Source organism: Pseudoalteromonas luteoviolacea (genome assembly GCF_001750165.1).
GTDB lineage: Bacteria > Pseudomonadota > Gammaproteobacteria > Enterobacterales > Alteromonadaceae > Pseudoalteromonas > Pseudoalteromonas luteoviolacea_G.
The window spans coordinates 876,030-933,700 of sequence record NZ_CP015411.1 but is presented as its reverse complement, the minus strand read 5'-3'; the positions used below and the strand labels follow the sequence as shown (position 1 = coordinate 933,700).

The following is a 57,671-nucleotide window of genomic DNA, read 5'->3' as shown; positions in this document are numbered from 1 at the left end:
TGCATATAGGTATCAATGGTATTTTTGAATGACCCCAAGGCACTTGAGAGCTCTGTATTTAGCCTTTCATTGCGCTCAAGCTCATTGATCAAACGTTCAAATTCAAGTTGCTTGTGTGCATGCCTATCAAAATGGTAAACATTACGGTCCATTGCAGAAAATGTTTCTAACGATAATTCAGTGGCAACCCCTTGCAGTTGCCGCTTAATCTGTAACTCCTGCTGCTGATGCTGTGCAAGAAAATACCCGTCAATGGCTTGCGAACCAAAAAACCAAATTAACAGCAATAAACACCCTTCTATTAAATATTTCACTCCGCTAAAGACCTCGGTAAGTTACCAGAGAAAGAGTGCAGTAATGCCTCTATGTCTGCAACATCTTCATCACTTAAATCTAAACCCAGCTGACCTCTGGCCATGATCCGGATCGCATCAGACAAATTGTCCACTGAACCATTGTGAAAATAGGGTGCTGTTAAAGCAACATTACGTAAACTAGGCACTTTGAACACAAACTTATCCAGAGGGTTTTGTGTCAATTCAAAGCGGCCCAAATCATCTAACAATTGAGCTGGTACTTGATCTAAGCGGCCCACTTTTTGATATAAATTGCCACCAATATTGCGACCTTGATGACAAGTCACACAACCATAAGACATAAACTTTTCATACCCACGCTTCTGCTGGGTAGTTAATGCATTGGTTTTACCCAACAGGAAATCGTCAATTGGCGTATTTTGAGAAATGAGCGACGCCTCAAAAGCCACAATCGCTTTTATGATGTTTTCTACGGTAATGCCATCATTTGAAACCGCATTAAAACTTTTCACAAAGTCTGGCTGCGCATTTAGTTTTTCGATCACCGCTTGCCAATTTGTGCCCATTTCCATTGGATTATGAATAGGCTCAGGCGTTTGAGACTCTAAGTTAGGGCTGCGACCATCCCAAAATTGACGAAAATTAAGGACTGAATTAATCACAGTTGGAGAATTGCGCTCACCCAGTTGCTGTTTGATGCCAACAGACACAGAAAAACCATCATCCCCACCATTATACAAGTCGTGGCAAGATGCGCAGGACACCGAATTATCAGCAGACAACAATGGGCTTTTGAATAAAGCTTTACCTAATTGTGCCCATGCCACATCGTATTGCTTCACAATAGGTAAAGGCTGGATAGGCGCATCCACTTTGCGCTCTTGATACACGATCTCAGTAGAGTGCACCTCAACGACATCTTGTTGCCAATGATGACGTTGTTGAGCCGATTTAAACTGAATCGCCAGTATTAGGAATATTGCAGCTAGTGTGATGGCAACGAGTACGATGTACTTACTACTCATATCAGCATCCTTGAAACACCTTGCACTGATTGACTATTCATCCAAGTATAGACAGTGGTTTACAAAATAACTGAAAATTTTCAGCTCTCGAAAAGCGCGAAAAAAGACGAATCATGACGCTATAAATTCGGTTAAACACTAACGTCACTATGTCATACCGCCAGCAGTTATGGCTATACTCTATTCAGTAAAAGTACTCGGAACAGGTTCACTATTTTAAAATCTGGGACATAAAAAAGATAAGATAAATGAGGACGACTAAAGTGGAGCGCCTGCGGGTTTGAATGTAAACGCATTAACGAAATCAGATAGAACCAACGAGCAAGCCTATTTAAAGTATGGGCATCTTACAAAAACTTCATTTGAATCAATGAAAAAGATGCCCACCATATTAACAGTCATTATATCGCCTATTGACTCCAAGATAGCGTTACATAACGGTAAAGTGAGATTGCTTTTAGACACGCGAACTCTCTTGCCACGTTATGCAATGATCAGAATGCTAATGCAGTCTCTTCTTCAGTAAATAGCGCATTTTCGATTACTCGACTACTTACATGTATACCGTTGATACCATCTTCTTTGCCTTGAAGATAACCTTGCTTAAACGCTTTTCTGATCAGTTCATGTTCTCTCGAAGAAAAAGCGTTTACATCATTAAAATACTCGTTGTTAGTGCTCATATGTTTGCGTTTCCTTATTAACATCTGTTGTCAAAAGTAACACGATTATTTTGCAGGTAGAAGTAAAAAACCTATAAAAAACACAGAACTTGTAATAATTTACAGGGTAAAAACAACATTTAAAGCGCACTGTCAAACATCAGTAATGAAAACATCATTTATGCTTTAGAATACTCACAAGGTTACATTATCAAAAACAATGTAGTTCTTTCAGTATTGCGAAAGATCACTGTAAAAACGGGCCTCTCAAGCTATATCTATGCCCTACCAATGTACAATTAAAATCTATTTAGATCGTAAAATCAGCGATTACCATTGAATAGCTTAGCATTTTCGCTGTCCTCAATGAGTAATAATAAACCACTTAATTAGCAGCGCTTACTCATTCCTAAAATCAACAATACTTTGAGGACACCAATCAAATATACACACCTCACTATTTACCAAAAAGCAATTAAACAAGTTTTTCGATTCGCTAGACAAACTACCGCACTCAATTAAAGAGTCAAAATCAAAAAAAGCAGGGAAACCGCCCTGCTTTTTCTAGATTGACAAACAATTTAGTTTATTATCAAACCAGCTGTTCTAGCAGGCCTTCCAGCACCTTGTTAACTTGCTCATGGTCATCCCAATCTAATGTGGTCCAATCGATATCAGTGTCTAACTGCGAGACATCGGTAAATAACAATTTTCTCAACACGTCTACCTGATTGATCTTCTTCAACTGGTATGTAGGTACTTTTTCACTCGGCGGCTTTTTCCCTGATAAACGCGTGGCGATTTGCTCGCCTATTTGCTTCTTATCACCAATACTAAGTAACTTCTTGTCGTGTTTAATTTTGTAGTTTTGCTCACACTCTAAGATAACTTTTTTGACCTTAACAAATGAAGCACTCAAGCCACCTTCATAAGCTTTTATCACTTCAGAGTAACGCGTTAGGACATTGTAATTGTCATAAGCTCCCATAGAGATCCCGAGGTTCTTCGCTTTATCTCTGACGGTTAATTTTTTCTCTCCAATTTTTAACCGCGCTTGGTCAACACCTTCCATTTCCAACATTGCGGAGAGAAATGCTTGTAGCTTACCATACTGTGGTAAGTCCTCTCGGCTCGCGTTCTCTTGAAACTGCTTTACTTTATATAATAAAGGCTTTGAGTCATACACCTTGAATTGCGCAGCATGATCGATACCAAATGTGAAAATCAGCGCAAAGAAACGTCTGTGGCCAGTCAAAATTTGATATTTATTGTTTTCAACTGGGTATACAGTAGGTACTTGAATGATTTCAGAAACTGAAATGTTCTCACCCAGCTCAACTATCGACTCAATGGTTTGGTTCGCTTTTTTCCAATCACTTGTCCCGTACTTGAGACAATTAATAATGCAATCTTTACCGATAATGACTTTGCCATCTGCGTCATATAAATCAACTAGCTGCTTTTTAGTAAGCTTCCTAGATGTAAATTGTCTCGCATGCTCATTCTCTATAAATACACTAGGCAAAAAGCGCGCATTGGTATCATCTGGAGTAATTAAGTTTAAAAATAGAGATTTATAGTCGAAACTTTCACTGTGTAGCTTTTGACTATTACTAAGGGTTGCTAATATTAAATCATCTCTTTTATTAAACATCATTTCTCAAACTATTTTCCATTGCCTTTGCGGATAATAACACACCTAATATTGGATGCCACAGTGTTCGTTGCCCGACTATGTCGTGGGATTTACAGACATTTTCCATTCATACATTATCGTCAAAAAAACGGAGGAGGAATAAATATCACTACGTCAAGTTCGCAGCAAAACACCACTTCAAACAAGCCATTACATAAATAATAAGTCAGCAAGCTCTTAAATAGACTGTGATACAACATGAGCCGTTATGGCACTCTCAATCACTTGCTTAAATTGCAATAAACCTTATAATTGCGAACAATTTTTATTCCCAATAAGCACTCAAAAAAGGAAATACTTTGCAAATAGAGTCTTTGTATCAAGATCATCACTCGTGGTTACGTCAGTTTTTATACAACAAGCTAAACTGTCAAGCACAGGCTGCAGATATTGCACAAGACACTTTCCTTAGAGTACTGAATAAACAAGCGGCTAAAAAACTCGAACCTATCCATTCTCCCAGAGCTTATCTAACAACATTGGCAACGGGTCTTGTGAATAACCATTGGCGCAGGCAATCTATAGAGCAAGCTTATCTCGAAACGCTTGCCCAACAACCTGAGCACCTAGTCCCCAGCCCCGAAACACAACAAATGATTATCCATACGTTAGAGCAACTCTCTTTGGTACTGGAAAAACTACCACAACGCATTAGACAAATATTTATCATGGCACGTATTGATGGGCTACCTTATAAAGACATTGCTAAGCAACTAGATGTCAGCGTTAATATCGTTCAAAAAGCCATGTGTAAGGCGATAATGGCTTGTATTGAAGTGCAAAGTGAGTCAATTTGAAACAATGCCAACACAGTCAGCGATAAAACAAGCGATTAAATGGTATGTGCAACATGAAGCACAATCTCTGACACGCACTCAAAAACAGGCTTTCACTCAATGGCTAGAGGAAGATCCAACACATCAAAAAGCATGGCTACAGGTTCAGCGCTCACAGCAAATGTTTTCTGGGCTTCAGCTTGATGGTCAACAATCATTAAATACACTCTCTAAAGCACAGCATAGTCGCCGTCATATCTTAAAATCAATTGCTGTGATTTCTATATCAAGCGGACTCACTTGGCGCTACCAAAAAGAGTTAGGGATCAGTGCCAAGCTAGCCGACCATCATGCACAGGTTGGCGAACAAGTTAAATTATCTGACTTAAGACAGGCGGAGGTCCATCTCAACACGCACAGTGCTATCAACCTTTCTGCCACAGCACTACAACTGAAATATGGTGAAGCACATGTTGTTTGCCAAATCAGTCTGATAATTTCAAGCCCACAATGTCACCTAGAAGCGCCAGAGGGCAGTGAGTTTATCCTTTTTGATGAAGGAGGACAGCTGCGCTTTAGTGCATTGAACCAACAATTTAATATCTATACTAACGGACAGTACTATCAAGTGGCACGAGGAAATACGCTCATTTCTGATCATACCGGTGCACGTATTATTAGCACACCGCGCCATGCGACAAGCTGGACGAAAGGCATGCTGAGCGTATCTCAAATGCCTCTTGAGCAGTTTATTTCTGAGTTATCACGTTACCTATCAGGCTCCATTCGAGTTGCCCCTGCGGCTGCTCAATTGCGGATCAGTGGCGCTTTCTCTCTTGAGGCTCCAAAGCAAATACTTAGGCAAATTATCAACACATTTCCAGAACTTACTCTCACTGGCATTCCGAGTGTGTGGCAAGTTATCAATAAAAATTAGCCATAAAAATACTTATATTTCAGTGTAATAAAAAAAATATTAAATTAATAAAAAAAAATTGGCAGATTTTCCTCACTGGCGGGGCATATAGAGTGACACATTAATTAAAACTAAGGAAAACCATGGTTGCTCAACCTATCAAATCGTTTAAATTTAGCTTACTGGCTGCCAGTTTATCCGGTGTATTACTGACTTCTTCTATCCATGCAAATGCAAATGATCAGGTCTATTCACTGAGTTTACCTGCCAGCTCTCTCGATCAAGCGATTTCAGAACTCGGTGAGCAAACCGGCATTTCGATTTCTATTAATAGCACATTGAGTGAAAACCTGAAAAGTCATCAAATCTCAGGCACACTCAGTGTGGAGCAAGCAATAGCGCAATTGCTCGCTGGTACAAACCTGAAATACTCTAAAACAGATACAGGTTATGTTATCAATGACAATGGTGTCAGCGACCCCGTAGCACAATTACCAGATATGCATGTGAAAGCGGTCGAGACCATAGAGGTATTAGGTCAACCCATTGAGCGCAGCTCCTCCCCGACTGGGCTTGATCTATCCGTTAAGGAAACTCCTCAATCAATCTCAGTCTTAGATGCTAATTTTATTGAATATTATGGGCTAGATGATATAGAGGATGTGCTCAATAATAGTGCGGGTGTTTATCGCTATAAATATGGGACATCAGACGATACACTCTTTTCTTCTCGCGGTTTTTACGTCAATGAATATGTTAAAGATGGCATGCCAGCTGGTTTTTCTCGTGGACAAGAATTTCGCTTAGACAGCGCCGTTTATGACTCCGTCGAAGTACTGCGTGGTGCGGCTGGTTTAATGGCTGGTGCAGGTGAGCCCTCGGCAACTGTTAACCTTATTTCCAAAAAGCCTACTCGTGAGCGTTTATTGAACGTATCAGCTGAACTCGGCAGTTTTAATCACAAACGTGCAGAATTAGACGCCAGCAGCGCATTGACCGAAGATGGTAAATATGCGGCTCGTGTCGTGCTTGTCTTTGAAGATAGCGACACGTATGTCGATAGAGAGGACATCCAAAAGCAAGTCATCTATACCCAGTTTCATGGCTATTTTGGCGCACAAGAGCAAACTGAAGCCGCTCTGACACTTCATCACCAAAAGCTAGACCATAATGGTGTACATTGGGGGGTGCCTATTTTCAATACAGACGGTAGTCGCACAGATCTGCCAAAATCGACCAATTTAGCTTCTCCCAATGCATTTCAAAATAGAGAACATACAGGGTATACATTTAAGCTTTCTCACCAGCTCAACCTCGATTGGCAACTTAACGGTGCGATTTATCATGGTACCAATGATTTAGATTCAATTTTTACTTACTTCGCATTTGCACCAGACCCTCAAACAGGAAAAGGCCTATTTGGTATTGATTCACTGTTTGCCGATGAAGGAGAAGTCACCACAATTACCGCCAGCGCGATAGGTAGAATTGAGCTCCTTGGCCGAGAACACCAGATAAATATTACATATTTAAATAACGAGACAGAGTACACGAATGTAACGTACGAAAAAGAAACCCCTGAGGGTCGCCGTGCTTTCCACCCAATTGATAGCATCTTTAACGAAAATCCTGCTCGCGGCATCAATGCGCCAAACATGAACCAAAAAATCATGGATCGAATGGAAGCCGTCGATGAGGAAACATTGGCACTGAGCACCAATATCGATGTGCATGATCAGGTCAATGTGATCGCGGGTATCAAGTTTTATAAATTCAAACAACACAATAAAAACTATACGTCTTGGCAAGGCCATTCGGCTTCTTCGTCTTCTGATGACGGTGACAGTAAGTACTTAGGTCTGGTATACAGTCCAACCGACACTTTAAACATCTATGCAAGTTACACAGATACATACAAACCCCAACCTGGTTTGGTTGATATTAATCTTGACCCGATTGAAGCCATTACCGGCCAGAACATTGAGCTTGGATTAAAGCTCGCACTATTTGACGATAAGTTTAATATCAACATTGCCGCATTTGATACTTTGCTAAAAAACGTCGCTGAAGCCATTCCAGAATATGCCAACTCAAATCCAATCCGATACCGCCAAGTAGACGGTGCAAACTCAACCGGATTTGAACTTGAAATAGCGGGTGACATCACTGAGAACTGGCAACTTAACGCCAGTTACAGCGAGTTCTCACTTGAAGATCAACAAGGTGAAGACGTTAACAAAGAAGCGCCACGCAAGTTACTGAAGTTAAATACAAGCTATCAATACAACGACTGGCGAGCAGGTATTGGCTTACAGTGGAACGATGACACTACAGTGAATGTATTAGCGCCGCGTGGCGTTGATCTTGGCATACCCGCTGGTACTCGACGTGGTTCACTGGCCGATACCAAACAAGGGGAAACCCTGATTTCAGCTCACCTTGGTTATCAAGTCACCGAACAACTGGATGTGAAGGTGCATGTACGCAACCTACTGGATGAATCTTACTACGATACATACGGGTTTGTACCTAAAAAAGCTGGTTCTCCACGTACTTGGGTTATCAACGCCAACTATAAATTCTAATAACAATAAGGCGGCGTAAGCCGCCAATACGTAACCATCATGATGTATTATTTACTGCCCAGTTTATGGCTATGCGGCGTGCTGTACTATGCGACAAGCACACGACAGAAGTGGCTAACACGCCCCTTATCTGGACGCCTATTGCTACACCTATTTGCACTGAGCCTTTGCCTACTTGCAGTGTGGGGCTTTGTGCAAATAGGTATGACAATCGGTGCCGCACTTACTTATACCCTACTACTAAGTATGTTTGCCCTCGCGGCACCGATTTTTTTAATTCACCATTTTAATCACGCTGTTTGGCCAAGTTTGGTTGTTGCTGTCCTGATTGCCACTACATTACACTTTGTTTTTGGAGGCTTTTATGTGGCATAAAACGTTTGCGGGCTTCATTTTCGGCTTAATAACCATCACCTTACTCCCCAGTAGTTTAATCCATTTTTATAGCGACTTAAGCGCCATCTCTGCCGCTTTTTTCATAACTGTTGGTCTAACTGGTTGGGCATGCATCATGACATATTGCTATGGCGCTAACAGTCCTAAAGCGGCTTGGCTTCGAGGCCTTTATTGCGCTACGCCCGCTGTGCTCATTTATCTGATAGCCTTTTTTACCTAATGGTTTCTTCATGTTTTCTAAAGATACGTTAAAAAACCTCACCCATGCGCACACTTGGCTTGGTTTGATCATTTCTGGCGCACTCATGATTATTTTTGTCTGTGGTAGTCTCTCTTTTTATCGCGCTGAGATTCATCAATGGGACCGATTTCATAACTTTCATAAAGCCTTGCCCACAGAGCAAATCCCCGTCAGTCACGTCATTGATAAATTGCAAGAGCTTGGCTATGACATTCGCTTCAATGACCGAGTCAGTATTGATTTACCCAGCGAAAATAAACCGTTTTACACGGTGTTTTTTCCCGCTATACAAGACGGTAAACGACAATATGTAAACTACAGCTTTGCCGCCGATGATGGCCGTTTACTCGACCTCGATCGCAATCAGTTTTTTCTTGCCGACATGCTGTATCGCATGCACTATCACTTGTATATTCCAAGCATTGGATTTGAACTGGTCGGGATAATTACGTTAATTTTTTTTGTGGTGCTGCTGACAGGGTTACTCATCCACCTAAAAAAAATCATCAGTCATTACTATCAATATCGGACCGACAAAGCCAAAGATAAATACCTTGATGGCCACATCTTGATTGGGGTTACCGCGTTTCCCTATACCTTTATGTATGCACTGACCGGCGTCTATTTCAATCTTGCTTTATTGTTTCAAGCCAGCTTTGGGTTTGCAGCATTTAATGGCGACTTTACCGAGCTAAATAGAGTACTTGGCAAACCAGATGTAATACAACATACAGCCAGGGGCCTAACACTGCCAACGCAACAATATGATGCCTTGATATCACACATTAAAACGCGCTACCCAACACATCAGCTCACCTATCTATTTTCATATGGTATGGCAGACAAAGCCGCTCACGTTGAAGTGATCTTGCGCCAACCTGGTTCATTACATGAATATCATAGACTGCGCTTTGCATTAGATGACTTTACGCAATTGAGCGGTGACACCATTAAGCATCATCCAGCCCAGGCAAGCGCGGCAACGTTTGAAGCGCTACATTACGGCACATTTGGCGGAGATCTCATGCGCTTTTTAATGTTTTTAATGGGTCTCGCGTGCTGTTACTTGATTTTAACTGGTAACTTGATCTGGTTAGAAAAGCGGGCAAAAAAGCGTCAGCAAAGCAAAGTAGGTTTGCGCTTTGTCAGTGCAATGACTTTAGCCCTTTCGAGCGGCGTACTCATCTCAGTTGCCATGTGCTTTGTCATAACACGCTTTTTGTCTGAGTACTTTGCGATGCAAACTATACTTGTGCCGGTATTTCACCTCAGTTGGTTTTTTGCCATGCTCCATGCTTTTGTTAAAAACGCACCGAGGAAAGTCATGATCCAGCAGTTAATAATGGCCGCTTTACTCTTTTTATTGGCACCCGCCTATGATTTATTCAATGGCATGTTGGCCATACGGCCACTATTAATAGCCGACAAAGCGATATGGTGGGTCAATGGCGCGCTTACTACCATGGCAATACTGTGCTTATTAATCGCAAGGCACTACAACAAAGGCACCACAAAGTAACACCTTAATGCCTAGCTCGCCGTCAATGTCGTATGTTGCTCGGCGGGCTAATTATTGATTAGTATTAAACAATTCAATACCATAAGCATGATTTAAACCATATGACTGTGATTGGATGATGCGATTTGTTGTTTTGCTAATATTGGTTGCAGCCCTGCATGTACTTGTACTGGGGTTTTTGACTGACGATAAAAGAGAAGCAACCTCTATAGCGCCTAATCACCTTACAATGACGCTGGCAGAATTACCGCCACCAGCAGCAAAAACACTGCAGAAAAGTGACTTTACGAACACAAACACGCAACAGCACGCCATACCAGATGAAAATGCAAAACCTCAAAAAGTAGTCAGCACTCACAACCCAGAGACAGCTAAACAAAATGATATCAGTGCAAGATCAACACCTGCACAGCAAAAGCAGCTTGCTAGGCCAATTAACGCGCCGCAGCCAGTGTACCCAGAAGATGCAAAAGCCGCGGGTCAACAAGGTGTCGTCACTATCAAGTTTTTGGTCAATGCTCGTGGTGGTGTAGAGTCTCCACACATTGTTAAAAGCAGTGGTTTTGATGCCCTAGATATGGCCGCGAAAAACGCCATTTTAGATTGGTCTTTTTATCCCACATTAGTCAATGAAGAGGCAGTTTCACACTGGTATCAGCAACGTATTATTTTTGAAATAGAAAAAGTCCACATACATACCAATAAAACCATCGAGCCCACCCCATAATGACAAACATATTTATATATCTCAGCCAGTTTGACCCTATCATTCTTGCCATTTTTTTACTGCTTTTAGCCATGTCATGTTTGACTTGGAGCCGAGCACTTCACTTGTGTTGGTCTTTGCTATGTATCAAGCGCCAGCAAAATCACGCAAAGCAACTGTGGCATAAGCAAGAAACATTAATCGCTTTTACTCAAGCACATACATCGCCAAGCCCTAAACTTTTCAAACGCTTTGGTCTGTATTACCACATTGCAAAAGTCGGCAACTTGGCAAAGCAGCAATATATAGATGCCCCAAGTGAACAACTGTCACTGTCTGACTTTCTCGCCAGTCAATTAACGTTATACAGTAAGCGCGCCTTACCTAAATATGGCTTAAACTTGCTTGCGACCACTGCCGCCTGTGCGCCCTTTATCGGTTTACTCGGCACAGTTTGGGGCATTCACTTATCACTGAATGTCATTGGCGAGCAAGCAACGGCAACGCTGACAGCCCTTGCCCCCGCCATTGCTGAGGCACTGATTATTACTGGTGTGGGCATCGCTGTTGCCATTCCAGCGGTGCTGTTTTATAACTTTTTTGCCAAGCAGTATGAGCAGCTACAAACTGACCTCAATTATTTTGCCCAGCAGTGGCATAATTACCTATTAACTGGCCACTCGCCTGCACATTTATCGGGGTCTTAATATGGATTTTAATCAGCAAGATGCACAGACTTCCAGCATTAAAGAGCCCAATATGCTGCCTTTGATTGATGTCATGCTGGTATTACTGGTCATTGTTCTGATCACCTCCCCTTTACTTACCAAAGCGCTTAATGTCGATGTCAGCAATGGACAAGCTCAAGCCGTACAATCTGCACAGCTCACCCTGTCAATTAATGACAAGGGCACATGGCGAGTAAACGGCCAAGCGCTTAACCAAGCGCAAGTCAGACACTATTTAACTGAACAAGCCGAGCAGACTGATTTGAGTGTGCATTTAAATGTGGGCAGTAAAACCCAGTATCAGGATGTGCATAGTTTAATGTCGCTGTTAAACGAGTTAGATATCGATAAAGTCAGTTTTGCAAAGCAAGAAGAACAAAAAAAATAGGCAGGCAGCAACCACACTGCTTGCCTATTGGCTTCTCAAGAAAACTGTACACCTGAACTAAGTCACAACTCAATGTCATCACATCGGTATGCATCCACTATATCCTTGAGCCAGGCCAAAAAGATATTACGGCCTATTACTGTCAAGTTATGCGCTCGTACATGCGCCGCCACTCAACATCATTTTCACTCCAAAAATCTCAATACCTATTGAAAACCGCACTATAATTTTGACTATCACAAACGTTAAACCCTACCGTCCGCATTGATAAACCTGTCGTCCCAAGGAGTAGACATGACAAGATTACCCGACCCCAACCAATATGAGTCAGCTCTACCCAAACTCAACTCTATGTGTATTGTTGGGCATACCACAGACTCCACCGCTAAGATTTGGCTACGCACCTTCACGCCTGGGCAATGGTGTATCGTCCTCGTTGAAGCCGCCCACATAGACACAATCAAAACCCGCCTTAATGAATTTAACTCTCACCCTGATGATGTCTGCTTCAGTGGTGCAGGTATAGTAAAGTACCCAATTGATACAGAAGAAAAATATGACAATTGTGCCTGTGTCACGCTAGAACACTTAAGTCCAGACACTTGCTATCATTACTTTTTATTTGCCTATGGCGATACCCACCAGACTCTGCCGAGAAAAATTGAAAAAGGTTATCGTATCGAGCACACCTTCTATACGGATCAGTCAGGGTTCAATTGGCGTGACTTTAGTTTTGGGTTTTATAGCTGTCACGACCCCTTTGGACAGAAGTCGATTACAGATGGCTTATGGCCAGATCTGTGCGAAGCACTTGAAGCAAGGAACACCCGCTTTGTAATAGGCGGCGGCGACCAAGTCTACTGTGATACCCATGGTAAAAGAGCGCAATCAAAGTGCAAACCGGCTCAACCTGACATTGAAGATTTATGGGATTGGCTCAGCCGCCACAAAAACGCGTTATATGACGCTTATACAGAGCAAGGCACACTCAACAAAGAAGGCGTTATAGACTACTTAGCCAAGCTGTATCGCATCTACTATCGAATTTATTGGAACTTCGGCTCGCAGCAATCGGTATATCGCGCTTACCCTCAATACATGATGTGGGACGACCATGAGATTATGGACGGCTGGGGCTCACTCACCAAAGCGCAGCGCATAGATAAACTCAGTCTCTTTTGGGGATACGATGATGACCATATAAACGCGACCATCGCGCGCTTGGCATACCAAGCCGCTAAGAGAGCTTATTTGGATTATCAGCATTTGCATAACCCAGATACGAATGTGTCGAACAGACACTATGATATCGAAGATAGCCAGCAGCAATGGGACTACGGATTTATAAAAGGCCCTATCGGTGTTTATGTGCTTGATACACGCTCGCACCATGATGTGGAAAACCAACCAGACGGCGCGCGTTTATTAGGCCCAGAGCAAATGATACGCTTTGCACAGTGGCTTAGCGACACAGCAACCAGCGGTGTGAAAGCCATTTTTATTGTCACTGCCGTGCCGGTCGTGCATTGGAATGACGCAGTGATGAATAACATGGACCTACTGTTAAAGATTTTTGGTGCCATGGACGATGCCATTGATGAATGGGGCAATGACACCAACATCAAAGAGCGCAATATCATGTTAGACCATGTGTTTGAGCTATCCCATACCCATCAAGTCCCCATCACCTTTTTAAGCGGCGATGTGCACTGTGCATCTGCCTTCAAGTTCTCATCCCCGACCTTCCCCAACGCCAAGGTGATGAACATCACCTCCAGTGCCATCTCTCGCAAACCACCACCAAAAATGGCTGCCGTTGCCATCGATAGCAGCAAAAAGATGTATCGCTCACCCCATATTGAGATAGAAAACATATTTGAAATGGCAGGGGAAAATAACTTTTTGGTAGTCGATATTTCGGAGCAAAACAATGCCTTGTCGATTATCGCCTACGTCTATCATGGCAAGCCCAATGATGATGAGTTGCAGAGAGAAGAGATAAGGATTATGTAATGTGGCTTTTCAGCATGTGTTGCTGAGCAATCGCGTTGTCGACAGTGCCTTTTCTTAAATTGTGCTACTTACAACTTTCAAATTAATGGGTTAGGGCTGTGTATTGCTTTAACCTTAACGAGGTTCAAGTAGCCTGATAATGCCATATTCAATTAAGCGCTACTTTGAGATTAAAAAGTTCTAGAAGCACAAAAGCAGTTACAGCATTGTGTTGTTGTAACCGCCTCATCTGGACTTAAAGCAGCGTGTTTATTGGCCAGGTTTCTACAACGCCATCATTTGTTTCACTGATAATAACTTGCTTAGACTCATTCACCGCGATGCTTAATACTGAAGCTCGATTTCGACCATCGACTTTATTCGCCATAAACTTTGCAATTAAATCCCCATCTGTAACACGCCAGATCTGCACTTTTTGGTTTGGAGAAGCGGTGAGTAACCACTGATCATTGTTAATAAATGCCGACTGATTAAATTCTATGAAGTTACCAAATGTAGATAAGGACGAGCTTAACTCTTGCGCTTTTAAATCAATAAACTGACGAGCATCCACAGAGTCTAGTACAAATGCTTTAGTCGCGTCTGCATTAAGAGAAACATGGTTGACTCTGGTAGAGAATTTATAAGACTGTAATTCTTTGCCTGTTTGTACATCCCACAGTTTAGCGAATTTGTCACTGGAGCCTGTCATCGCTGTACGCCCATCAGCGGACAGCGCCACGGTATTTACATCTAAGTCGTGTAATTTGTATAGTGCTCGGCTGTTAGTTTTGACATTGATCACTTCCGTTTTGCCGCTTCTATACCCTAACAGCAAAGTTTCGCCGTCATTAGATATCGCAATATCTCTAATAATATTTTCACCACTTGACCATGCGCCTAACGGCTTGCCAGACTTTGTAGAAAATAGGCTGACAGACAGCCTGTTAGATATATAAAACACATTGGCGTTTTCAGCTATCCCTGACAACTCAATATTGCCCTCAGCGATACAGGGAAATACTTTTTTATCTGAGAGGTTACTCCATAGGCAAACTTCATTTTGCCTAGCAATAATAGACAAAGCACCATCATGAGAGAGATCAGATGATTGCACTAACCCTGAGCCATGTTGCTTTTGAGAGCTTGCTGGCGCTTCAAAGTGAGAGTCAAAAAAACAGCCCGTTAATAGTAACGAAAAGGCCATAGCGGATATTTTTTTCATTTTTATATTCCTTTCAATATTAGGCGCTGAGGCCAATAATCTTGTTTCCGAATAAACGTTCACAACTGCAGATATTACTCTTGGCATAATCCAACAAATTATCTGATTGAACAATTTGCTTTGAATCATCGCCGTAATCCATGCCCATAAAGTCGCCAAGCCAATACTCCAAATTAGAAACAAATGGAGTCAGGCCCCGCATTTTGCATGGTGATATTACATTTTTCAACGGCAGATATTTTCTCATTTCTGTTATTCAGTAATCAAAAGGGCTAGAGTCATTGTTCAAACTGACAGCTCTGTAACATGGTTTCTGACTTTCGTCAGAATGACGAGGGGCAGATTATGGCTGAATTTAAAACACCAAGTAAAAGAAGTCAGATTCTTTGATATGAAGGCTTCAGACAACGCCACTTCCCATGCTATAGCGCCTGAGAATAAGCGATTGATGAGCAATGTGCTGGCATTGATGCAAGCTAAGCCATACAAACACATAAATGAGCAAATCAGTACTTTTGAATATGTGTGTAAGTTGCTTATTTTACCTTGCGCAAAAGTAACCTTGCTTCGCAACGTATATTTTGCACCTATGTGCAGATACAACAAAGGGGTGAAGCGATCACCCCAGGGTTGCAAACTTTATTGTTCCAAAACAAAAACTAGCACACCTGCCCACACGCCCAACCACTTGACCATGCGTATTGGAAGTTATAGCCGCCAAGCCAGCCAGTAACTTCGGTGACTTCACCAATAAAGTACAGACCTTTGGCTTTTTTCGCCTCAAAGGTTTTTGAGCTCAGCTCGTCACTATCAACACCACCTAACGTGACCTCTGCTGTACGGTAGCCTTCGGTGCCATTGGGCTTTATTTGCCAAGCAGTTAATGTCGCTGCGATGGTATCAATCTCGCCATGGGTTAGTTGGTTAGCGGGTTTATCCGGTACGCTGTTGTCGTTAATTAGTGCATCAACAAAGCGTTTGGGTAGCAGCTGTCCAAGTAGATTTTTAACAGACTTTTGGCCTTGGTTTTGACGCCAGTCGTGCAGTAGCTCTGCAACGTTTGTATCTGGTAATAAATTGATACTGACCGCCTGCCCTGCTCGCCAAAAAGAGGATATTTGTAAGATTGCAGGGCCCGATAGGCCGCGGTGAGTAAAGAGGATATTTTCTCTAAACTGCGTGTCATCATCACTGGTCACTAGGCTATCGACACTGATCCCAGACAAGCCTTCAAAACGCGCTTTATCGTGGTCGTGCAAGGTAAAGGGTACTAGCGCTGCGGTAGTAGGTAAGAGTTTTAAGCCAAATTGCTCTGCAATTTTATAACCGATTGGCGTTGCACCCAACTTCGGCATGGTTAGGCCGCCAGACGCAACAACCAAAGATGCACAACTAAAGGTATGCTCGGATGTGGTGACTATATATAAGCCTTGCTCGTCACGTTCCACATTAAGTACTTCATTGCGTAAAAAGACTTCAACGCCGGCCCACTCACATTCTGTCATCAAAATATCAACAATGTCTTGCGCGCTGTTATCACAGAATAGTTGCCCAAGTGTTTTGTGGTGATAATTTAAGCCATGACGATCCACCAGCTCAATAAAATCATGCTGGCTGTAACGGCTTAAACTGGACTTTACAAAATGAGGGTTGGCACAGAGATAGTTTTCTGGGCTGGCATTTTCATTGGTAAAATTGCAACGACCACCGCCACTAATGAGAATTTTTCTTCCCACTTTTTTACCCATATCAACAATAGCGACCTTTCTGCCTCTGTAACCAGATTGCGCCGCACACATTAATCCAGCGGCACCTGCGCCGATAATCACCACGTCAAATTGCAACATTGTATACTCTGAAACGAAAAACTTATGCCGCAATTATAACTTTTTTTAAGCTTAAGTGGGAGTTTATAGTTCAAAACACAACCAAAAAAGCATATTTCTATCACTTTTTAGAATATGAGATAAATCATTTACAATCTTTTACAATGGCAAATAATTTATTCTTTGAGAAAGAATATTTTGATAAAGTTTAATAAAAACATAATGATAATGAAATAATAAAGACTTTTATCCATCCCCTTATAACCAAATGAATAGTGTAAATAACAAAACAATACTTTCACATAACCCACAATGAATTTACTTTTGTTAACCACTTGGCGCAAACAGGTTGCCGAGAAAAACAACAAGTAAAACAAGGGTAAAAAAATGACAACAGGAAATTTTAAATTAGCAGCAATATCAATGGCTGTTACAGGTTTACTTTCAGCTAACGCAGTAATGGCAATGCCACAAAATGTTAACGTACAAACAGAAGCATTCGCTCAAGCAGTACCAAGCCAAGCACAACTTGCTCAAAAACTAGAATCACAAAGCGGTTTTGGTACTCAGTTCATCATCAAATATAAAAACAACAACAATGACATCATGTCACTTTCTAGTGCTGATATGTCTGCAACGATGATGAATACACGTGCTCGTAGTTTCGTAAAAGGCTTCAACAGCAAACGTGCAGCAGCAAAAGCGCAGTACGTTCGTCCGATGGCGCTTTCAAACCACCACGTAATGCGTGCTGATAAAAAACTGAGCGCCGCTGAAACACAAAAATTCATGCAAGATATGCTTGCTTCAGGTAATGTTGCGCACATTGAAGTTGACCAAATGCTACAACCGTTTGCAACGCCAAATGATCCTAGCTACAGCTCACAGTGGCACTATTTTGAAGCAGCTGGTGGTATTAACGCACCAGCAGCATGGGACAAAGCAACAGGTAGTGGTGTAGTAGTCGCTGTACTAGATACTGGTTACCGTCCACACGCTGACTTAAACCCTAATATCCTACAAGGTTATGACATGATCTCTAACCTTTCGGTCGCGAACGATGGCGGTGGCCGCGACAGTGATGCACGTGACCCGGGTGACGCAGTTACAGCAAACGAATGTGGTTACACTCACAGCGCTCGTAGCTCAAGCTGGCACGGTACTCACGTTGCAGGTACAGTTGCTGCGGTAACGAACAACGGTGAAGGTGTTGCCGGTGTTGCTTATGACTCTAAAGTTGTACCAGTACGTGTACTTGGTAAGTGTGGTGGCTTAACATCTGATATCGCAGATGGCATCATCTGGGCATCAGGTGGCTCAGTATCAGGTGTACCTGCGAACGCAAACCCAGCAGATGTTATCAACATGAGTTTAGGTGGCAGTGGTGCATGTAGCTCTACAACGCAAAATGCGATTAACCAAGCACGTGCTAACGGCACTGTAGTTGTTATCGCGGCTGGTAACGACAACGACAATGCCAATAACTACAACCCAGGTAACTGTTCTGGCGTCGTAAACGTTGCATCTGTAGGCCGTAACGGTGGCCGTGCATACTACTCTAACTACGGTTCTTCAATTGACGTTGCAGCACCGGGTGGCGCACAGAGCTTTGCAAATGACCCTGAAGGTATCCTTTCTACATACAACTCTGGTAGCAACGCACCTGTGAGCGATAGCTATAGCTACTCTCAAGGTACGTCAATGGCAGCACCTCATGTTGCAGGTATCGCGGCACTTATCAAACAAGCGAAACCAACAGCAACACCAGACGAAATCGAAACCATCCTAAAAAATACGACGCGTAGCTTCCCTGCAACATGTACTAACTGTGGTACTGGTATTGTTGATGCAAGCGCAGCTGTTGATTTAGCACTTGGTAATGACAACACAAACCCAGGTGACAACGTATTAGTTGACGGTGAAGCGAAAACAGGCCTAAGTGGTGCCAAAGATGCTGAAGCTTTCTTCACTTTCGAAACGCCAGCTGGCGCAAGCAAAGTCACCTTCACAATGAGCGGTGGCACAGGTGATGCTGACCTTTACGTTAGAGCGGGTGCAAAGCCAACAACATCTACGTATGATTGCCGCCCTTATGAAGGTGGTAACAACGAAGTATGTACTATTGATAACGCATCTGGCACATATCATGTAATGATGCGCGGTTATTCAGCATATAACGGTGTAAGTCTTGTAGCGAACGCAGAGAGAACAGGTACACAACCTGGTGGTATCACTGAAACAAACCTGTCGGCATCAACAGGTAACTGGAGCCGTCACCAAGTGACTGTCCCAGCTGGTATGTCGAGCCTAACGGTTAAAATTTCAGGTGGCTCAGGTGATGCAGACCTATATGTAAATCCAGGTAGCGCACCTTCGACTTCTACTTATCAGTGTCGTCCATATGAAGGTGGTAATGCTGAGACGTGTACAATCACCAACCCAGCTGCTGGCGTTTGGCACATTGGTCTACGTGCATACCGTACTTTCTCTGGCGTAACACTTGACGCACAGTACAAATAATCCCTAGTTCTTAATGTAACAACACAAAGCCGGAGTCACTCCGGCTTTTTAACTCCCGCGTCAACTACATTAAGACAATAAAAAAGCCAAACATGCGTTTGGCTTTTTGCTTACTCTCACGTTAATCAAGACACATTACGACAGTCCTAAGCTGGCTCTGATCTGCACCATCTGCTGCTCTAATCGATATTGGATCTCACTGATCTGTTGGTTTGACCCTTTTACCTGCGCTTTCATCGTGGCCATAGAGCTGCTAAAACTATCTACCAATTCGGTTTGTTGATTACTCAATGCCATCGCATCAGCAGCAACTTGGCTTGCACCTTGCGCACGCTCAGCAACACCCTCTGAATTGCGTTTTAGCTCTTGCGCATGCTCAGTTTGCTGCTGCGCCTCTTGCGCTAATGCACTTATCTGATTTGATACCTTGCTGGAGTTCTCACTTAAAATGTTTAGCTGAGCATTGATGTCTGTGAGCGAGTCCTGCGTTTGACGGGCAAGTTTCCTCACTTCATCGGCCACCACCGCAAAGCCTCGTCCATGCTTACCTGCACGCGCTGACTCAATGGCTGCGTTCAATGCCAATAAGTTGGTTTGCTCAGCAATGGTATGGATCATCTCAATCACCTTGCCGACATCTTCAACACCCACTAATAATTCATTGAGGCTCACTAACCCTTGATCAACACGGTTTTGAGTGCTTGAGCTGGCTTTAAGCATCGACTCTGCGAACCCGACACTTTGTGTCATTGCATTAAATGTATCGCTGGCGTTATCAGCCACTTGCTGATTGATATTGCTGGCCTCAAAACCAATGGACTTAATTTCATCAAGCTGCTGCTGGTTATGCGCTACCTGTTCATAAGTGTGTTCTGATTGCTGACTAATACTGGCAAGATTTCGATTCATATCCTGCATAAAGTCGTTGATCACTTGCAGCATTTGTTCGCGCTCTTGGGCTTCAACACGCTGCCTTTCAATCAATTGGTTAAAGTATTGGGCGATTTCACCCACTTCAGTATTGGCACGTTTGCACTTAATTTGTTTCAGTTCATTACTTTCAATTAAAAAGGCAAAGCCATCTCGCAAGTTGCGCAGCGGTGTCAGCACTTGACTAAATTGCACCCAATATACACCAACAGCCAGCAATACAAGCAAGCCAATGGCGGCACCAAAAATCGTAAATACTTGAGACTTTAACTCTACCTGACGACGTTTTAACTGCTCACCCGCATCTAACATCAATGCTGATAATTGCTTAATATCATCACGTAATGCTGTGATCCCCGCCTGGCGCTGCTGTGCCTGACGTAAAGTATTTTCTAAATCACGACTAAAACGGTTTGGCCAGCTACTCAATTCAGACTTAATTTCTTGCGCTAAATCTTCAGGCTCTTCCCCTAAAAAGAGTTCATCCTCATCGACCTCTGTCATGATACCCAAATCATCTAGTCGATCGATTTGCGATGCTAGGGTTTGAAGCCGGTTCAGTGACGTGTGTAAGCTTTGTTGTGTTGCTTGGTCGTAGTGCAACACCAATTGGTAGGTATAAATACTTAAATTCGTGGTTTCAAAATAATAATCAGATGCCAATGAGTAATACTCTTCACTCAGCGTATGGCCATTCGCCTGTGCAACATAATTCATCAATGACGACGCAGAACCCGCCATTTGACGCAATGCGTTGTCAAGCAGCGCTAATTCGTTACCTGATAATTTGCCAAGCGCTCGGTACTTCCCCTGAATATCACTATTAATTACATCGAGTTGCTTTTCCATATCCATCATAACATCACTAGACATGGTCGCTAAATGCTGTTTTTTGATGGTATTGATCTGCTCACTGGCGTGATTTAAGTACTGGCTATCACCTGAGCTCAGGTAATCTTCCACCGTACCCGCCAAGTCAATTAAAACGGTGTTTTTAAGCTGTGTATATGCGCTATCTTGCTGATCTAATTTACTAAAGACCTGGCTTGCCCACAATAAGGTAGCCGCAAGAATGATACTGGCAATAGCTAACAACACCGCCAGCAGCCGAGTGAAAGATGAAACACGCATATGTACTACAATCCCAAAAAGTGAATTTCGGGGTCAGCGTATTAACCTTTTATGACATTTTGATGTAAGTTGATTACCAAACAACCAAACCCACATAAAAGCATACTTTTTTAGTATGCTTTTTGTGTACAAAACCTCGACAAGTTAAGGTTAGCCTGCCAGTGCTTACTTCATCGCTGCATTGACATACACATCAAAGCGGTTCTTTTTCGTGGTAATTTGCATACTAGGTGTCTGTGAATTTAAAAACGGCGCGTAATCTGGACGCTTAACGACAACCCGTTTCGTAGCCAGTTGAGTCGCAAAAGGCAATAAGGCATCAGCGTCGTTATCTGCGCCGACTAAGGACTGAAAAACACGCATTTCTTTTTTCACCTGTGCGGATTTTTCTCGGTGTGGAAACATAGGGTCTAAATACACGACATCTGGACGACTCGACTCATCCTGCATTGCCTGTTCAAGTAAAGAATGGCTTGAGCCAAATGCGATATGCATATTCTCTTGCATCCAGATACCAATTTCTGCATCTTGATAAGCACGCTGTAAGCCATCATACAAAAGTGCAGCAACCACAGGGTGCCGCTCATGCATCAACACTTTACACCCTAAAGATGCCAACACAAATGCATCACGGCCAAGGCCTGCGGTGGCATCAAGTACCACAGGCGTTACGCCTTTATTCAGCCCAACCGCTTTGGCAATAGCTTGACCTTTTCCACCACCAAATTTACGTCTATGGGCGCTAGCACCGGTCACAAAATCAACACGAATAGCCCCGAGTTTAGGCTCATCTTTTTTGAATAGTGCCAAACCCGCTTCGTCATAGACCAAACGAAAGTCCTCATCCAGTGCTTTATGTTTATCTAGCTCAAAGCGTTTTGTTAACTCATCTAAATAAGAACGATTTTCTTCAAATGGCGTGTGAATATACAACTGCAGGCTCCTGTCGATTAAGCCTGCAGATTATATCGTTTAATTGATAAAAAAAGAATGCAAGAAAAAGACTGCGGTATCATCTATTAAAATAATTCTATATCGGTTTGTGCTGGCACCTCATCTTCGCCCCAAGGCTTGGCCATTTGATTTAGGCTTTGAATTAGCTCTTGACGTACTTGTGTGATCTCGCCCAATTTGTATCGGATAATTGAGAACTCATCATTCACAAATAAAAAATGTTCACTCAATCTCGCCAATGACACTCTATGTTCTTCTGCCAATGTTGATGTAATAGTTTCATCTTTCACGAACTGCTCAAACTCAGTCACCTTGGCACCATACACTTCACCAATACCGCCGAGCTGCTCACTCAACTGGGCAAACGCTAAGCCAATTTCTTCAACTTTGTTTAAGGCCACTTCGCTCACTTCCATATCTTTTATTTTGGCATTGGTGGCTTCTAAGATGTGTGGTAGCAAATCTTTAAAACGGCCATAGAGCGCAGGATCATCCGTTGGCATATTTTTAATAAGTAGAGATACTTTAGGGTAATTGATAATGGTACGCCGACCAAAGTCGACAAACCGGCTGCCCTCTTTGTTGGTTTCTAACAACTCTTGCTCTATCGGCTGTATTGCCCCTTCCTGAGAAAAGAACACCGCTTGATTGTGATACCAAAATGCCAGTGCGACTTCTAAATTAAGTGGGGTAAAGAATTCTAAAAAGTACTCAGATAATGTCGTCAGATCATGGGCATGATATGACTGGCCTACGTAGCGCATGATTCGACCCATATCACCAGAGTCTGTCATGGCAATCTCTGCGGTGATTTGTGCTCGCTGCATATCTTGCTTGAGTGCCACTGATTGACGCCGGTAATCATCTAATACTTTGATCCGTGCTAATAGTTCAGAGCCTTCAAACGGTTTTACTATGTAATCAGCAGCCCCCGCGTTGTACCCTCGCATACGCTCGCTGATGTCAGACTTTGAAGATAAGAACATCACCGGAATATCAGCGGTGTGCTCACCGGTTTTTAAGCGCTCGCACACTTCAAATCCAGACATACCAGGCATTTCAACATCTAACAAAATAATATCTGGCTGATATTTTATTGCCAACCTTAAGCCTTGCTCGCCATTTTTAGCGTGGATCAATTTGCAATGTTGAGACAGTGACTGCTCTATAACATGGTGAATGAGCTTGTCATCGTCAATGGCAAGCACTAAATTTGTCATATGGCTTTCCCTACAAGATCAGGTCTTTACCAAAGCATAGACGGAACTTCTTATTTTGCGAGTGCAAAAACAACAAAGCGCCCAATCGGGCGCTTTGTTAATTAGACTATGACAGTCAGGTACTAAGCGGCTTTACCTATACCACTGTGACGCAACAAAGCATCTACTTGCGGTGCACGACCTCTAAAGCGCTGGAATAACACCATTGGCTCTTCAGAACCGCCCATCTCAAGGATATTTTCCATAAAATCTTTACCTGTTTGCGCGTTAAAGATCCCCTCTTCTTCAAAACGAGAATACGCGTCTGCAGATAACACTTCTGCCCATTTATACGAGTAATAACCCGCACTATAGCCGCCCGCAAAAATATGGCTAAAGCTATGCTGGAAGCGATTAAATTCAGGCGCTTTAATAATGGCGACTTGCTCTCTCACTTTATTCAATCTCGCTTGAATTTGACACGCTTCACCCTGCTGATAATCGGCATGAATATGGAAATCAAACAGTGAGAACTCAATCTGCCTTAGCATTTGCATTGCTGATTGATAGTTTTTAGCAGCTAATAACTTATCTAATAGCTCTTTTGGTAATGGCTCACCACTTTCGTAGTGTCCAGATATAAAGCTCAGCGCCTCTTCTTCATAGCACCAATTTTCTAAAAACTGGCTTGGTAGCTCTACCGCATCCCATGCAACACCATTAATGCCCGCAACAGCAGGTGCATCAATTTGCGTTAGCATGTGGTGAATACCGTGACCAAACTCATGGAATAAAGTCGTTACTTCATTGTGCGTGAATAGCGCAGGCTTATCACCAACTGCTTTATTAAAGTTACATACCAAGTAAGCAACCGGTGTTTGCAATGTGCCATCTGACAATGTGCGGCGACCCATACAATCGTCCATCCAAGCGCCACCACGTTTGTGCTCACGTGCATATAGGTCTAAATAGAAGTGACCGCGCAGTACGCCATTGTTGTCATGAATAGCAAAAAAGCGTACATCTTCGTGATAGCTGTCAAATTCACTCTCTTCTGTCACTTTAATTCCGAACAAGCGGTTAACGGTTTCAAATAAACCATTTAAGACGCGGTCCGCTGGAAAATAAGGACGTAATAACTCATCTGAGATAGCATATTTGGCTTGTTTTAGTTTTTCACCGTAATAGCCATAATCCCACGCTTCTAACTGCTCAACTTGATGTTCATCTTTGGCAAATGCTCGCAATTCATCAACCTCTTGCTGCGCTTGAGGCTTAGACTTTTTCGCCAAATCATTCAAAAAGTCAAAAACTTGTGCTGGTGTTTCAGCCATTTTGGTTGCCAGCGACTTATCCGCAAAACTATCAAAACCTAATAGTAGAGCCAATTCGTGACGCAATGCTAACTCTTCAGTCATGATCGCTGAGTTATCAAACTCACCACCATTTGGTCCTTGATCTGAAGCGCGTGTTACAAATGCGCGATACATTTGCTCACGCAAATCGCGATTATCTGCATACGTCATAATAGGTAGGTAAGAAGGAATATCTAGCGTAAATACCCAGCCTTCAAGCTCTTTTGCTTGCGCTGTATGCGCAGCTAGGGCCAATGCAGACTCTGGCAATCCACCTAAATCAGCTTCTTCAGTGACATGTAAATGCCATGCTTGGGTTGCATCCATCACATTGTTACCAAATTTTGCGCCAAGCTCTGAGAGTCTGGCACTTATCTCACCGTAACGTTTTTGTCCGGCTTCATCCAAGGCAATCCCTGTTAGTTTGAAATCTCTTAGCGCATTTTTAATGGTTTTTTGTTGTGCTGTACTTAAGCGCTCAAATTCATCGCTTTGTTCAATTGACAGATATGCTTGGTATAGACCTTGGTGCTGACCAACATACGTTGAATATTCTGAGATCAGTGGAAGGCACTCATCGTATGCTTTTCTCAACTCCTCATTATTCACTACAGAGTGCATGTGAGACACTGGGGACCACATTTTAGATAACCTATCATCTGCATCTTCAAGAGGCTGAACAAAGTTATCCCAAGTATGTTGGGGCTGCTCAAGTACCGTATCAATGGTTTTTCTACAATGCTCAATCACTGATTTTAATGCAGGTACAACATGCTCAGGCTTTATTTTTGAAAATGGCGGTAGTCCTTCAAGGCCAATTAACGGGTTACTCATAGTGTCTCTCTTAATTTTTTATTTCCTGAATAAACTTGAAATAAGGGCTAATAGCGCAAATACAAGTAAAACTTACTAATCTAGTTGAAAGTTATGGCGTATAAAAGCTGTCATACTAAGACTAGTTCAGCGAATTCAGAAGAGGAAACATTATGGCTCAACATTTTGACTACATTGCCATTGGCGGTGGTAGCGGTGGTATCGCATCAGCAAACCGAGCGGCAATGCGTGGCGCAAAGGTCGCCCTTGTCGAAGCAAAACACATGGGGGGCACCTGTGTGAACGTTGGCTGTGTGCCTAAAAAAGTAATGTGGCATGGCGCACAAGTTGCCGAAGCCATCAAGCTTTATGCACCAGATTACGGCTTTGACGTTGAGCTAAAAAACTTTAATTGGGCAAAGCTGGTTGAAAGCCGTGAAGCTTATATTGGTCGCATCCACCAAGGGTACAACAAATACCTTGCCAATAACGGCGTCACTGTGATCAATGGCTTTGCCAAGTTTATTGATAACAAAACCATTGAAGTCAATGGCGAGCAATATACGGCAGATCATATCTGTATTGCAGTCGGTGGTCGCCCAAGTATTCCTAACATTTCAGGAGCCGAGCACGGTATTGACTCAAATGGCTTCTTTGAATTAAACGAACAACCTAGACGTGTTGCGGTCATTGGCGCAGGTTACATTGCCGTAGAGCTTGCTGGTGTACTACACAGTTTAGGCACAGAAACACACTTATTTGTTCGTAAACATGCACCACTGCGTAACTTTGACCCAATGGTTGTTGAAACACTCACTGAGGTAATGGAAAAAGAAGGCCCAACGCTTCACACCAATTCAACACCAAAAGAATTAATCAAAGAAACAGACGGCTCAGTGACATTGCACCTTGAAAATGGTGAATCACACACGGTTGACCAAGTGATTTGGGCGATTGGCCGTGAGCCAGTGACAGATAAAATTAACCTTGCAGCAACTGATGTCGACATCACTGATAGAGGCTTTGTGAAGGTGGATGAATGGCAAAACACCTCTGTGCCGGGTATTTATGCTTTAGGCGACATTATGGAAGGCGGCATTGAGTTGACGCCAGTTGCAGTCAAAGCAGGTCGTATGCTGGCTGAACGCTTGTTCAACCCTGAACTGCCTAACGCAAAAATGGACTACAACCTAGTTCCGACTGTGGTATTCAGTCACCCGCCAATCGGCACCATCGGCCTAACAGAGCCAGAGGCAAAAGCGCAATACGGTGAAGACAATATCAAGGTTTACAACTCTACTTTTGCAGCCATGTACACGGCGGTCACTCAGCACCGTCAACCATGTCGCATGAAGTTAGTCTGTGCAGGCCCTGAAGAGAAAATTGTTGGCTTACACGGCATTGGCTTTGCCGTTGATGAGATGATCCAGGGCTTTGGTGTAGCAATGAAGATGGGCGCAACCAAAGCAGACTTTGATTCTGTTGTCGCTATCCACCCAACGGGCTCAGAAGAGTTTGTTACTATGAGATAAATCTGAAGTAATAAAGCTGACCGAGTTCGGCCAGCTTTATTTTAGAGTGACGAAATTAACACTGAGTCCACTCCAATTAACCTTATATTTCAGGCCTGATACTTTATAAAAAAATAGAGGTCATCTATCTAAAATACAGAGCTCAATAAAAAGTTTAATTTTAGTTTAACCTATCAGAGATAGAGTATTTCTTAACCGTTAAATTATTCAATACCAACTTTATCAAATAAAGAATAAAAAAAGGTAAAGCAACTCCGAAAGTTAGAACTACTAGTATCTGCCAAAGAAGAATTGGAATAAGTACGTCAGTAAATTTTAAATTAATATTGAATTTATACATTTTATTGCCACTGGAAACAAACATAATTGCAATGCCACCCGGTTTGACCTCTTACTCTGGTACAAGTATGTCCATAATTATTACATACTGGTACATCGGGCTTCCCACCATATCCTTCAAATACTTTGAGCATTCTGTTTGCTGAGCCAGAGTTAGAGTGCTCTGTTCTAGTAGATGATTTCGGTTTTGATAGTGGGATATCATTACAGTCACCGTCGGTGGCTGTCGTCACAACAAATGTTTCTTTGTCAAAATCCATGTACCCCTTCATAAACCCACCATCAGCAGTTTGTAATCTAAAATTATTAGGTGATAGTATATTTAAAGTGCTCCCTGCCATTGATACAAAAGAGTTTGATGAACTTTCCATAACAGAAGTAAACTGAGTATATTTGACCATTGCTACCGCAATATGCCCATATGGATCAGCACTTATTTCTCTTCTCAAGTTATGAAATAGAACTCTGCGCTCTCTAGAGTTATTAACATAATTGTGTGCCGTTTTATAATTTTCAGGTACTTCTTTAGCCACACATTGATTATTACTAGCAAATGAACTTCTACTTCTCTTTGCTGACACGTTCAACTTTTTACTAACTCTCCCACTTTTATCGAGTAACAAAGTTGAATTCTTGTAAAAAGTTTCTGCTTTATTTTTGGCTTTTACATAGTTTAGAAATGCAGTATGTACATCTCGAGGGACATCAGACTTAAAAGAATCTGTAATTGGAATATTGTCGTCAATTAGACGTTCGTAAAGGACGTATTTATATGACTTTAAATTGTGCTCATCAAATACATAAACATCTGTGCTCGAATTTCGCTTGACAGGCGCACTTTGTGCTTTTTGCTTTACACTATTTATTGAGCAATTGTTACAGGTTTTAATGTAAGTAGCTGAGAAAGATGAGTTAGAAAATAGAATTAAGATAAATGCTATTAAAGTAGATTTTTTCATATTACCTCCTGTAAAAAAAATCGGGTACATCATATATATAAAAAAGATAATGTAAAGGCTTTGTTTCCTAAACAATTGAACTTCAAGCCTTTGCTTTATCGAAAAAATATATCGTAACCTGTAACTTCCCCAGCTTTAGTGCGGTACTAAATACTATAAATATAAAGTCTGGAGAGCCACTTTACAGACCTCAAAAAAGTCCAAATTTCTTTGCGATTTTTTCCCTCTGTGGAAAAGTCCTCTAGACTCGGTGGGATGTAGGTCTCCAGATTACTTCCAGTTCTGGATGTTAACATTTCAAGAACACTATGAGATAACGATATTAAAAGCCAACTGACCTGCTCAGTTGGTTTCTTTATGCTTCGATATCGCTACCTGCCACACAGCACCTATCTCTTTTAATACTGCTTTTACCACTGGGTTATTTAGCGCTGACGATTTCGCCACTAAATTTAAAGGTAACTCAAAATCCAACAAAGTGAGCCGCTGTGCTTGTTTGGCTGCAACCATAACTTGCGCCACATCCAACTCAATAAAACTGACGCCAACACCATTTGCAACCAAGCTTGCACGGGAGGCGTTATCTGTGCTTTGCACCTGTGATTTCACTGGCTGATTTACCTTCTTTTTCAGGGCTACATCAAACGGGCAATGCTCACCGACGCTTATCCAAGGTAACTCTGCAAGATCGTATACGCTATGAACCGTCGAGACATCAAATGAGGTAGGCACTATCGTGGTAATCGCCTGTTGCGCTAACTCGATATGACACAATGCTGGGACACCATCACCATAAACAAATCCGCCATCCAACTCACCACTAACTACTTTTTCAAGGATTTGTCCTGTGTTCAGGGCATGCAATTCCAGTTCAATACCTGGGCAGCGGTCAACCAGGGCATTGACCAGTTCAGCAACACGTAATGTACTCGCTTCTCGGTTTAAGCCCAGTTTAAAGGTGCCGATTATTTGTTCTGCGTTTGCTACCGCCAAGTTCACCATGTCTCTCGCGCTATCTAAGGTTTTTTGCGCTTGCAGACGAAGCTGCTCGCCTTTTGGCGTCAAACGCATCCCTTTGCTGGTACGCTCAAACAAGTTCGTTTTAAGTTCATCTTCTAATGCTCGAATATGTGCACTGACTGCGGGCGGTGTAGTAAATAACTGTTTTGCGGCTTTGGTTAAGTTGCCCGTTTCAGCGACCACCACAAATGACCTTAAATGATAAAACTCCATGTGCTCAACCTAATTTGATGCTGTACCACAAATATACAACATACAGGCTTCAAGGCCTATTCACAAAATGCGAATACGGTGTTCAGAAATGATGAATTTACCCACTTAATACCTCCTAGTAGGCTTTAGCTACACCAACGAAACAGGAGAAAGATAGATGGCCAATGTACATGTAAACAATACCGCAGAACCAAATGAGGCTCTGGCGCATTTTAGCGCAAAATTACACTGTGAAACGGATTGCAGTGATGTTTATGCCGATATCAAACAGGGCATACAGAATTTTGTGTTAGTAGATACTCGCTCAGCACAAGCCTTTACTAAGAGCCATGCAATTACTGCAATCAACATACCCAATAGCGAGATCACCGCCGAACGTATGGCACCCTTTGCGCCCGATACCTTGTTTGTTGTGTACTGCTGGGGGCCGGGTTGCAACGGCGCCACAAAAGCGGGCTTTAAATTGGCTCAGCTCGGTTACAAAGTCAAAGAGATGATTGGCGGGATCCACTATTGGGAAGACTTTGAGCGATATCCGGTCAATCGGCATTTAAGTGACCCACAACAATAACCACTTGGGGCTTGTGATGATCACAAGCCCTAACAATAGGAAGTATAATGACAGTCAGTATCATACCAGCAACCAAAACACATCACCCGCAACTGCTCAGCATGTTCGTTGCACATGCACACCTTGAACAGCATACACTTCATATTGATGACCAACTACAAACCATGGACACGCTTGATACGCTCCCAATCGAGCTATTTATCATTGAGCTTAAACACACCACCATCGGTTATTTCAGTATCATCCCGCAATTTTCAACCTGGGATATGAAAGAGTACCTATATCTAGATTGTTTATTTATTCAGGACACCTATCGCGGTATGGGGATTGGGAAGTATGTGATCCACTATATTTTCAATCTAGCAAAAAAGCGAGGATACCAACAAGTACAATGGCAAACGCCTGACACTAACCAAAGTGCAATACAGTTCTATTTAGCACAAGGCGCCAAACCCAAAGCTAAACACCGTTTTTTTTACACCATAGGTGAGTAATTCAACCCACAGGCACGCCGACCATTAACTTTTTCATAAAATACTAATTTACCCCAAACATACAACCAACTTCCGATATTGTATGACAGAATAAACGAGTATCCTCAATCTAAAATAAAGACAAATCAATACCCTACAATCTCAAGGAACTCTCATGACCATAAAACCACTCGCAGCAGCATTAGCCTGTACTTTTATCTCAGTGGGCAGTTTTGCCGCTACCAATATCGCGCAGTTTATTGACAGCCAAGGCAATGCAAATATCAATACATCAGCACCAACACCTTATGTGTTTAACCAAGTTGATATTGACTCGGTCAAAATCACGCAACAAGGGAGTAAATTTTTTGTCGAAGATGCAGGTATTTATCGAGTTAACTATTCTCTAAGCTGGCGAACATCAGGCGTTGGCGCATCAGCAAGACGCCAAATAAAAACATATATTTTAACCAATGGAACTGATATCTCTGCAACCTCTTATGAGTATGCACGTATTGAGAATTACGCTGAAAATGCCACCAACCAAGGCAACTTTTTACTTGAACTCAATGCGGGTGACTATATCGAGCTTATCCACACAGCTTCTTCTGAAAACTTAAATGAAGCACTCTCTAACCCAGGTGAAAGCTGGATTGCATTAGAATTTGTAAGCACCCGTGAAGACAATGGTAAATATCCAAAGTCTTGTTTAGAAATAAAGCAAAATGCACCTGCCAGTAAAAGTGGCACATATACCATAGATCCAGATGGGACAAGCGGGGAAGCACACTTCGATGTGTACTGTGATATGGCCACTGAAGGCGGCGGCTGGACCATGATCTCTAAGTATTCAGGTATTGGTGGTCAATGTAACTATCCTGACTTTAACGCCTGTAACCTTGAAGGCATGTCTCATGCGGGGTTAAGTCAAAGCGCAAAATTAAATCACAATGCCATCATCGCACTTGTTGATGGACGTAGTGATGCGCTCTTCAGAGCAAAAAGCACCTTTGATGACACAGTGATCAAAAGAGTCGATGGCAAAGACCCATTTGCCACCGTGGCGGTTGGTGACAAATTTGCTTGCCGAGACATTGCCAAATCCAACTGGCACAACTATTCAATTGATGGTCTAGTACATTACCCGACACGTTTAACAACTTGGACGACAAATCTAACTTATGTTGGTAAGAGCGATCAAGTAACCCAGTGTGGTAACGGGATCACCTTTGAAAGTGAGCGTTTCCCTGCACTACATGCCATTGATGCAGGCTCCACGAGTGCACCGACAGTGCAAGGGGCGTTTTACATCAAATAAGTATGCATCAGGTCAGGCAATACGCCTGACCAGCCCACCGCTCTATTTCCCTATCATAGGCTTAAGTTCATACGCTGACTTTCTACTTGATATCCTCTACCCGAACATCAGAATAAAAATTCCTCACAATGTGTAAATGACGAACTAATTCGCTCTCAAACTGCTCATTATTTCTCTGTGTTTAAGGCTTGGCTGGTAAATACCCGCTAAAAACTGGGTGCAAATAGACAAATATAAAATTGACCACAATACTCAAATTGTCATCAAAGTTATTTAAGCGACTATGAAGCAAGCTAGGTCATTCTTCTTTTTACTCTTTGGCATCCTCAGCCATACCTTATATGCCAACACAGTGGAGCACAAACTGATCGTTTCAATGCACCCGCTTGAGCCCTTTGTCTATATTGAAAACGGCAAAGTCACCTCAGGTTTTGTCGCAGATATTTACAACCAAATAGCAAGCCGGCTTTCTCATTACCAGCCTGTGCAAGTCAGCTCCTTTGCTCGTGGATTAAACATATTAAAACAACCTCCAAAAAGAGTCATATCACCTTCAGGTAAAGTCACTTTGTACCATAGGGCACACCTTATAGTCGCCAAGACCCCTGAGCGGCTCCCCTCCTTTAAATGGGTTGGACCCTTTTTATTTGACGGGTCTGTTTTGTATAAACGCTCAAGTGATAAGAGGGTATTCAAACAGTTGGGAGACATTCGCCGCCACCAAGCAACCTGTGTATCACAGCGCAAAGTCGCGGATACAGAAATATACAAACAATATCAGATCCCATTTCACGAAACAGACAGCCAACTTGAAGCCATCCAATTGTTATTGCAGCCTAGAAGCCGCTTTGACTGCACAATAATTTCTCTCATGAACACTCGGGAAATACTCGCATCTTCTGGCTACTCACTTGATGCACTGACCCCCATGTCTATTCAGCTATCTCCACACGCCGTTTTTATGGCTTTTTCCGCTGAAACACCTAATGCGATCGTCACAAAGTGGCAAACTGCACTCGATGAACTGGATGCGCAAGGTCTGCGACTCACCTACATTCAAAGGTATGTGCCTTTTTATACAAAAGAGCTCGAACTCATGCTGCGAGGCGCACTGAATAATCACATACAATAAAGTATCAGCTTTCTTGCGTGAGGAGCGTAATAATTACACTTAAAATAAAAAACACACCAACTCTAAAAATAAAAAATATCAACAAAACCCAAAGTCACATAAATAAATTCAAAATAAAAATTAAACATATGAAATAAAAAAGCTTTTACCACAACAAGAAAAACAAATTGTTACACGACTTTAATTATCACACTCAAAAAGTTACACTACTAACTATTAGAGCTCTAATAATAAGGGCTTCTGTCAGCAACACAGGCAATGAGGAATATATGAATATTTGCGAAGCATCGCTGTTATTGCCTATCAACAAACAACTCAAGTCTCAGATAGATGCTGGTCTATGAGTTGCCTATTTCTTTTCATTTTTAGCCAAGCAAAATAATTTGTAGTCTAATAAATAGAGTCTCACTATGAAAAAAGACAACACTTCGCTTAATCTCCCCGTTTTTTACAGCGCCTCAGCGATTGTAATGGCGTTGGTGATTTTTGCCGTGATCAGCCCCTCAACCGCCTCATCACTCTTTTCTGTTACTCAATCAGCCATCACCCAAAATGGCAGTTGGTTTTATGTCTTAACCGTCGCCATTATTTTGGGCCTAGTCGTGTATTTAAGCATGTCACGTTTTGGCGAGATTAAATTAGGACCTGACCACTCCGACCCCGATTATAGTTTTTCTACTTGGCTGGCCATGTTATTTGCCGCTGGCATGGGAATAGGTTTAATGTTTTTTGGTGTCGCAGAGCCCGTGATGCACTTTGTCTCGCCGCCGTCTGCAGACACAGGCTCTGTTGAAGCCATCAAAGAAGCCATGCGGATCACCTTTTTCCACTGGGGGTTTCATGCTTGGGCCATCTACGCCATCGTGGCGATGATTTTGGCTTACTTTAGTTACCGACATAAACTACCACTGACGTTGCGCTCAGCACTTTACCCGATTATTGGTGACAGAATTCATGGCTGGATGGGCCACGCTGTCGATGTTTTTGCCGTTGTCGGCACAGTATTTGGTGTCGCGACCTCTTTGGGGTTAGGCGCTGCACAGGTCAACTCTGGACTAGCCTACTTGTTCTCTTTTGATGTCTCGGTGCAAAATCAAGTCATCATTATGATCACGATTACGGCACTGGCATCTATCTCCGTGGCGACGGGGTTAGATAAAGGCATTAAAATTCTATCCCAGACCAATATGATACTCGCTGTAGTACTGTTAGCCCTAATCTTCTTTATTGGCCCAAGTGTGTTTTTACTGCAAGCATATGTACAAAATGTCGGTGATTACTTGTCGGATATTGTGTCTACTACGTTCAACCTATTCGCGTATGAGAAAAAAGATTGGATTGGCGGCTGGACCATTTTTTATTGGGGCTGGTGGCTTGCTTGGGCGCCATTTGTTGGCCTCTTCATCGCGCGCATATCAAAGGGCCGAACTATTCGAGAGTTTGTTATTGGTGTCACCTGTATTCCGACCGCATTCACCTTATTGTGGATGACCATATTTGGTAACTCGGCACTGGCAATGATTTTTGAGCAAGGCATGACAGGGATCTCAGATATGGTTAGCAACAACTCTGCCGTTGCCCTATTTGTATTTTTAGAAAACTTCCCTCTGTCTGAGTTTTTAATCGGCCTATCTATCATCATGATTGTGGTGTTTTTTGTCACCTCTTGTGACTCAGGTGCCATGGTGATCGACATGCTGTGCTCAAACGGCAGCAATAATACCCCGCTTTGGCAACGATTATTTTGGTCGATTGGGGTTGGCGTTGTCGCCGCAGCGCTGAGCTTAGCAGGTGGACTTGATGCGCTGCAAACACTGACCATCGTCAGTGCGCTGCCATTCTCAGTGGTGTTGCTCGTCGCCTGTTATGGCCTCATTCGCGCGCTGCGTATTGACGATGCCAAACGCAGTACACACACCATGCCGATGACGTTTGACAACCAAGTCAATGATGAGCAGACATGGCAAGAAAGCCTTGCGCTACTTATCGCAACGCCTGCTAAAGGTAAAGTTGATAAATTTATCTTAAAAGAGGTCAAGCCTGCGCTGAAAAAAATCAGGGATGAATTTGAAAGCAACCAAGTCGAGGCTGAAGTCAAAGTAAATAGCGCTGCGGTTATTCTTACGGTTCACCACGGTGACGAGCACGACTTCATTTATGGTGTGTATAAAAGTGAAGCCTTGCAACCAGACTTTACGCAAAGTGATGTCACAGACAGTGACTCGTATTATCGCGCCGAAGTGTATCTCAGTGAAGGCGGCCAAAACTATGACATCATGGGTTGGTCAGAAAGCGCCATCATCAGCGATGTATTAGCGCAATATCAAAAGCATCTTCACTTTTTAAATGTGCTGCGCGAGTAGCACAGTTACTTTCCCGATTCGGTTTGGTTCATCGGTGCTATCTCAAGCACCGGTGCCGCATCGAGTTCATTTGCATCCATCATGGTGGCAATCCGCTGCATAGATGAGAGTAACAAAGATTGCTCCCATTCCTCTAACTCACAAAAGTTTTGTATAAAGTGCTCCTGCAATGGCTGCGGTGCATCAATTAATAAATTCTTCCCTTGTGGAGACAAAAACAGACTCACACGACGTTTATCTTGTGCGCTGCGAACCCGCTCTACCAAGCCTCGGTTCTCCAAACGATCAAGTATGTTGGTCACCGTCGCGGCACTTAAATTAACATGCTTCGCAATTTGGCTAGCCGTGACGCCTTTTACACGCGCAATCTCTTGCATAATCAACAGTTGTGGACCAGTCAAACCCGATGACTTATTAAGTTGCTTTGAGTGCAAGTCAATCGCGCGGATCACCTTTCGAATTGAAACTAAAAGTTCTTCGTACTTTTCCATTTATTAGCGCTACCTAACAATACCAATTTGGCCAGTATAATCCCTTCAGTGACGGTGAACCACTAGAAATCACAATCAGTCTCAACAGCCCAACGACAACAAACACACACTAGTATTCAGCCAAGTTAGTATTAAACACCTGCACTTGGCGATAATGGCTAAATTAATAACCCGCCGTAAAGACTTTCCCCACATACGTCGCCGACTCAGCCTCATTAATTAGCGCAATTGCAAAGTCCTGCCATGAAATATGCGACTTACCCGCCTCATCAACCAATAACTCGCCCTCACTGACTCTAAACTGTTCGGTACGAGCGCCTTCACCGATCGATGCCGAGGGGCTCGCATAACTCCAACTCTGATTTTCATGTGCTTCACAATGTTGATATTGCTCAAAGCAGGCTTGAGCGATGTCTTTCCATGCTAGGGGGACCAGCGACGTATCGTTTAAAACCAGATCACCGTTCGAGTTGGGAACCGTCAAGCAAGCCGCGCCACCAACAAGTAATAAACGTGTACGTGTCTCACGTAAGCCTGTCAGTAAAGACTCAGCAATATCGACAAGTTGCTTTTCCTGCCCCGCCGTTGGTCTGGTTGCACTGATCACCAAATCTTGTCCTTCACTCAAGCGGATCACATCTTGAATGTCATTCACATCACCCACTTGCGCATAGGCTTCAGCAGGTAGCTGTGACACTTTTCGCACATCTCGCGTTACTGCCGTCACTTGATGTCCTCGTGCAATTGCTTCATTGACGACCGCTTGACCTATATTACCTGTGGCACCAAATACTGTGATACGCATGTACTTCTCCTTTCAATCTATGTGCTTAAGAAACACCTCCACTTTAAAAGTATTTTGAATCGCAGGAATTAACCTAGGTTTATTTCTGCAAAAAATAAAAATACAAAGGAATAAACCTAGGTTCATTACAACCTGTCCCTTCACGATTAAGCTGGGCACTCAATGAAAACAAGGAGTAAGCACCATGACTGACATGCAAATCGTAAACGACTATTTGGCTGATTTAGCACTTACCGAGCATCCATTTGACGCGGACTTTTTAGCGCAGCTGCAAAGCCGACATGTGGCCAAACATACATTCAACAGTGTATCAGCAGTGTTAAAACACCCCTTGCCTTTGGAGGTCGACCATCTGTTCACTAAAATCATCCAGAAGCAATTTGGTGGATATTGTTTCGAACATAACAAGCTGGTTTTTCATGTCCTGAAAAATTTAGGTTTTGAAGTAAAACTGCTGCTCGCCAAGGTGGTATACAACCGAGATGTAGAAGTGCCAAGAACTCACAGAGCAACGCTCGTCACATACCAAGGTACACAGTATTTACTCGATGTTGGCTTTGGACCGCAAGGTGCGGTATTCCCGCTTAAGCTGGTGTTAGATGTACCACAGCAACAGGGGCACATGACCTATCGCATAAGTCAAAATAAAGCCCAAGAGTATTGTTTTGATGTATTAAAAAATGGGGAATATTTCACACTCTATACTTTTGATCTTAATCATTATAGCGAAGCAGACTGCGAGCTAAGTCACTTTTACTCTCACAAGCATCCTAATGCCGCTTTTGTAAACAACTTGGTTGTCAGTAAAAAAGCACTGAATGAAACACACTCGCTGAGAAATGGTGAATACCACCATATTACCGCTAGCCACACCGACGTCACCGAAATTGATAATACCGAGCAACTCCACCAGCTGCTTACAGGGGTGTTTTCGCTCAATATTGATGAGGCAATCTCCGCCTATTTGTTCAGCAAGTTTGCAAAGCCTGCACAACTAAGCTGATCACTTTACCGAGGTGAAAATTATGAATCACGCACTCGCTCAGCCCATACTCCTGCTTGTATGGATCGGCTTACTCTCCTCATCGTTTGTGGTGTCTGGCAAAGTGCTGCCTTACGCCAGTCCGATTGCAGCGACTTGCCTGCGATTTATCCTCACAAGCCTTTGCCTCGCGCCGCTTGTTTGGCGCTCTAACAACGTCAAACTAACCGCAAAGCAATTCGGGCAATACACTTTGATCAGTGGTTTTTTAGTGCTGTTTTTTGTCGGCTTGTTTGAATCTTTAAAAACCATTACCGCAGAAAAAACGGCGGTCATCTATACCTTACTGCCACTCATTAGTGTGCTTTTGAGCTTTATGTTTATGGGCATTAAAACCCGCATTAGCCAATTACTCGGTTTTTTGATTGGCACCGTCAGCGCTATCTGGATGCTCACAAATGGGCAGAATAACCTGCAGGCTCTAAGCAATTGGCAATATGGAGACTCTATATTTTTAGCTGCCTGTTTTTGTCTCGCAATACACGTACTTTTGATAAAGAAGTGGGCAACCAAACAGTCAGCCCTGACAAGCACATTTTATATTGCACTCCTTGGTAGCCTGCTGCTTTTACCCATTATGCTGTTTTATGGTGACCTCACACATTTAGTTTGGCAGAGCCACACATTTTGGACATGGCTCATCTACTTAACTTTGTTTACGACACTGGGCACTTTCTTTTTGCAGCAACACTTATTAAAAAAGGTGAGCCCAAATGCTTTTTTAGCCATGACCTATTTGGTGCCCGCATTTGTGCTCTTTTTGCAAGGCGGATTGCCCCAGTTGATACTTATCATACCCGCTGTATTAGTTGCATTTTTTGCACTTTACTTGATTACGCGTGCGCCCTAACATGTTCCTATAAAGTCGTATCATCAAGGAATGTCGTTTGAACATACAACACAAACTCGCGGATTTCGTCTCTTTTTTCAGTACCGACGCAAAGCCACTTTGCGCCGAAGATTTTCAAAAGTACGGCTTACAGAGCAAGCTCAAACACTATCCAAAAAATGCTTTGCTGATGAGCCAAGGCTGCCCCGCCCCCAACTTATTTTTTATCACGCAAGGAGACGTACGCTACTTTAACGTCTCTGCTGAGGGGAAAGAGTTTACGCAAGCCTTTGCCAGCGCACCTTGTATCGCTGGTTCTACTCGCGCTATGACACAAGATACGCCCGCATTATTTAGTATTGAAGCTTTAGATGATGTGATCTGTCTTGAGTTTGAATGGCATTCTTTCTTTCATACCATGAAAGCACACCCGGGGTTTTTAGAAGCTTATACGCACTTACTGGAAAACCTATTTATCAAAAAAGAAGAACGAGAATATGCCTTTGTTCATCACAGTGCAGAGCAAAGGTATTTAAACTTTATTGACCGCAATCCTGAGCTCAGTGAACGCGTACCGCTAAAAATGGTCGCTTCACATATTGGCATTACCCCCATTGCGCTCAGCCGTATTCGCAGGAAATTGGCGTTGTAGTGATAAAAGCCAGCCTATTAGGCTGGCTTTTATTACACAGCAAATTACTTTCTTTCCGTATCGTTTATTGGCTCTCTCACCAGAAAAACCGAAGCCTCATCCATAGGTCTACTAAAATAATCCATTTTTTTCACAACTCCATTTAGTGACATTATCCATGCAGATACCTTGTGAGGATGATTATTTGGCGTTGCGCTCCAGAAATCGTAAGCGCCAAATGGCATCAAAGGCTCAATTATGTGGGGTTGCCATGATCCACAGTCATAATCCATAATGGATACTAGCTCTTTAATATTTGGTAAACGCCACTTCTCGGTATCATTCGAATAATGCTGTGCCACAGCAAGCGCTTCTGAAAATGTCATATGGTTGTAGAAATTAAAACAGGATGTATTCTCCATAATACGTGGACATCGATACCAAATCAGGCCCGTCAACCTGTCAAAATATTGATCTGTTGTGACAAGTTCAAACCTTCCCTCTTCCCCTTGGCATTTAGCCAATGCATATGAACTAAAAAGTAACAGACTAATCGCTAAAATTAAAAATTGCTTCATCTTCTTTATCTCCTTATACCTAACGAACCAATCGAACATAAGATGGCGACTCACGGGTCAATCGTACCTCACCGGTTGTAAAATCTACGAAAAAGTAAAGGTACGTACCGCCAGTAGAGGGAGATGATGCATTAGTAAAGTACTTGCCCTTTACTTCAGTATCGATAGTCGTATTTATGAAATAGTCAGTATCAATCAACGCTTTTCCTGTACCTTGTTGGTTATAATCAACTAAGCCATGGAGCTCAGATACTTTCGGAATACGCCAATCAGAATAACCGCATAACTGGGCCGTATTCACAGCTTTGACAAAAGCCTCCGTGTCACAATCAGAGCCTGTGCAGCTTCCTCCATTTTTATTGCCCAATCCATCTTTCAGCCAAGAGTAAGTGTTATGACGATTGTGAAGACCTGCTTCTGAAGATTTAGACTCCCATATCAACCCAGTATGATTATCCCTCACACAAGACCACACAGGCGCATTTGCAGGTAATGCATTGCCATTGCCGTCGAGCTTTGTAAAATCAAACCCAGCGATACCTGCGCCCACTTTAACCAGTGACCCGGAAAGTGCTTCAATATCTCTACCCGTATGTCCATCTTGCACGCGAGGGATCTCATCCCCCTCAGGATCAACACTCAATTCACATGCCAAATGGCGCGTAATATCTGTGCCAGCTCGATTTCCATCAATACAAGTTAACATACCAGTGTCATTCAACTTACTCGGTAAATAGGCTAATAGCTCATTGCTTGGTATAGACATATCGCCGCCATGAGACTCTACCATTACCAGGTATACTCTTCCGACCATATCCACTTGAGCAAGCACAGTTGGATCTATGTAAGATTGTTGACCTTCCTTTATATGTGGCACGCCAGTTATTTTAACCGCTCCAAGCTGCTGATAATTTTCCGGTGTGACACCAGGCACTTTGCTGACATACAAATCATACATCAGTGTTTGATCCGCAATGATACGCGTATCAAACATAATTTTTGGTGTATCCGTTAAGTAGCCTGCAAGTGATATTGTTGGTGCTTGCAATACAAGGCCGACATCAATGTCCATGCGGCAAGCTGAAGTAGCGCTTTCAATAGTGATGACATTATTCTCATCAATCACTGCCCCACAGCCTGCTACCGACTTTATTCTCGCATCAGCATGCAAAGAGATAGCAGGTAAAACTACCCGACTATGTGCTTTAGCCACTTCATCGTAAGTCTGTGTGGTTCCATTATTTCTAAACCAACCTAGAGTACTGTCAATAGCAGCATTAATTTGATAACCAAACTCCACATTGAACTCGCAATTTCCCCTTACTGGCAAATTAATGTAACCATTGCTGTAAGACGGTAAGCTGCCATTAGCACATCTTGATATATTCATAAGGGTGTAGCCATCTGCAGGAGTCACTGCGAACGATGCATTGCTGCCATAAGCTATAGACTGTTCAGCAGGTGTCACATTGCCATTGCCATCTGTGGTCGCTTTTACGACAAAATTTTTGTACTCGTATTGCAGCTCAACACTGCAGCGGTCTTTTAATGGCCCAACTTTGTATATCGAGCCATTTAACGTGCCATTACAACCTGAAGCCGATACAAAATTAAAGCCATCTTCATAAGGGGTCAAATCAATATCAATTATACTGCCGTGTGCTTTATGAAGCAGTGACAAACTAGGTGGAACAGGCGCATCACCAACCTTTCTCAAAATATCAACATCATAATACTTCAGTTTAAACTGCGCAGTTACTTGGCAAGCATTAGTAACATCAAATAAGCGATATCCAATACCATCAAATTCACTATATGACGTCCCATAGTAAGCATCCAATGAACCATTACACCCTGTGACGCCAGCAAATTTGTACCCTTCTAACTCTTTGAATACAAAAGCACTATCTGAACCATGGGAAAGAAGCTGACTTTGCTTATCCACTGTGCCCCCTTCTCCCACTACGGCTGTAACTAAGTATTTTTTCAAGTTAAAGCTGGCAGAAACAGAGCAAGCACTTGTTATAGGCCCAATTGTATAAATATTGCCATTCAGTGTACCGTTACATCCTATGATTTCCTGTATTTCATATCCATTTTCCAAGTCAACATAGAAGGAGTTAACACCACCATGCTCCAATTCTATGCTAGCACTTTCCGACAATCTGCCACCCGTACCTGTGACAATACTTACTAAATAAGTTTTACGTTTAAACACAGCTGAGACCTGACAGTTTTGCTTTACAGGCGCAGTATGATAAATATTGCCTTCCAGATACCCCGAGCAGCCAGTGACACGCTCAATTTCATAACCCGCTTGTGGTGTTAAAGTAAAACTTGTCGACTCACCATAATTGAGCACTTTGCTCGCATCAGAGAAAGTCCCCCCTTCATTGTGGCTAGTGGAGACAATATGTTGATTGATTTTAAACTCAACATGCACATTACATGATCCAGTCATATTCCGTACTAAGTGACCTAAGCTCCCATGCTTAAAAATAGGGCAACTTCCGGTAACAGAGTCGACACTAAAACCTTCATCCGGAGAAATCACCAGCTGGACAGAATCCCCATAAGTCACAGTATGCGTTGCAGGGCTGACATGTCCCCCCGCAGAGCTCGTGGCTGTTAATGTATATTGTTCTTTGCTAAAGAGAGCACTCACATGACAAGATTGAGTAATTGTATCCGTCACGAATAGTGTGCCAGTACTTTGCTCCACGACTTGGCCGTTACAGCCTTGTATAGACTCTAGCTGATGACCAATATTTGGCTTAATCTCAAATGTGGCTTTGTGACCATAGGCAATGCTTTGCGCAGATGGCGTAAGATGACCGCCTTCGTTAGTATGGCCGTTCACAGCAAAATGCTTCAAACTAAAGCTTGCCGTCACTGTACACGCCTCAGTCACTAAACCTGTGGTAAAGGTATCACCAGAAAGCGTGCCACCACACCCTTGTACTGAATCAATGCTGTAACCTATATCTGGCGTCACAGTCAGTATAGCTGTTTGACCATGACCAATACGTTGCGTCGTTGGTGTGATTGCGCCACCTTCTCCTGCCAAACCAGAGACCGTGTAATGATCAAGACCAAATGTCGCCGTGACATGACATGCTTCTGTGACCTCACCAATCGCAAATGTATTACCACTGAGCGTGCCATTACAGCCCTGAACTGACTCTATGCTATAACCAGTATCTGGTGTCACAATTAAGGCCGCCGATTGGCCATAACCGATGCTTTGTGTAGATGGCGTAATATTACCGCCTTCGTTAGCTTTGCTGGTCACGGCAAAATGATTCAAACTAAAGCTTGCAGTCACTGCACACGCCTCAGTCACTGAACCCGTGGTAAAGGTATTACCAGAAAGCGTCCCCCCACACCCTTGCACTGAGTCAATGCTGTAACCAGTGTGTGGTGTCACTGTCAGTGTACTTGTTTGACCATGACCAGCACGTTGCGTCGTCGGTGTGATTGCGCCACCAGTGCCTGCTAAGCCAGAGACCGTGTAATGGTCAAGGCTAAATGTCGCCGTGACATGACATGCTTCTGTGACCTCACTAATCGCAAAAGTATTGCCACTGAGCGTGCCATTACAGCCTTGTACTGATTCTATGCTGTAGCCCGTATCTGGTGTCAAAATTAATGTTGCCGATTGACCATAACCAATACTTTGCGTCGCTGGCGTAATATTACCGCCTTCGTTAGCTTTGCTGGTCACGGCAAAATGGTTCAAACTAAAGCTTGCCGTCACAGTACACGATTCAGTCACAGAACCTGTGGTAAAGGTATTACCAGAAAGCGTACCACCACACCCTTGCACTGACTCAATACTGTAACCAGTATCTGGTGTCACGGTCAGTGTCGTTGTTTGACCATGGCCAATACGCTGCGTTGTCGGTGTGATTGCACCACCAGCACCTGCTAAGCCAGATACCGTGTATTGATTAAGACCAAATGTCGCAGTGACATGACATGCTTCTGTGACCTCACCAATCGCAAAAGTACTGCCACTGAGTGTACCACGGCACCCTCGCACTGATTCTAAGCTAAAGCCTGTATCTGGTGTCACTGTGAATGTCGCCGATTGGCCATAACCAATGCTTTGCGTCGATGGCGTAATATTACCGCCTTCGTTAGCACTACTGATCACTGCAAAGTGGTTCAAACTAAAGCTTGCAGTAATTTCACAGTCAGATGTCACGGTGCCTGTACGATATTTGCTATCAATAAGCATACCACCACATCCAGTAACACTTGCAATGCTATAGCCAACTTCTGGCGTAATGGTAAACAGCGAATCAGTCCCATAATCGATTGTGCTGCTCAACGGAGATATTTGCCCTCCGGTGTTATTTTTGGTGGAAATGACATGCTTATTCAGTTCAAAATTCGCAGTTACTTCACACGCATTGGTTACCGCTGCTGTAGTGAATACATTGCCATTGAGTGTTCCCTCACAGCCTACTACAGAAACTATGCTATACCCTTCATCTGCGGTCAGTGTAAATTTAGATGTGCTGCCATGCGCAACAGACTCTATTTGAGGAGAGATAGAACCACCGAGCGAGCTCGCAGTTGATACAGAATAATTATTTAGACTAAATGAGGCATTAATATGACATGCACTCGAAAGTGCGCCTGTCACATACGTATTTCCTGAAAGTACACCACTACACCCTTGCACGTCGGCTATGCTATACCCAGTCTCTGACGTAAGGGTAAATGTTGCTGACTGACCATGAGGAATGTTGTGTGTAGGCCCAGTGATGTGACCACCAGTAGTCGCTGATGCTGAAACCGCATATTGATTAAGGCTAAAGCCAGCATTTATATGGCATGCATCAGTAATAGTGTCTGTCGTGAATGTATTTCCATTAAGCACTCCACTACAGCCTTCAACTAAATCAATGCTATAACCAACTTTTGGGGTAATCGTAACTTGTGCCGTCTGACCATAAGCAATACTTTGAGCTTGCGGTGTAACTGCTCCGCCTTTTCCTGCGCTCGATGTCACTGAGTAATGATCTAAACTGAATGTTGCATGGACAGCGCACGACTCTGTAATAGTGCCGGTCACAAAAGTATTGCCTGAAAGTGTACCGTTACACCCTTCAACACTATCAATGCTATAACCTTCTTCGGGGATCAATGTGAATGTAGTCGTGCGCCCATAGCCTATACTTTGATTGCTTAGTGTGATTGCTCCGCCTTTACTCGCGCTACCTATAACATCAAAGTGATTCAAACTAAAAGTAGCATTCACATGACAAGACCCTGAAATGGTGTCTGTTGTAAAAGTATTGCCAACCAAGGTGCCATTACACCCTTCCACAGTATCAATACTGTAGCCCACATTAGGGGTGACCGTCAGGGTTGTCGTTTGACCATAGTTGGTAGTTTGTGTCTCAGGCGTGATGGCACCACCTGTGGCTGCACTGCCTGTTACTTCAAAACGCTTTAAGCTAAATGTTGCTTCAACATGACATGCTGTTTGTACATCATCAATTAAAAACGTATTCCCAGTTAACGTGCCACTACATCCTTGGACAGAATCAATATTGTAGCCTGTATCTGGTGTGACAATTAGACTTGCCGACTGACCATAGCCAATGCTTTGAGACGGTGGTGTAATACTGCCGCCTTCAGAGGCCGAACTCGTTATATCAAAATGATTCAAACTAAAAGTAGCGTTAACATGACATGCCTCTGTCATGGAGCCTGTGACAAACGTGTTTCCAGCAAGCGTACCAGCACACCCACTGACAGTATCAATGCTGTAGCCAACTTCTGGGGTTACAGTTAGTGTGCCGACCTCGCCATAAGCTACGCTCTGTGTTTGTGGCGTTATAGCACCGCCTTCTTCTGCGCTGGTTGTTACATCAAAGTGATCGAGACTAAACGTCGCACTCACATGACACGCTTGCGTCACTGCAGCCGTTGTAAAAGTATTACCCGACAAGGTGCCTGCACATCCCTCAACCACATCAATGCTATACCCAGTTTCAGGTGTAACGGTCAATGTCGCTGATTGGCCATAGCCAATACTTTGTGACTCAGAAGAAATACTTCCCCCTGGGCCTGCACTGCCTGTCACCGCATAGTGGTTCAAATCAAAAGTAACACTAAGATCACACGCCTCGGTGATCGCATCCGTTACAAAAGTATTGCCAGATAAGGTGCCACTGCATCCATGAATATGTCCAATGCGGTAGCCTATTTCTGGCGTCAGCGTATAAGTTGCTGAATCACCGTACTGAACTCTTTGTGTGGTCGGTGAAACTATACCGCCTAAAGATGCTAGCGCATTAACCTCAAACTGGGTCAGCTCAAAAGTTGCCGCTACCTCACAGTGACTTGTCATCGCTGGAATAACAAAAACACCATTTTGTTGATTGCCACCACACCCGGCAATATTGCTCAAAATGAAACCGGGTTCAGGTACAATGTTGACCTGCGCAGATTGACCATGCTCAATCACAGAGTCGACAGCTTCTAAAGATCCACCTTCTGTTGATACCGTTGATAATTGGTATTGATTAATTGAAAATGACGCCATAATTTCACATGACGCAGTGATCACACCGGTTGTATAGGTGTTACCAGCCAATGTACCTTCACACCCTTCAACTCCACTAACATGAAACCCTGTATTTGGGATTAAGTTAAATGTGCCCACCTCTCCATGATAAACCAGCTGATTTAAACTATCGCTTGCACCGCCCTCCGAGGCTGACAGAGTAACTTCATATTGATTAGGTACCCCAGGGCCTCCTGGGTCTTGGATTAATCCATTGACTTCCCAGTCAGCATCACCAATTTGACCGTCAGTTAATTTAAGCGTCAGTACTTTCCTATCTGCAGAGACTGTATATAAGTCACTAGGGAGTTCATACCAAGAGTCTTCAGCTCCCGGCTCTGCAGGACCAAACTTATAATAACGGATAACCTCTGGCAGTGGTTTTTCATAAACAATATCAAGCTCTACCGTTGCGCCTTGCTCAGTTGTTAAATCTACATCATTAACTAAAAATGGCAGCTCAATATCACTTGGGATTGGAGGCGCACCTTCATCACCTGGCTTCAAAATACCCTTACTTGTCGGTGAAATACCGGCATTGCCTTTTACGTTGAGCTCAACTTTTTGATCTAAAGCATCATTTTTAAGCTCTACTTTCAATGGGTTAAAATCAACCTTTACGGTACACTCAGCTGAAACTGCTGGAATGATATATTTATTATTTTCTAATGTTCCGCTACAGCCACTCACTTTTCCTAGTTGAAAACCATCTGCTGGATTCAAAGTGAAAGTTTGTTCAGTACCCCAGTCTAAGATCGGTGAGTTAGGGTATATCTCCCCTTCTCCATTTTGGTTAGTCGAAATAACAAATGATTGGGTTTGAAATTCACCCGTAACCTCACAATCTTCTGTCACCGACGGGATCACATAGACGCTGCCATCGAGGCTGCCACCACAACCTGATATATCAGTGAGCTCATGCCCTAAACTGGCAGTAATATTTAGTCGTACCGAATCACCTTGTTGAACCGTGTTCACTGTAGGCAAGATCTGCCCTTGCCCATTGATACTCGCAATGACGGTATAACTGGCTTTTACTGATACAGGCTCGGAAGCTGAATTGGCACTCGCTTCGTCACCACCACCGCCTCCACAGGCCGATAAGAAGACCCCAGTCACCAGAGGCAACGATATTCGCTTGATATGATTGTTCATAATTTCCATCCATTGAGCAACATGCTCCTTTTCGGGAAATTTACCTAAAATAGATACAAAAGTTAATAGATAAAACTGAATAAAAACTCACAAAACAATTAAAAAACACAAATTTAGAGTTAAATGAGTAGTAAAACTTCCAACATTAGAACTTAAACTCAAATTATTTATCTAATTTAAGTTTTTAGCTCCCACAGATAAAATCAAAAAGGCGACTAAAGGACTATTATACTGCTTAAAATTAATGAGGTACTCTGAACAACCGCTCAACAAATGGAATGAGGACCATGAGTTTTATTTTAACAACACAATGTAGTGACGATATCGGACTAATTGCTAAAATAACCAGCCTATGTCATGAGCATCATTTAAATATTGTTCGTAATAACGAATTTGTAGATAGAGAAGGTTCGCGCTTTTTTATGCGAACTGAATTAACAGGTACACCAACCGAGCAGTTTATTTCGCAGCTACAAGCTAACTTGCCTGGTGATGCGCAAGTTAAATTGCACAACCCCACAAAAGTAAAGGTGGTATTACTCGCTACAAAAGAAGCGCATTGCTTAGGTGGTGTACTACTCAAGCAATTTGAAAATGCGCTCAATATTGAGGTACAGGCCGTTATTGCTAATTACCCGAATTTAGAACCACTCGCAAAAGCGTTTGATGTACCATTTCACTGCCTATCTCATGAAGGTTTAAACCGCTCAGAGCATGATAAACAAGTGGGTGACTTAATTGAGAGTTACAACCCAGATTTAGTTGGGCTGGCAAAATATATGCGCATTTTAAGCCCTGAATTTGTTGCTCGATTTGAAGACAAGATCATCAATATTCACCATTCTTTTTTACCTGCGTTTATCGGTGCAAAACCTTACCATCAAGCATTTGAGCGTGGTGTTAAAATCATTGGTGCAACCGCGCACTTCGTCAACAATGAATTAGATGAAGGGCCCATTATTGTGCAGGATGTCACACAAGTAACGCATGCTGATACTGCAGAGGCAATGGCTAAGATAGGCAGGGATATTGAGAAAACCGTTTTTTGTAAAGCGTTGCAACTGGCTTCAGAGCACAAGCTATTCATCAATGACAACAAAACCGTTGTTTTTAAGTAATTCCCTCAGTGGAGAAGGTGCAAAAGTAGCTTAGCGCTACTTTGCCGCCTCGATTGGTTCTAATTGTAATTTGGAAGCGATCAATACTGCTTGAGTGCGGTTATACACACCAAGTTTACGAAATATAGCGGTAATATGCGCTTTCACCGTTGCTTCTGAAATATTCAATTCATATGCAATTTGCTTATTCAGCAGGCCTTCGTGTAGATACTGTAGCACCTTGTACTGCTGTGGCGTGAGTGAGGCTATTTGCTGTGCCAACTCTCGATCTTCGCCCCCGAGTTCTTCAATTTTTTCCTTGATGTCTGCGGGAAGCCAAGTCTCTCCATCAAGCACTTGCTGTAACGCACTGACAATATCTTGAGAAGATGATGCTTTAGGAATGAAGCCCATTGCACCATAGCCCATCACTTTAGAGATGACATTCAAATCTTCACTACCAGAAACCACAACAATAGGTAGTGCAGGGTGGTCTTCTCTTATTCGGATCAGGCCATATAAATCACCATTACCTGGCATATGTAAATCCAGTAACAGTAAATCCAAGTCATCATACTGAGACAACCGCTCTAATGTTTGCTCAAAGCTTTCAGATTCGATAACTTCAAGGCCTTCAAACTGATTTTGCAACGCCCCTTTTAACGCTTCTCTAAACAGGGGGTGATCATCCGCAATTAAAAACTGATTCATGCATAGCTCCTAAAAAATCGGCTGCCTTTAGTATAAAGACAGCCGATATAGTACGTTTAGAATTCGCTAAATTTCAAGTTTTTAACGATCAATTAACGATTTAAACGATTTTCAATTAATTCATCAACCACAGTTGGATCTGCAAGTGTCGATGTATCGCCGAGCTGTTGATACTCATTCGCTGCAATTTTACGCAGAATACGGCGCATAATTTTGCCTGAACGCGTTTTAGGTAAACCAGGAGACCATTGGATCATATCCGGTGATGCAATTGGACTAAGCTCTTTACGCACCCAGCTCCTGACTTCTTTTGTTAAATCATCTGTGACAATCACACCTTCATTTGGTGTAACGTAAACATAAATGCCTTGTCCTTTAATATCATGCGGGTAACCAACTACCGCCGCTTCAGCAACAGCTTCATGAGCCACCAAGGCGCTTTCAATTTCGGCAGTCCCCAGTCTATGTCCTGACACATTTAATACATCATCAACACGCCCTGTTATCCAGTAATAGCCATCTTCATCGCGACGACAACCATCACCTGTGAAGTAAACACCAGGATAAGCTGAGAAGTAAGTTTGCTCAAAACGCTCATGGTCGCCGTATACTGTACGAGCTTGAGATGGCCAGCTATCCAAAATAACTAAATTACCCTCTGCCGCGCCTTCCAGTGTAGTGCCTTCAGCATCAAATAAAGCAGGAGCAATACCGAAAAATGGACGTGTTGCAGAACCAGGCTTCATATCTGTTGCGCCAGGTAGTGGCGTGATCATAATTCCGCCAGTCTCAGTCTGCCACCAGGTATCAACAATTGGGCACTCACTATTGCCTATTTGCTCGTAATACCAAGCCCAAGCCTCAGGGTTTATTGGCTCGCCTACAGAGCCCATAATTCTCAAACTCGTGCGTTTAGAACTCGCTGTTGGTTCATCGCCTTTTGCCATCAGAGCACGAATTGCCGTCGGCGCTGTATAAAGAGTTGTCACTTGGTGTTTGTCGACTACCTCACCAATGCGGCCAGAAGTTGGATAAGTAGGCACGCCTTCAAAAATAACTTGTGTGCAACCATTCACTAATGGGCCATATGCCATATAACTGTGACCCGTGATCCAACCCACATCCGCAGTACACCAGAAAACATCATCTTCTTTTAAGTCAAAGACGTATTCATGAGTCATAGACGCATAAACAAGGTAGCCACCTGTTGTATGCACGACCCCTTTTGGCTGACCAGTCGAACCAGATGTATATAAAATAAAAAGCGGATCTTCTGCATTCATCGGCTCAGGCTCACACTCGGCAGAAACATCCGCGACAAGTTCATGCCACCATACATCATGTGCATTCCACTCGACTTCGCCACCTGTTAACTGATGCACAATAACGTGCTCAATAGTAGTAACAGAATCCTGCGATACAGCCTCATCCACATTGGCTTTTAATGGCACAGCATTCCCACCACGGCGACCTTCGTCAGACGTAATAACCACTTTTGCACCAGAGTCTTTAATTCGATCAGCAATTGCAGAAGGTGAAAAGCCACCAAAAACGACAGAATGAATCGCGCCAATACGCGCACAAGCCTGCATTGCATAAATTGCCTGAGGTGTCATAGGCATGTAAATAGCGACCCTATCGCCTTTTTGAACGCCTAGCTTTTTCAAACCATTTGCTAATTTTGCAACTTCGTCATGTAATGTTTGGAAGGTAATATTCTCACTGTGCTCAGGGTTGTCACCCTCCCAGATCATCGCCACTTTGTTGGCATTTTTTTCCAAGTGGCGATCGATACAGTTGTATGAGGCATTTAAAATGCCATCCTCGAACCACTTAATACTGATATGACCTTTATCAAATGACGTATTTTTAACTTTATTATAAGGTGTGAACCAGTCTAGGCGTTTACCATGCTCTTCCCAAAACCCCTCAGGGTCGTCAATAGACTGCTGATACAGTGCTTGATATTGTTCATCATCTACAAGTGCAGCCTGTTTGATCGCTTCAGGTACCGGATAAATGCTCTGTGACATACTCATCTCCATATTAATTACTTGCCTATTACGGCTTCACTCAAGGATCACTTACAACCAAGCGATTAAGTATTAGACCTTAGTTGTAATTGTTGCTTTAAGTTTATCCAAATCAAAGAAAATTAACTATACATTAACGAGCATTAGCATACTGACTCTCTTAACTTAAAACCAGAGAACTGATAATCACAGTAAAAACTGAAGTGTAATTAATTATTGCCAAAGAGATTTTCATAGAAATTTATCTACATTCAACCTTAGTCTCATAGACCAAAAGGTAATTGAGTAAATAACATCCATCATAAACAGTGAATGACGAAATAATTCTCTGCATTGCAATGAATAGGCAGTATTAAAGGAACAACCTTATGACAACTAAAATCAATATGAAGAAAAGACTTGCTGCAATTGCAGTGTCGAGTTTACTCTCAGGCCAAGCCATGGCTGCAGAGCTCGGAAACACAAGTGTAAAGTATGGCGGATATATCAAGCTTGATGCCATCTGGAGTGACTTTTCGGACGGGACATTGGGGTCTCAACATATAGGAAGAGATTTTTATGTACCAGGCACAACTCCTGTTACACCAAGTACTGGTGAAGATGCGGTATTTGATATGCATGCACGCCAATCACGATTCAACTTCGGCACAGCAACAAAGTTAGATGATGGCAGTACCATAAAAACCAAAATTGAGCTGGACTTCATCGCATCTGTTGGCGGGAATGAAAGGGTGAGCAATTCATACTCACCGCGCATTCGACAAGCATTTGTTACATATAAAGGGTGGCTATTCGGTCAAGCTTGGTCAAACTTCCAAAATGTCAGTGCTCTGCCTGAAACACTAGACTTTGTAGGGCCAGCTGAAGGCACGGTGTTCGTGCGTCAGGCAATGGCCAAGTATACAGTCGGTAACTGGTCATTTTCTGCGGAAAATCCAGAGAGCACGGTCACAACCGCAGGCGGTGTACGTGAAGTAACCGATGATGCGCAAATGCCAGACTTTACCGCCCGCTATAACTACAAAGCCGACTGGGGGCATTTTACCATTGCAGCACTCGCAAGGCAGCTTACTTATAAAACAGGCGCAGCAGATGAAACTGAAAGCTCCTTTGGTATTAGCGCTTCAGGTCGCGTGAACTTTGGTAAAAATAACTTAAAGTTTATGCTTACCCATGGCCAAGGTTTAGGACGCTACGTTGGTTTGAATGTTGCACACGGTGCAGTGTATGACGGCACAGATTTACACGCTGTTGATTCTACATCTGGGTTTATTGCTTACCAACACTACTGGAATTCCCAATGGCGATCGACTTTCTTATACTCTTACTTTAGCGCCGACAATGATACAAGCTTACTGAATATTACCGGTGATCCCACAGATATGACCACCAGCTATAGCGCCAATATACTGTACTCACCAGTGAAAAAGCTGACTTTTGGTGCTGAATATAAAATGGCAAATAGAGAAGTACAAAGTGGTGCTGAAGGTGATTTAGACAGACTACAGTTTTCAGTTAAATACGTCTTCTAATTCTCCCTAGAAGACAAAACAAAAAACCACCATTTGGTGGTTTTTTATCTTTTACTCTGATTTTTGCTCTCGGCCCAACAATGCCATTGCTGCTTCTTTCACGTCTTTCTTCTCGTACAGAACTTGATAAATTTGCTCTGTGATCGGCATTTCAATACCACTGCGCTTTGCCAGTAAAAAAACTTCTTTGGTATTGCGATAACCTTCAACGACTTGACCAATGCTGCTCATTGCATCATCAACACTTTTTCCTTGCCCAAGTGCCAAACCAAAGCGCCTATTTCTAGACTGATTGTCGGTACAAGTAAGGATTAAATCGCCTAGTCCTGCCATACCCATAAAAGTTTCAGTTTTTGCCCCCAATGCGCATCCTAATCGGCATAATTCAGCCAAACCACGAGTGATTAACATTGTGCGCGTATTGGCACCAAAGCCAAATCCATCAGACATACCTGCACCGATGGCAATCACATTTTTGACTGCGCCACCAAGCTGAATACCGATAAAGTCATCGTTACTGTACACTCTGAATGAGCGGCTACAATGTAATAAACTAGCAAGCTCTGTGCGAAGTCCTTCGTTTCTTGCTGAAACAGAAATAGCCGTTGGCAAGCCTGCTGCCATCTCTTTGGCAAAAGTAGGCCCTGATAAAACAGCTAAAGGCACTTCTTCACCAAGTATTTCTTTGGCCACTTCCTCTAAAAGCCTGCCAGTATCTGGCTCCAAGCCCTTAGTTGCCCAAGCAATCTGTGCACCATTTTGCATGTGCGGTTGAATTTTCTTCAGGGTGTGCGCAAAAGCATGACTTGGTACCACAACTAATATAATTTGGCTCGCTTGAACTGCGCTAGCTAGATCGGTTTCTAACGTCAAAGAGGCTGGAAATTCAATATCAGGAAGATAGCGTTGGTTTTTACGCTCGGCAGCTAACTGTTCAATATCAGTTTGCGTGCGTCCCCATAAAGTTACTCGGTGACCGTTTCGAGCAAAACAAATAGCAAGGGCGGTGCCATAAGACCCCGCCCCCAATACGGTCACAGCAGACTGTGATGTATTCATAAATTATGCGTCAGCTGTTTGCTCTTGCGCTGCACGTTGTTGCATGTACTGAGCAAATAGTGCGTCGAAGTTAACTGGTGCAAGGTTAAGTTGTGGGAAAGTACCACGGTTTACTAAGCTTGCAACTGCTTCTCGAGCATAAGGGAAAAGAATGTTAGGGCAGAAAGCACCTAGCATATGAGCTAGTTGCAGTTCTTCTAACTCACCTACTGAAAAAATACCAGCTTGTTGAATTTCACATAGGAATGCAGTTTCTTCACCAATTGTAGCGGTAACAGTTAATGCAAGAACAACTTCAAACACACCTTCGTCTAGCTTAGCTGAACGCGTGTCCATATCTAGCTTAACTTCAGGCGTCCACTCTTTTTGGAAAATCGCTGGAGAATTTGGCGTTTCAAAAGATACATCTTTAGTATAGATACGCTGGATGTTAAATTGTGGGCCTTCTTGTTGTTCTACTGCCGCATTTTGATTTTGTTCAGTCATTATTATTCCTATAAATTTTTGTTAAACAGTACTTAATGTTCTCCTTAAGTACTGGAAATCTTTAATTTCGCTCGACTAAGCCAATAACTGGGTTAGTTTGCCTTGAGCTTCAAGCGCCATCATATCATCACAGCCACCGATGTGCTGCCCATTGATAAAGATTTGTGGCACTGTATGCCCGCCGTTTGCTTTTTCGATCATCTCATCACGAAGTTCAGGCTGTACAGCAATATCATATTCTGTATATGTGACGCCTTTGCTATCGAGCAGCGCCTTCGCACGATGACAGAAAGGACAGTAATCTTTGGTATAGATAATTACATCATTACTCATTTACTACTCCAATTATTTGCCAGTTGTCGTTGGTAAACCTGCACTTTGCCATGAACTCATGCCACCTGAAAGTACGTGAATTTTTTCGTACCCTTGTTGATGCATTCTTTCAGCAATGTTATTGGCAGTCATACCTGTACTACATACCAGTATAATGGGCTTTGTTTTATACTTTTCAAGTCCACCAAAGTCATTTTGTTTCGCTTTGTCGACATTCATCATCTCTGCACCAGCAATTCGACCCGCTGTGAAGTCTTTTTTACCGCGCATATCGAGGACCTGAGCATCTTCACGATTAATCAACAAAGTTAATTGCTGCGGATTGATCTGACGGATTGATGAAAAACGGCTTTTATACCAGCTATGTACTAGCATGATTGCTAGGACGACCCAAATAATACTTAATACAGGGTGATTGGTGAAAAAAGTTATATATTGTTCCATGGACCTTGCCACTTAATTAGCAGATAAAACTTACAGTGCAGCGAGTATACGTTTTTACGTCCCTTGGTACAAACCTATTGTCACCAGTCTACAATCACCCGAACCACGCCCCTCTTTTTCACATCAACAACGTATAACCGTTTACCCTTTCAGTTTTGACGAAAGTCCTACATTAAAGGTGTTGCCATTAGATTAATTAATCTTGAACATAAATCACCAGCATAGGGCTGAACTTTCCTGCTAAACAAGGTATTCTATGCGCCATCTATCGTGCATTTTTCAGGAGCCCAAATGACTACGAAGAAAAAACCACTGGTACTTATCATTTTAGATGGCTGGGGATACAGAGAAGAAACACAAAGCAACGCTATCCTTGCTGCTAACACACCTGTACTTGATGAGCTTTGGCAATCACAACCAACGACGCTAATTTCAGGGTCTGGTCTAGATGTCGGTTTGCCTGACGGCCAAATGGGTAACTCTGAAGTAGGTCATGTAAATTTGGGAGCAGGTCGAATTGTATACCAAGATTTCACTCGCATTACTAAAGCAATCGATGACGGTGAATTTGCACATAACCCTACTTTAGTTAAAAGTATTGATGATGCTGTAGCACAAGGTAAAGCCGTGCACTTAATGGGCTTACTGAGTCCAGGTGGTGTACATAGCCATGAAGATCACATTGTAGCGAGCATAGAACTTGCTGCACAGCGCGGCGCTAAAGATATTTACTTTCATGCATTCCTCGATGGGCGCGATACACCACCACGTAGCGCACAAGCCTCAATTGAACGAATTCAAACGCTATTTAAAACCCTTGGTACAGGCCGTTTAGCATCTATTATTGGGCGCTATTACGCTATGGACAGAGATAACCGCTGGGAACGTGTAGAACAAGCCTATAACCTGATGGTTTGTGGTGAAGCTGAATTTGATTTTACCGATGGTGTAGAAGCGCTAGAAGCGGCTTACCAACGTGATGAAAATGATGAGTTTATCAAAGCCACTACCATCACGCCTAAGGGCCAGCAAGCCGTTCAAATCAATGACGGTGATGCGATTTTATTCTTAAACTTCAGAGCTGACCGAGCAAGGCAAATGACTCGTGCATTTGTTGACGCTGACTTTGGCGGCTTTAAGAAGAAAAAAGCACCGGCACTTAGCAGTTTTGTCATGATGACAGAATACGCTGCTGACATTGAGGCACCTATCGCATTTGCTCCTGAGAAATTAAATAATGTGCTAGGTGAATGGCTTGCCAAGCATGACAAAACACAGCTACGGATTTCAGAAACAGAGAAGTACGCACACGTTACTTTCTTCTTCAGTGGCGGCCGTGAAGACTTATTTGAAGGTGAAAAACGCGAACTTATTCCTTCACCTCAAGTAGCCACATATGATTTACAGCCTGAAATGAACTCAGAAATGCTCACAGATAAACTCATCGAAGCCATTCAAGGTGGTGAGTATGATGCCATCATCTGTAACTATCCAAATGGTGATATGGTGGGGCACTCAGGTGTATTTGACGCTGCTGTAAAAGCATGTGAGGCTGTTGATAATTGTATTGGCCGTGTTGTCGCTGCATTGAAAGAACACGGTGGTGAAGCACTTATTACTGCTGACCACGGTAATGCAGAGCAAATGCAAGATCCAAGCACTGGACAGGCGCATACTGCACATACCAGCGAGCCGGTGCCATTTATTTACATTGGCCGTGATGCCGAGCCACAAGCCAATAAGACACTGAGCGACGTAGCACCAACCATGCTGCACCTCATGGGTCTAGAGCAACCAGCAGAGATGACTGGTTCGCCAATTATGCGCTTAAAATAAGTATGGTAAGAGGTAAACTCGCCAGCTTAGTTTTTGTGATTTCATTGTTCTCGGCGCATGCTGAGGCCAATGAATCACAAACCAAAGCGGATTTGGCTGCGGTTCAGGCAGAATTAAAAAAAAGCCAAGCAGCTTATAAAAAACAACAAGCGTCTTTCAGTGCTCTCAAACAGCGCTTGCAGTCATTTGAACTTGAAATTGCCCGC

General features: G+C 43.0%; 47 protein-coding genes (2 of these 47 cut by a window edge). 23 read left to right on the top strand and 24 right to left on the bottom strand.

From position 1 onward, the window contains the following. The 4 genes from S4054249_RS03905 to S4054249_RS03890 form a co-directional block, all read right to left on the bottom strand. Window positions 1-314, bottom strand: the 5' end (the start) of a protein-coding gene (locus tag S4054249_RS03905; RefSeq protein WP_145924975.1) for a hybrid sensor histidine kinase/response regulator. 2,059 nt of this gene lie to the left of the window's left edge; 314 of the gene's 2,373 nt are visible here — the first part of the coding sequence; the start codon lies at window positions 312-314; its stop codon lies off the left edge, out of view. After that, window positions 311-1,342: a cytochrome-c peroxidase gene (locus S4054249_RS03900; RefSeq protein WP_046356984.1), complete on the bottom strand. Its 1,032-nt coding sequence runs from the start codon at window positions 1,340-1,342 to the stop codon at window positions 311-313. Before S4054249_RS03900 ends, S4054249_RS03905 begins: the two co-directional genes overlap by 4 nt. A 494-nt stretch (window positions 1,343-1,836) precedes the next feature. Further along, a complete protein-coding gene (locus tag S4054249_RS03895; protein ID WP_046356985.1) occupies window positions 1,837-2,025 on the bottom strand; it encodes a hypothetical protein in 189 nt (62 codons plus the stop codon). A gap of 571 nt (window positions 2,026-2,596) precedes the next feature. Then, window positions 2,597-3,661, bottom strand: a complete 1,065-nt coding sequence (locus S4054249_RS03890; RefSeq protein ID WP_331245632.1) for a hypothetical protein — start codon at window positions 3,659-3,661, stop codon at window positions 2,597-2,599. A 338-nt stretch (window positions 3,662-3,999) separates the two neighbouring features. On the opposite strand from S4054249_RS03890, the gene S4054249_RS03885 reads away from it, so the two are divergent. The 9 genes from S4054249_RS03885 (at window position 4,000) to S4054249_RS03840 (ending at window position 13,968) form a co-directional block, all read left to right on the top strand. Further along, window positions 4,000-4,497: a sigma-70 family RNA polymerase sigma factor gene (locus S4054249_RS03885; RefSeq protein WP_046356986.1), complete on the top strand. Its 498-nt coding sequence runs from the start codon at window positions 4,000-4,002 to the stop codon at window positions 4,495-4,497. Further along, entirely contained in the window at window positions 4,484-5,413 is a 930-nt protein-coding gene (locus S4054249_RS03880; protein ID WP_046356987.1) for a DUF4880 domain-containing protein, read from the top strand. Before S4054249_RS03885 ends, S4054249_RS03880 begins: the two co-directional genes overlap by 14 nt. 122 nt (window positions 5,414-5,535) lie before the next feature. Next, window positions 5,536-7,977 carry a TonB-dependent siderophore receptor gene (locus tag S4054249_RS03875; protein ID WP_052961032.1) on the top strand — a complete coding sequence of 814 codons (2,442 nt, stop codon included), beginning with the start codon at window positions 5,536-5,538 and terminating at the stop codon, window positions 7,975-7,977. Window positions 7,978-8,016: 39 nt separating this feature from the next. Further along, a complete protein-coding gene (locus tag S4054249_RS03870) occupies window positions 8,017-8,352 on the top strand; it encodes a hypothetical protein (RefSeq protein WP_046356988.1) in 336 nt (111 codons plus the stop codon). Window positions 8,353-8,603: 251 nt separating this feature from the next. Continuing rightward, window positions 8,604-10,133 (top strand): PepSY-associated TM helix domain-containing protein, encoded by a 1,530-nt coding sequence (locus S4054249_RS03860; RefSeq protein WP_046356990.1) that lies wholly within the window; start codon window positions 8,604-8,606, stop codon window positions 10,131-10,133. 115 nt (window positions 10,134-10,248) lie between these two features. Next, window positions 10,249-10,860: an energy transducer TonB gene (locus S4054249_RS03855; protein WP_046356991.1), complete on the top strand. Its 612-nt coding sequence runs from the start codon at window positions 10,249-10,251 to the stop codon at window positions 10,858-10,860. After that, on the top strand, window positions 10,860-11,546 hold the full coding sequence (locus tag S4054249_RS03850; RefSeq protein WP_052961033.1) for a MotA/TolQ/ExbB proton channel family protein: 687 nt from the start codon (window positions 10,860-10,862) through the stop codon (window positions 11,544-11,546). Before S4054249_RS03855 ends, S4054249_RS03850 begins: the two co-directional genes overlap by 1 nt. A 1-nt stretch (window position 11,547) precedes the next feature. Next, window positions 11,548-11,955, top strand: coding sequence for an ExbD/TolR family protein (locus S4054249_RS03845; protein ID WP_052961034.1), 408 nt, complete (start codon window positions 11,548-11,550; stop codon window positions 11,953-11,955). A gap of 294 nt (window positions 11,956-12,249) precedes the next feature. Next, window positions 12,250-13,968: an alkaline phosphatase D family protein gene (locus S4054249_RS03840; protein WP_046356992.1), complete on the top strand. Its 1,719-nt coding sequence runs from the start codon at window positions 12,250-12,252 to the stop codon at window positions 13,966-13,968. A 235-nt stretch (window positions 13,969-14,203) separates the two neighbouring features. Here S4054249_RS03840 and S4054249_RS03835 read toward each other — a convergent pair whose 3' ends face one another. From S4054249_RS03835 to S4054249_RS03825, 3 genes are all read right to left on the bottom strand, one after another. Beyond that, entirely contained in the window at window positions 14,204-15,172 is a 969-nt protein-coding gene (locus S4054249_RS03835; RefSeq protein ID WP_052961035.1) for a WD40 repeat domain-containing protein, read from the bottom strand. Between the two features lie 19 nt (window positions 15,173-15,191). After that, on the bottom strand, window positions 15,192-15,419 hold the full coding sequence (locus S4054249_RS26855; protein WP_145925466.1) for a hypothetical protein: 228 nt from the start codon (window positions 15,417-15,419) through the stop codon (window positions 15,192-15,194). A gap of 412 nt (window positions 15,420-15,831) precedes the next feature. Beyond that, window positions 15,832-17,019: an NAD(P)/FAD-dependent oxidoreductase gene (locus tag S4054249_RS03825; protein WP_046356994.1), complete on the bottom strand. Its 1,188-nt coding sequence runs from the start codon at window positions 17,017-17,019 to the stop codon at window positions 15,832-15,834. A gap of 366 nt (window positions 17,020-17,385) precedes the next feature. Here S4054249_RS03825 and S4054249_RS03820 point away from each other — a divergent pair, with 366 nt between their 5' ends. After that, window positions 17,386-19,518, top strand: coding sequence for a S8 family peptidase (locus S4054249_RS03820; protein ID WP_046356995.1), 2,133 nt, complete (start codon window positions 17,386-17,388; stop codon window positions 19,516-19,518). A gap of 135 nt (window positions 19,519-19,653) precedes the next feature. On the opposite strand, the gene S4054249_RS03815 is transcribed toward S4054249_RS03820, so the two are convergent. The 4 genes from S4054249_RS03815 to prlC form a co-directional block, all read right to left on the bottom strand. Next, the gene (locus S4054249_RS03815) at window positions 19,654-21,579 is read right to left on the bottom strand and encodes a methyl-accepting chemotaxis protein (RefSeq protein WP_046356996.1); all 1,926 of its coding nucleotides are present in this window, start codon (window positions 21,577-21,579) and stop codon (window positions 19,654-19,656) included. 165 nt (window positions 21,580-21,744) lie between these two features. Beyond that, window positions 21,745-22,512, bottom strand: coding sequence for a class I SAM-dependent methyltransferase (locus S4054249_RS03810; protein ID WP_046356997.1), 768 nt, complete (start codon window positions 22,510-22,512; stop codon window positions 21,745-21,747). 86 nt (window positions 22,513-22,598) lie between these two features. After that, a complete protein-coding gene (locus S4054249_RS03805) occupies window positions 22,599-23,753 on the bottom strand; it encodes a response regulator transcription factor (RefSeq protein WP_046356998.1) in 1,155 nt (384 codons plus the stop codon). A 122-nt stretch (window positions 23,754-23,875) separates the two neighbouring features. After that, entirely contained in the window at window positions 23,876-25,921 is a 2,046-nt protein-coding gene (gene prlC / locus S4054249_RS03800; RefSeq protein ID WP_046356999.1) for an oligopeptidase A, read from the bottom strand. Window positions 25,922-26,073: 152 nt separating this feature from the next. Between prlC and gorA the strand changes: the two genes are divergently transcribed. Next, window positions 26,074-27,432, top strand: a complete 1,359-nt coding sequence (gene gorA / locus S4054249_RS03795; protein ID WP_046357000.1) for a glutathione-disulfide reductase — start codon at window positions 26,074-26,076, stop codon at window positions 27,430-27,432. A gap of 160 nt (window positions 27,433-27,592) precedes the next feature. Here gorA and S4054249_RS27270 read toward each other — a convergent pair whose 3' ends face one another. The 3 genes from S4054249_RS27270 to S4054249_RS03780 form a co-directional block, all read right to left on the bottom strand. After that, a complete protein-coding gene (locus tag S4054249_RS27270) occupies window positions 27,593-27,772 on the bottom strand; it encodes a DUF6693 family protein (RefSeq protein ID WP_046357001.1) in 180 nt (59 codons plus the stop codon). A gap of 1 nt (window position 27,773) precedes the next feature. Then, a complete protein-coding gene (locus S4054249_RS03785; protein ID WP_046357002.1) occupies window positions 27,774-28,730 on the bottom strand; it encodes a hypothetical protein in 957 nt (318 codons plus the stop codon). A gap of 342 nt (window positions 28,731-29,072) precedes the next feature. Further along, complete coding sequence (locus S4054249_RS03780) at window positions 29,073-29,963, bottom strand: LysR family transcriptional regulator (protein WP_046357003.1); 891 nt, start codon at window positions 29,961-29,963, stop codon at window positions 29,073-29,075. 157 nt (window positions 29,964-30,120) lie between these two features. On the opposite strand from S4054249_RS03780, the gene S4054249_RS03775 reads away from it, so the two are divergent. From S4054249_RS03775 to S4054249_RS03755, 5 genes are all read left to right on the top strand, one after another. Then, the gene (locus S4054249_RS03775) at window positions 30,121-30,534 is read left to right on the top strand and encodes a rhodanese-like domain-containing protein (protein WP_046357004.1); all 414 of its coding nucleotides are present in this window, start codon (window positions 30,121-30,123) and stop codon (window positions 30,532-30,534) included. A gap of 47 nt (window positions 30,535-30,581) precedes the next feature. Then, window positions 30,582-31,028, top strand: a complete 447-nt coding sequence (locus S4054249_RS03770) for a GNAT family N-acetyltransferase (protein WP_052961036.1) — start codon at window positions 30,582-30,584, stop codon at window positions 31,026-31,028. 154 nt (window positions 31,029-31,182) lie between these two features. Beyond that, window positions 31,183-32,325 (top strand): fibrinogen-like YCDxxxxGGGW domain-containing protein, encoded by a 1,143-nt coding sequence (locus S4054249_RS03765; RefSeq protein WP_046357005.1) that lies wholly within the window; start codon window positions 31,183-31,185, stop codon window positions 32,323-32,325. A gap of 283 nt (window positions 32,326-32,608) precedes the next feature. Then, window positions 32,609-33,457: a substrate-binding periplasmic protein gene (locus tag S4054249_RS03760; RefSeq protein WP_046357006.1), complete on the top strand. Its 849-nt coding sequence runs from the start codon at window positions 32,609-32,611 to the stop codon at window positions 33,455-33,457. A gap of 410 nt (window positions 33,458-33,867) precedes the next feature. After that, the gene (locus S4054249_RS03755; RefSeq protein WP_046357007.1) at window positions 33,868-35,820 is read left to right on the top strand and encodes a BCCT family transporter; all 1,953 of its coding nucleotides are present in this window, start codon (window positions 33,868-33,870) and stop codon (window positions 35,818-35,820) included. A 5-nt stretch (window positions 35,821-35,825) separates the two neighbouring features. Here the strand turns inward: S4054249_RS03755 and S4054249_RS03750 are convergent, their stop codons facing one another. Together S4054249_RS03750 and S4054249_RS03745 are read right to left on the bottom strand one after the other, a co-directional pair. Then, complete coding sequence (locus S4054249_RS03750; RefSeq protein ID WP_046357008.1) at window positions 35,826-36,311, bottom strand: MarR family winged helix-turn-helix transcriptional regulator; 486 nt, start codon at window positions 36,309-36,311, stop codon at window positions 35,826-35,828. A gap of 163 nt (window positions 36,312-36,474) precedes the next feature. After that, window positions 36,475-37,116 carry an NAD(P)-dependent oxidoreductase gene (locus tag S4054249_RS03745; protein WP_046357009.1) on the bottom strand — a complete coding sequence of 214 codons (642 nt, stop codon included), beginning with the start codon at window positions 37,114-37,116 and terminating at the stop codon, window positions 36,475-36,477. 184 nt (window positions 37,117-37,300) lie between these two features. Here S4054249_RS03745 and S4054249_RS03740 point away from each other — a divergent pair, with 184 nt between their 5' ends. Genes S4054249_RS03740 through S4054249_RS03730 form a run of 3 tightly spaced genes read left to right on the top strand, consistent with a single transcriptional unit; the run spans window position 37,301 to window position 39,639 of the window. Continuing rightward, window positions 37,301-38,119, top strand: a complete 819-nt coding sequence (locus S4054249_RS03740) for an arylamine N-acetyltransferase family protein (RefSeq protein ID WP_046357010.1) — start codon at window positions 37,301-37,303, stop codon at window positions 38,117-38,119. Between the two features lie 22 nt (window positions 38,120-38,141). Continuing rightward, complete coding sequence (locus S4054249_RS03735) at window positions 38,142-39,008, top strand: DMT family transporter (RefSeq protein WP_046357011.1); 867 nt, start codon at window positions 38,142-38,144, stop codon at window positions 39,006-39,008. 37 nt (window positions 39,009-39,045) lie between these two features. Beyond that, the gene (locus tag S4054249_RS03730; protein ID WP_230851795.1) at window positions 39,046-39,639 is read left to right on the top strand and encodes a Crp/Fnr family transcriptional regulator; all 594 of its coding nucleotides are present in this window, start codon (window positions 39,046-39,048) and stop codon (window positions 39,637-39,639) included. Between the two features lie 44 nt (window positions 39,640-39,683). Here S4054249_RS03730 and S4054249_RS03725 read toward each other — a convergent pair whose 3' ends face one another. Both S4054249_RS03725 and S4054249_RS03720 read right to left on the bottom strand, forming a co-directional pair. Then, window positions 39,684-40,196, bottom strand: coding sequence for a DUF1566 domain-containing protein (locus S4054249_RS03725; protein ID WP_046357012.1), 513 nt, complete (start codon window positions 40,194-40,196; stop codon window positions 39,684-39,686). A gap of 19 nt (window positions 40,197-40,215) precedes the next feature. Then, complete coding sequence (locus tag S4054249_RS03720) at window positions 40,216-47,934, bottom strand: InlB B-repeat-containing protein (protein ID WP_167354830.1); 7,719 nt, start codon at window positions 47,932-47,934, stop codon at window positions 40,216-40,218. A 287-nt stretch (window positions 47,935-48,221) separates the two neighbouring features. Between S4054249_RS03720 and purU the strand changes: the two genes are divergently transcribed. Then, a complete protein-coding gene (gene purU / locus S4054249_RS03715) occupies window positions 48,222-49,052 on the top strand; it encodes a formyltetrahydrofolate deformylase (RefSeq protein ID WP_046357014.1) in 831 nt (276 codons plus the stop codon). A gap of 36 nt (window positions 49,053-49,088) precedes the next feature. Here the strand turns inward: purU and S4054249_RS03710 are convergent, their stop codons facing one another. Next, entirely contained in the window at window positions 49,089-49,742 is a 654-nt protein-coding gene (locus tag S4054249_RS03710; protein ID WP_046357015.1) for a response regulator transcription factor, read from the bottom strand. A gap of 92 nt (window positions 49,743-49,834) precedes the next feature. After that, window positions 49,835-51,775 carry an acetate--CoA ligase gene (gene acs / locus S4054249_RS03705; RefSeq protein WP_046357016.1) on the bottom strand — a complete coding sequence of 647 codons (1,941 nt, stop codon included), beginning with the start codon at window positions 51,773-51,775 and terminating at the stop codon, window positions 49,835-49,837. A 368-nt stretch (window positions 51,776-52,143) separates the two neighbouring features. Between acs and S4054249_RS03700 the strand changes: the two genes are divergently transcribed. After that, window positions 52,144-53,307: a DcaP family trimeric outer membrane transporter gene (locus tag S4054249_RS03700; protein ID WP_046357017.1), complete on the top strand. Its 1,164-nt coding sequence runs from the start codon at window positions 52,144-52,146 to the stop codon at window positions 53,305-53,307. Window positions 53,308-53,358: 51 nt separating this feature from the next. Here S4054249_RS03700 and gpsA read toward each other — a convergent pair whose 3' ends face one another. The 4 genes from gpsA to S4054249_RS03680 all read right to left on the bottom strand — a co-directional run bounded on the left by gpsA (window position 53,359) and on the right by S4054249_RS03680 (window position 55,629). Then, a complete protein-coding gene (gene gpsA / locus S4054249_RS03695; RefSeq protein ID WP_046357018.1) occupies window positions 53,359-54,366 on the bottom strand; it encodes an NAD(P)H-dependent glycerol-3-phosphate dehydrogenase in 1,008 nt (335 codons plus the stop codon). 3 nt (window positions 54,367-54,369) lie between these two features. Beyond that, window positions 54,370-54,852 (bottom strand): protein-export chaperone SecB, encoded by a 483-nt coding sequence (gene secB / locus S4054249_RS03690; protein WP_046357019.1) that lies wholly within the window; start codon window positions 54,850-54,852, stop codon window positions 54,370-54,372. Between the two features lie 75 nt (window positions 54,853-54,927). Next, window positions 54,928-55,185, bottom strand: a complete 258-nt coding sequence (gene grxC / locus S4054249_RS03685) for a glutaredoxin 3 (RefSeq protein WP_046357020.1) — start codon at window positions 55,183-55,185, stop codon at window positions 54,928-54,930. Between the two features lie 12 nt (window positions 55,186-55,197). After that, complete coding sequence (locus S4054249_RS03680) at window positions 55,198-55,629, bottom strand: rhodanese-like domain-containing protein (RefSeq protein ID WP_046357021.1); 432 nt, start codon at window positions 55,627-55,629, stop codon at window positions 55,198-55,200. Between the two features lie 291 nt (window positions 55,630-55,920). On the opposite strand from S4054249_RS03680, the gene gpmM reads away from it, so the two are divergent. Both gpmM and S4054249_RS03670 read left to right on the top strand, forming a co-directional pair. Continuing rightward, window positions 55,921-57,465: a 2,3-bisphosphoglycerate-independent phosphoglycerate mutase gene (gene gpmM / locus S4054249_RS03675; protein WP_046357022.1), complete on the top strand. Its 1,545-nt coding sequence runs from the start codon at window positions 55,921-55,923 to the stop codon at window positions 57,463-57,465. A gap of 2 nt (window positions 57,466-57,467) precedes the next feature. Then, window positions 57,468-57,671 carry the 5' portion of a murein hydrolase activator EnvC family protein gene (locus tag S4054249_RS03670; RefSeq protein WP_046357023.1) on the top strand. The gene runs 942 nt beyond the window's last position, so only the first 204 of its 1,146 coding nucleotides appear in the window; it begins with the start codon at window positions 57,468-57,470; the stop codon falls past the right edge of the window.

Bases quoted from the DNA above. Each gene is read 5' to 3' on its own strand.
- S4054249_RS03900 (WP_046356984.1), bottom strand. From the start codon at position 1,342: ATGAGTAGTAAGTACATCGTACTCGTTGCCATCACACTAGCTGCAATA.
- S4054249_RS03895 (WP_046356985.1), bottom strand. From the start codon at position 2,025: ATGAGCACTAACAACGAGTATTTTAATGATGTAAACGCTTTTTCTTCG.
- S4054249_RS03890 (WP_331245632.1), bottom strand. From the start codon at position 3,661: ATGATGTTTAATAAAAGAGATGATTTAATATTAGCAACCCTTAGTAAT.
- S4054249_RS03875 (WP_052961032.1), top strand. From the start codon at position 5,536: ATGGTTGCTCAACCTATCAAATCGTTTAAATTTAGCTTACTGGCTGCC.
- S4054249_RS03870 (WP_046356988.1), top strand. From the start codon at position 8,017: ATGATGTATTATTTACTGCCCAGTTTATGGCTATGCGGCGTGCTGTAC.
- S4054249_RS03860 (WP_046356990.1), top strand. From the start codon at position 8,604: ATGTTTTCTAAAGATACGTTAAAAAACCTCACCCATGCGCACACTTGG.
- S4054249_RS03855 (WP_046356991.1), top strand. From the start codon at position 10,249: ATGATGCGATTTGTTGTTTTGCTAATATTGGTTGCAGCCCTGCATGTA.
- S4054249_RS03850 (WP_052961033.1), top strand. From the start codon at position 10,860: ATGACAAACATATTTATATATCTCAGCCAGTTTGACCCTATCATTCTT.
- S4054249_RS03845 (WP_052961034.1), top strand. From the start codon at position 11,548: ATGGATTTTAATCAGCAAGATGCACAGACTTCCAGCATTAAAGAGCCC.
- S4054249_RS03840 (WP_046356992.1), top strand. From the start codon at position 12,250: ATGACAAGATTACCCGACCCCAACCAATATGAGTCAGCTCTACCCAAA.
- S4054249_RS03835 (WP_052961035.1), bottom strand. From the start codon at position 15,172: ATGAAAAAAATATCCGCTATGGCCTTTTCGTTACTATTAACGGGCTGT.
- S4054249_RS26855 (WP_145925466.1), bottom strand. From the start codon at position 15,419: ATGAGAAAATATCTGCCGTTGAAAAATGTAATATCACCATGCAAAATG.
- S4054249_RS03825 (WP_046356994.1), bottom strand. From the start codon at position 17,019: ATGTTGCAATTTGACGTGGTGATTATCGGCGCAGGTGCCGCTGGATTA.
- S4054249_RS03820 (WP_046356995.1), top strand. From the start codon at position 17,386: ATGACAACAGGAAATTTTAAATTAGCAGCAATATCAATGGCTGTTACA.
- S4054249_RS03815 (WP_046356996.1), bottom strand. From the start codon at position 21,579: ATGCGTGTTTCATCTTTCACTCGGCTGCTGGCGGTGTTGTTAGCTATT.
- S4054249_RS03805 (WP_046356998.1), bottom strand. From the start codon at position 23,753: ATGACAAATTTAGTGCTTGCCATTGACGATGACAAGCTCATTCACCAT.
- prlC (WP_046356999.1), bottom strand. From the start codon at position 25,921: ATGAGTAACCCGTTAATTGGCCTTGAAGGACTACCGCCATTTTCAAAA.
- gorA (WP_046357000.1), top strand. From the start codon at position 26,074: ATGGCTCAACATTTTGACTACATTGCCATTGGCGGTGGTAGCGGTGGT.
- S4054249_RS27270 (WP_046357001.1), bottom strand. From the start codon at position 27,772: ATGTATAAATTCAATATTAATTTAAAATTTACTGACGTACTTATTCCA.
- S4054249_RS03785 (WP_046357002.1), bottom strand. From the start codon at position 28,730: ATGAAAAAATCTACTTTAATAGCATTTATCTTAATTCTATTTTCTAAC.
- S4054249_RS03780 (WP_046357003.1), bottom strand. From the start codon at position 29,963: ATGGAGTTTTATCATTTAAGGTCATTTGTGGTGGTCGCTGAAACGGGC.
- S4054249_RS03775 (WP_046357004.1), top strand. From the start codon at position 30,121: ATGGCCAATGTACATGTAAACAATACCGCAGAACCAAATGAGGCTCTG.
- S4054249_RS03770 (WP_052961036.1), top strand. From the start codon at position 30,582: ATGACAGTCAGTATCATACCAGCAACCAAAACACATCACCCGCAACTG.
- S4054249_RS03765 (WP_046357005.1), top strand. From the start codon at position 31,183: ATGACCATAAAACCACTCGCAGCAGCATTAGCCTGTACTTTTATCTCA.
- S4054249_RS03760 (WP_046357006.1), top strand. From the start codon at position 32,609: ATGAAGCAAGCTAGGTCATTCTTCTTTTTACTCTTTGGCATCCTCAGC.
- S4054249_RS03755 (WP_046357007.1), top strand. From the start codon at position 33,868: ATGAAAAAAGACAACACTTCGCTTAATCTCCCCGTTTTTTACAGCGCC.
- S4054249_RS03750 (WP_046357008.1), bottom strand. From the start codon at position 36,311: ATGGAAAAGTACGAAGAACTTTTAGTTTCAATTCGAAAGGTGATCCGC.
- S4054249_RS03745 (WP_046357009.1), bottom strand. From the start codon at position 37,116: ATGCGTATCACAGTATTTGGTGCCACAGGTAATATAGGTCAAGCGGTC.
- S4054249_RS03740 (WP_046357010.1), top strand. From the start codon at position 37,301: ATGACTGACATGCAAATCGTAAACGACTATTTGGCTGATTTAGCACTT.
- S4054249_RS03735 (WP_046357011.1), top strand. From the start codon at position 38,142: ATGAATCACGCACTCGCTCAGCCCATACTCCTGCTTGTATGGATCGGC.
- S4054249_RS03725 (WP_046357012.1), bottom strand. From the start codon at position 40,196: ATGAAGCAATTTTTAATTTTAGCGATTAGTCTGTTACTTTTTAGTTCA.
- S4054249_RS03720 (WP_167354830.1), bottom strand. From the start codon at position 47,934: ATGAACAATCATATCAAGCGAATATCGTTGCCTCTGGTGACTGGGGTC.
- purU (WP_046357014.1), top strand. From the start codon at position 48,222: ATGAGTTTTATTTTAACAACACAATGTAGTGACGATATCGGACTAATT.
- S4054249_RS03710 (WP_046357015.1), bottom strand. From the start codon at position 49,742: ATGAATCAGTTTTTAATTGCGGATGATCACCCCCTGTTTAGAGAAGCG.
- acs (WP_046357016.1), bottom strand. From the start codon at position 51,775: ATGTCACAGAGCATTTATCCGGTACCTGAAGCGATCAAACAGGCTGCA.
- S4054249_RS03700 (WP_046357017.1), top strand. From the start codon at position 52,144: ATGACAACTAAAATCAATATGAAGAAAAGACTTGCTGCAATTGCAGTG.
- gpsA (WP_046357018.1), bottom strand. From the start codon at position 54,366: ATGAATACATCACAGTCTGCTGTGACCGTATTGGGGGCGGGGTCTTAT.
- secB (WP_046357019.1), bottom strand. From the start codon at position 54,852: ATGACTGAACAAAATCAAAATGCGGCAGTAGAACAACAAGAAGGCCCA.
- grxC (WP_046357020.1), bottom strand. From the start codon at position 55,185: ATGAGTAATGATGTAATTATCTATACCAAAGATTACTGTCCTTTCTGT.
- S4054249_RS03680 (WP_046357021.1), bottom strand. From the start codon at position 55,629: ATGGAACAATATATAACTTTTTTCACCAATCACCCTGTATTAAGTATT.
- gpmM (WP_046357022.1), top strand. From the start codon at position 55,921: ATGACTACGAAGAAAAAACCACTGGTACTTATCATTTTAGATGGCTGG.